Source organism: Faecalibacterium sp. AF28-13AC (assembly GCF_003478405.1).
Lineage (GTDB): Bacteria > Bacillota > Clostridia > Oscillospirales > Ruminococcaceae > Faecalibacterium > Faecalibacterium prausnitzii_E.
Map to the genome: position 1 here is coordinate 1 of NZ_QUFG01000001.1, position 56,215 is coordinate 56,215.

Genomic DNA, 56,215 nt, shown 5'->3' on the forward strand with positions numbered 1-56,215 from the left:
GCAAATACGGAAAGGAATGGATGGATTCTATTCGTTTTTCTCTTTTTGTTTTATTACGTTGGTTAGGTGAAAGTTTTCTTCGATACAGTCTTAAAGGCTGCTATACTGCATAGGAAAAATATCTTTTGCAGATGCCATTAAGAATCTGCATCACAGAATCGTGATTTTGGCGGTTCTTGAATCGTGAAAAACGCAGAACTATTCAACATTTGGAATTTTCACAAAGATGTGATTGGGCGAAGAAAACCGCGTTCGTCTGCGCTCAATCAATCCCGCAGCGTCCAATTCCTTAAGCGCACTGGAAACACTGACCGTGCTGCGCCCTAGCTGCTCAGCCAAAGAGCAAATCGTAAAAATGACAAACACGAATCCACGTTCATCTATCCAGAGATTTTTCTGCGAGAGTGTGGCACGGTCGAGTAGCAACACATAAGTCATTTTTGCAGTCTGACTCAGGTCAAGTTCCAAAAGGAAGCGTGGGTATGGGAGAAACGGCGGCAGCGGAGTTTGCGTGGTAAGATATTCTGAAATGTTGATCACCTCCAGCTGAAGCAGAAATCAGGAACAAAGAGTATGTAACGAGAATTGGAGGGTTCCAATTCTCCAGTCGCAGAAAAGCACGAAACAAGTGCTCAACTGCGTTAATAAGTTAAGGTCTCCCATATTGGTCCTCGACTTCCCTAGGAGTGGGGAATCGTCCGGCGGCGGGCTTGCACCGCACCATTGGCATTTCAGCCACCCCGTCTTCGTTATGACCGGGCTGCGAGTTACAGAAGTACCTTTTGTGAAGTACCGGACGATTGAACTATTCACTTGTCAAGGAACATATGGAAGATTTCTGGACTTTGACGGACGAAAAACATCCTTCTACTTGGTAGCCGATGAAAAAGGCCATTTCGTAGCATTGCAAGCAATTTTGTAAACAAAACGTCATAATAGTCCGAGAATGGTCTTGAAAAAGATGCCCTACACTTGGTAGGCATCGAGAACGCCTGTTTCGTAGCATTGGTGAGAAACTTGTAATTGAATTGTAATTCTTGAGACCAAATCTCCGCTTTTGAAAAAATCCTCTCAATAGGTAGGCAACGAAAACAGCCCAAAGACAACCATCTTTTTGAGAATTAACAAAAAGGTCACAAATGACCGGCTTTCAAAGAGGCGCTTCTACTATTAACAGAAAAAGTGGCCTAAAATGGGGGGTGTTGGAGAAAATTTCTGCCTTAAAAGTACGCCTCTACTCACTAGCCAGCGAGAATAGCCAAAAGCCAGCAAAAAACAAATGAATTATGTACTTCTGCCACTGATTGCAACGGCATATCGGTGACAGAAAGATCGTTTAGAGCGATTCTTCGCGGTTTGGGGTGGTAGAAATCGTTTTGTAGTTGGACTTTTTCTGCTGAAGCTGCTCCAGCTGTTTCAGCACCGATTCCTTCTCCGGGGGCTTGCCGCCCGGTGTGGAAAGCTGCTGCTTATTCAGCACCATGTCGATATACTTGCGGATATTTTTCAGGGCAGAGACATCCGGCTGCAAGGTTTCCAGTTTGGTACGCAGTTCTGCGCTGCCGGATTGCAGCGCAGAAAATTCGGCATCCAATGCCGAAAAATCTACCGCTGTGCTGCCGTTCAGTTTCATCAGAGTGCGGACAGCTTTATTAAAGGTGTCCAGCTCCTCTTTGTGCTGGGCGGCATAAGCGTCCTTGGTCAACTTGAAGTTCTTCTTGATAAAGGTGTCGTGGATGGGCTTCAGCTTGGCATGGGCGGCGGCAGCATCCTTGATCTGGGCGATTGCCCGCATACGGTTTTCGTTCTGCTTCAACTGCCTACGGAGAGGGGCGGCGGTCTGGTTCAGGTTAGAAATTGCGGTATCCAGATCCTCGATGGTGTTCAGAGAATGGGCTTTCAGATAGTCCACCGCCCGTTTGACTTCCTCAAAGTCTCGGACAGTGCATTTCAGTTTTGCCTTGCCAGACCAATCGCTGCGCTGCTCGTTGCGGAGGTTGAAGTAATCCACCAGCAGGTCGGACAGCATTGGCTCCTTGGCTTGTTCCAGTGCATCCAAAAGAATCTGCTTCTTTTCATTCAGGTCTGCGATCCAGCGTTGCAGCCCACGAATCGCACTGCGGATGGACTGCATCAGGCTATTGGCGGCGCGAATATCCCGGTTCAGGTTGCCGAGAAAAGTTTCCACTCCACGCTTTTCCATCTGGTGTGCGGCGGGACCGAGATGCACGGTCGGTATCTGCTGGATGCCCTGTCGCTCAAAGGAGCGCAGGTCAACACGTTCCGGGCGGCCAGCCGCTTCCAAATAGCGGTTGGTAATGGTCTCCCAGCCATGCCGCCAGACCTCGGCATACTTCTGGTCGTTCCAGTCCACCGTGTTTTCCTTGTGGCACTTCCAGTTGCCGGAAGCGAGCCGGATGCGCTCACCGTTCTCGTCAAGGTCGTACACCTTTCTGGCTTTCGGGAGCCACTTGCCGTGTTCATCTATTGCCCGGAGCGTCAGCAGAATGTGAGCGTGTGGGTTTCCATCTCCCTTGTCGTGGATGGCAAAGTCGGCAATCATCCCTTTGGAAACAAACTGCTCCTGACAAAACTCTTTTATCATGGACAAATACTGCTCCTTCGGCACCTCCACCGGGAACGCCAGCACGATGCGCCGGGCAAGCTGGGAGTTCCACTGGTTCTCCACAGCTTCTACGGCGTTCCAGAGGGTCGCCCGGTCTGCATATCCGGGCGGCGCATAGGATGGCAGCATGATCTCAGCGTGGACAAGCTCTTTCTTCTTGTTGTAGAATTTTGTTCTCTGGTCGTACTCGCTGAACAGCCGTTCGCCGCTTTGGTAAGCGGCCCCGGCAACAGCGGACTGCCCTTGGCTGCGCTTGACGATGGTAATTTTGAAATGCGGACACGGAATAGGCATCACCCCCAAACAAAAAGACCGCCCAGCAAGATTGCTCTTGGTGAACGGTCTGGAATTGTATTCGGTTTTGCTCGCCGCCTTAGAACGGAGTGCCATGCGCTTCGATCTCAGGCGGGAGCCGCAAAAGGATAGCTGCAAAGCAGCGCAAGGAAAATGCAGTTTTCCTTGGGATGGAATCGGGCTGGCGCACAAACGCCAGCTTCGATTTCATCGAGCCGTCTGCAAGACCGCAATTTCACCGGAACGGTGTATAATTGCGCCCTTTATTCTAAAGGGTGCGGAACGCTGCGGCTTTCGTGCAGGTCGTGAATCATCTTTGCAAGAGCCAGCGCAACTTCCGGCTGACGGAACGCAATTTTCAGCAGCTCCATCACCTGATCGTTGGTGAGTTCTTCCGGCGCAATCAGAAAACTTTCCAGCATTCCGGCACGGGTACACAGCCGATGCACACGGGCCTTGCGGGTCAGCTCCGGTATCTGGTGTTCCAGAATTTTCTCCCGGTGCTGGTAGTAGCGCAGCTGCTGTTCTGCTTTGGCTTTCTCGCTGCGGAGATAGGCGAGATCGGTTTTCGGTTGGGTCAATGGCATCACGCTCCTTTTCAAAAGTTGGTTGTATTCGACATTTTTATTGGTTCGTGGTACACTACACACAATCAATGTGAATAGAGGTGACTGCGTTGCTTGCGTTATATCTAAGTGTGCTTGATGATCGAAACTTTGAAGAAGATTTTACCGAGGTGTACAATACATACAAACGGCTGGTTTACCATACCGCTTACAAAATCATGGATGATTCGTATCTGGCAGAGGATGTGCTACAAGAGGTATTTTTGTACGTTGCAAAAAATTTTTCTAAAATTCATCGAGAAAACTGTCACGAACTCGCTGCTTATCTCGTTAGTTGTAGTAGAAGCCGTGCATATGATATGCTTCGCAAACAACGAGAAGAATTGCTGGAAGATGTCCCAAACGAACCAGATGCCGCTCCGGTGCCGGATGATGCAGCAGTTAGCACCGATAACATTGAACGTCTAACAGAACTGATTGGCCAAATGAAACCGATGTACCGTGATCCGCTACGCCTTTTGGCAATGGGATATACAAACCGTGAGATTGCAAAATCGCTGGGATTAACGGATGAAGTGGTACGAACACGGCTCTTTCGAGGACGAAAACTATTATGGAAGGAGATGAACAGCCATGAGTGAGCGGACAGACATTTCATTTGATGCGGCTTTGATGATGGCACTTCGTGCAGATGCGCAAAGAGAACTGGATTCGCTTCCAACGCCAAAGCAGTTTGAGGAAATCTACCCAGATACGTCCCAATGGGACGAACGAATGACAGAGGCCTTAAAGAAGAAAAAGCACCACCCAGTGTTGAAACGAGTACTAATTGCGGCATTGACACTCGTAATGCTGACGGTTGGTGCTCTTGCGGTCAGCGCTGATTTCCGCAGGGCAGTCTATACGATGATTCAAAAATTTCTGCCCATTGAGATGCAGCTGACTTATCAGGTGGATGGCGAACCGCTGGAGTGACTCCCGGATGGATACAGCGACCATTATGTGCCGAACGGCTTTGAAATGGACGATGTGCAGAAATTTGAGCGAGCAGAAAACTTTTTACATGTTTACTCGTCAAAAGAAACAGAGGAAAGCTACACAGTCCGTTGCTCAATTATCCAGCCAGGGCAGCAGTCCCTGTTTGATAATGAGCATACAGTGTACGAAACCGTAAAGGTCGGAGAAGCAGATGGTGTACTTGGAACCAGTACGGATGAACATGGAAAGAATGTTTATACTCTAAGTTGGGAACATCGGGGGATTACACATACCGTTATGGGAAACATTCCATACGATGAGATTATGAAAATTGCGGAAGGTATCCGTTAAGAAAGCTGGACACTTGTGAGAGTTCACAAATGTCTGGCTTTCTTTTTGTCTGAACTTACAAAGATGGAAAATTTGAAAAATTTTCTCCTGAAAATTGAAACGAAGCGAATGCGAATTGCGTTGATTATACAAAGGCTCTTGATGGGAGCAAAAAAACGGAGGTGTATGTCTATGTCGAAAAAGCGTTTGTTGTCCATTGTTGTTTCAGCGGTGATTCTCTTGAGCTTTGCCTGCACCGCAATGGCCGCTGAAAAGTCTGAACGGTATGTAGGCGATAGTACGGTCAACGGATCTATTTACCAAACATACTATCAGGTTGATGCCCAGACTCGAACTGGAGTAAAGAAAATCAGCGTTTCAGGCGTTCTCTATGAAAAGGGGACAATTGGAACATGGCAAAAAGTAAGTAGCTGCTCAAACAGCAGCACGACCTCAACCTGCATGGTGAGCAGTAGCTTTAACACTAAGCCCGGAAAATCTTATAGGCTTGAGTATTCTGCGACCTTTAGCTATTCCGATGGACGGAGCGAAACCATTACCGGAAGTACCAGTAGATAAGTGGAGTTTGTTATATATTTCAGCAAGTTAGAAAGGTGTGAGGTAATTATAAAGGCGAGACCAACGCGAGTTATCCGATACCTAGCTATAGTCGCACTGTGCTTGCTTTTGGGCTTTATGCTTGGAAGAAAAAGCAAATATGAAAAACGAGATTATTTGAAACAATTCAAAATTGGAAAAGCAACATACTCTGAATCGTTGATATATGAGGCTTATGGCGGATTGCAAAATGATGGGATAATGTTAGCGGTATACTACGATGTGGATGCAGCCAAAATTATTCATCAACTCGATTCATGGGAGAAAATTAATGATTCTCCAACCATATCTTCTATATTAAAAAATGTGTCGTCATATTTTGGATTAGATTTTGTGATTCCTGAAATTGCAAGTGGAAATTTTTTTCTTTATGATAATAGTCAGCATAAGGAACTACGCTCGGAAGCCGAAATGAATACATTGCTTTTACATTCTGAAGATGTGAATTTTAGTCTCGTTGTCTGGGATGATGAGAAGCACACAATTTATATAGTAGAGTACAGAATTTAAGGAGGTTCGTTATGAAGAGGTTCGTATCATTAATTCTTTCAGTGTGTTTTTTGTTTTCGATAAATACTGTGTCTTATGCTGCTAACATAAGCAGCCGTAAAGCTAGCAATCCTGTTATTCAAAGCATGAATGATAAGTATCATGTTGATTTTTCGGGAATGTCGATAGATGAATTAAATAAGTTTATCGATAAGATGAAAGATGAAGATCAAACACGTGCATCTGGAAATTTGTTAAATAATACACAGCTTGCATGGTTGGCAGCTGCGCAAATTGCACGGGATAAGGGATATGAATGTGCGGCTCTTATGGTTGAATTCTCTGTATATAATATTGACTATTCTGAGAGTGTGACGGATTCTTCGACGCCATTGCTTGACAAGTTAAACACGACAACAGTTTTTAATAATTATAAAAACAAAGTACTTAATAGTGGCTTGAAAGATTTTAGTGGAGGAAGTTGGTCTTTTACAATTCAAAAGTCTGATAATGCAGATTTATTCTATGCATTGCATAGGGTAAGCACCTCTGGAACAGGCTTCATGATTGGTAATTCTATAATGTATTACTTGATTACCGTTCATGACACATTTGATTTTGCATATGACAACAACTATGACGACTTGTTTACTACTACAGTGAACAATTGGGCTTGGTTGTGCCAGCAGACGCATGTGTTGAATCCCATAGAGATAAATCTTAGCACGGCTATTGGATAAAAAATCAGTGGTATTTATTTTTTTGCGAAAGTAAAAGTTGAAATCTAAAATAAGGATGGCTCTAACGTATGAAAAATTTTACGGAGGTGTTTCCAATGCAGAGCAACTGATGTATAAGAAATCTTGTGTATACTCTAAAAGTAAAGAAGGAAAATTAAAATAGCTAGTGAAAAAATATCTCGTAGAATTTTTTTGAAAGCAAGTGGGATTGTGGCTCTTTCTTCAATGGAGCTTAACTCTGGGCTGACTGCTTTTGCAGATAATCAAAGTGATGGAAGCAAATCTCATATCGAGAGATACCATAGATACGATTTTGATACAAAAGAAGAATCTATAGAGGAAATTATAGTTGAAACCAATTCCTTCACGGATGGAGAGACAACTGCAGGCTATTTTCCAAATGGAAAGATTTCGGATATTGATCTATCCGATCTGTATGCGATTATCGGAAGCAATGATATCACTGTTGTTGATAATCCAACGGCAACACCATATTGTAGTACGGTATGCCTACAGATAACGACCAATAATGGAGGGACAAATTATGGTTCTGGATTTATGATTGGGCCTAATGCACTTGCAACAGCAGCACATAATCTATACAGTATAAAGGAAAAAGCCTACGTTAAGTCGGTAAATGTCGCACCTGCTCGATCTGATAATAGTAAACCTTTTGGAAGCGAAAATGTATCGGCAAGTTCGATGATTGTTAGTGATTCTTATCTTGCTGGAACAAGTTCGGAGGATTGGGCGATTATTACGCTCAAGAATAATTTAGGAACGAAAACGGGATGGCTTGGGTTACATTGGCAGTCTAGCAATTATTCATCATCACAGTTGGTGTATGCTTATGGCTATCCGAGCCAAATAAATGGTGCCGATGCGAGATATCGGATGTGTAAATCTTCTGGGTATATTAGAAGTCAGACTTCAAAATATCTCAAGGGCGATTGGGATTTGACAGGTGGCTTTAGTGGTGGTCCTCTTGTAGAATATATTTCTGGAGCTGGGTATGTAGCTATCGGAATCCATAAAGATGGAAGCACAATTGATGGTTCTTCATATCCAACTTCTTATACAGGGGCATTGAGAATAACACAATCGCTTTATACGCTGTTCCTTTCATACAGAGGTTGATAAAATGAAATGCAAACGGAAGATTATGGTTGGCATAGCATTTGTGGCAGTGGTTCTCTGCATTCTATTTCAATCGAATACATTCGGAAGAAAAAAATCGGAACTTATAATTGAAGAAGTTGACCTGAAGAACAATTGTATTTATGCGACTGCAAAAAATCAATTATATGATACGGATGACAATTATATAATTTATGGCGTATCAAACTACTTGAAAGGAAATCTTCAGTTGTCGTATCTTAAAGAAGGCGAAAGCATTCTTGTGATATCAAACGGTAAGGTGTTGCTATCAGATCCGTATCAATTTGATAAAATATACAGTATTCAACTGTTGCAATAGCGTTTCATTTTCTCAATAAATAATATAAGCTATTTACAGCTGCCTCCTCTGTTAAGTGGTGGTGCAGTGCTTATTCTCAATAACGATGCGATTGATGAAAATGATAGACCTTTTTGGAATTTAGAATTTTCTCAATAATCAAGCCCCCAAAATGGCAAACTTGAAATCATCGAGAGATACATAAAATATAGGGTTAAATCGACTTTCGTGTCGAAAAAACAAGTGCTAGAAATAGCAAAATCCATTGAATTTTAGAATGACATTTATAAGAAACCAGTAGATTTGCCTGATATTTGTGATTTCTTTGACCGTTGGGCCATTGATTTTGCACTACATTGATTTTGCACTACTATGAGCAAAGGAAAAACTTAAAATAAGCAAACAACCCGCCATTTGCAGCGACTGCAAGTAGCGGGTTGTTTGGCCTATTTAGAGGTTAGTCTTTCAGTTTGCCATGGTCACAGCCAAGTGAGAGATAATGCTCAATCTCACCACTCAGCACAAGCTGGACGCACTCCAAGGGCTTGTTGTATAGTAGCCAATCAAGTTCAGCTCGCTGTGCCGGGGTATTGCCGTATTCGTCCTCGATGGCAAGGCAGTCAATGGCAATGGCAGAGCCATCAGCGAACTGGGCTTCCGCTCGGTTGGTGTCCATATTATAGTGCCAAGAACGTGCTTTTTGAGAACTATTCTGGTCAAAAATTCGATTTTGTTTCATTTGAATGCCCTCTTTGATGCTTTTATGATTTAGTTTTTTGACGAGATGAGGTCTCTTTTTTCTTTCTCTTGAGTCACCCAACCGCACTATCCTGCATCCGTAGCACAGATCACGCTGTCAATATCCGGGCGGTGCATGAGCTTTTGCAGGATGCCAAACTGCTTTTTGGTGCTGGCAGACACCAGATACTGCCACTTCTGCGGTAGGATGGGCAAGTCTGCAATGCTCCACTTGACGTATTTGGCATCATAAACATTGGGCGGTGCCAATTCCACCAGATGACCAACGCACCAGCTGACGAGATAGCCGTTGCCCTCAAGGTAGCCGTCCTGCCGGTTGGTCGCACCGAGAACTTTTGCGTAGGACATGGCCACCGAGGGCTTTTCTGCCACGACTAATTTTGCGATAAAAATCCCTCCAATCGGTTTCTGATTGCAATATGTACGGCGGCAAACGCCGCCTTAAAATCAGATGGGTTCGGTGTCCTGCTCGTCCGGGGAATCATCTTCGTCCGGCACATCGGTGGGAATCTCAAAATCGCCCTTGTCTTCGGTGTAATCTGTATCGGGGTCAAGGGCTTCTTTTTCGGCTTTTTTCTTCTGCATCTGCTGACGATAGAAATAGAAGCCGCCGCCTGCCGCCAGTGCAATCAGCACCACCACGCCCAAAAAGCCGGATGCGATTTTTGTGACCTTGTTTTCCTTGGGCTGTTCCGCGCCGGATGCCGCCGCTTCTTCCGCAGCTTTCTTGGCTTCTTCCTCAGCTTTCAGCCTATCCTGTTCTGCCTGCGCCGCCGCTTCTTTTTCGGCGGTGTAGGCATCGGCGGCATCCTCTTCCATCAGTGTCAAAAGGTCTGCTTCATCAACAAGGTTCATAAAGTGAACGGTCTGCTGCCCTTTGGCGTTGCGGTCGATGACCAGATAAAAGGTGGCTCCCGACTTCGACACCAGCGTAATGAACTGCTGTCCGCTGCCATCGGAATAGTTGGTGTGGTAGTCGTCCACCAGCGTCAGGTTGCCCTCCGGGGTCAGGGCACCAGAGGTTTCGTCCGTGACGGTGACAATATCCTCCACCATCTCCGGCAGAACCGGCTGCTCCACCGGGGCGGTTTCGCCCTCAAAGGCAAAGGCGGGAGCCGCCATGCCAGCGCACAGCACTGCCGATGCCAGCAGTGCGCCCAGTTTCTTAATCTTCATTTGCATCCTCCTTCTCGAAAGTTGCTCCCACGGCAGACAGCGCAGCCGGGTTCGGGGTAGTGTTAGCAGACTGCCGCAGCAGGGCAGCAAGCTGTTCCGGCGTGACCTTTGCAGTTCGCACCATCTCGTTGACCTCGGCAGAATCTTCCTCCTGAATGCGCCGCTCCAAAATCTCGATGCGGTTGTTCAGCTTGATGCGGCGCTCCTTCTCTTTTGCCAGCATCGCCCGCAGCTTATCCGATTTTTCGCTCATAGTAATTCCTCCAATCATTTTGAAAGCCGTCCGAACCCGGCGAGATGCTTATCCCAGTAGGACGAGTGAATGTTCGCGTACTTGATGGGGTCTCCGGCACTGACCATCATGCCGTTGCCGAGATAGATTCCAGTATGGCTCATGCCGGGGGTGTCATAGGTGCCTTTGAAGAAAACCAGATCACCGGGCTTTGCTTCTGCTTCGGAAATGTGCTGGCTTTTCTGCCATAATCCGTTTGCAGTAGTTCTTCCCACATCGTAGCCGTTCTGGTTGTACACCCAACAAACGTAGCCTGAACAGTCAAAGCCAGTTTCCGGGGTAGAGCCGCCCCACACATAGGGCGTACCCACATACTTTTGGGCTTCCTTGTAGATGGCGGCAAATTCCTCATCCGTTAAGGCTTCCGCTGGAACCTTATAATCAATGCCCGGCGCGCCAGAGCCATCGGAGCCACCGGGCGGCAAGCCTCCATTAAAAAGGTAGGGTCTGCCGCCCAAGGTGTCTTGGAAAATCTCGTACCGTTTCCACTGGTCGGCATTCAATTCTTCCCGGATAACGACTTCCAGTCCTTTGTTTACCAATTTGGTGTGGAAGATGCGGTACTCATAGGGCACCTGCGTGGGAACCGGGATTCCTGCGGGAGTCATGACCCACACGGTCATATACCGGGTCTGCACCTCCACCCATGTGGTCAGCTTGTACTGCTTTTTGAAGGTCTCCTTCAACTTGCCCTGCACCTCTGACCGGGTGTAATCGTCGTACAGAGTCGTGAGAAATGAGGTCAACTGCCACGGATCGTGCTCGATGGGGTCAAGGTGATACTGGTACTCGTTGTAGCCGGGGTGGTCGGTGGGAGTGTGCTTGATCTTTTTGTCCAGTTCCTTTTCCAGCTTTTTGTAGTCCTGTTCTGCGCCCCGGATGTCCCGATCCTCGGCAGAGTACATGGTTTGCCCGGACACCTGTGTGCCGCCGGAAAAGAGGATGCCGCAGGAGGAAAAACCCGACATGACCATGAGGATGAGCAAAAGAAAAACGCCCACGATCACCAGAACGTGTGCGTTGCTCTTGGCGGCATTCGCCAGCCCTTTCAAGGCAGTGCTGACGGCAGTTTTACCTTTTTCTACGGCTTGTTCCACGCCGGACCGGGCAGCAGATGCGCCATTGGATGCCGCTTTGCCGCCTGCGGTCTGCGCCGCCGTGCCCGAACGGGCGGCGGCATAGTAGCTTTTGTGGATTTCTTGCCGCTGTTTCCAGCGTGAAAGCCAGTTGGAGCCGCCCTCGCCGGTGCCGGATGCGTCTGCATCTTGTGCCGCAGTCGGCTCCGATGCGGAAGATTTAGGGGTTTTGGAGCCTTTCTTGCCCTGCATCTTGGCTTTCTTCTTGAGTTTCCGGGCATAGCGGCTTTTTGAAATATCACGGACATTTCCTGCCGCTTTTTCGCCCTCGCTCAACGCCTGCACACCGACGTTTTCATCCTCGTACTGGTCAACTTCGTGATGCACCGCAGACCGGGCGGCATGGGCAGCGTACATCTCCCGTTTCTGCACCTTACTCAACCGGCTCAGTTCGTCCGGGGTTAGTTCCGCCTTGCCAAACCGCAGATGCTGGGCTTTTTCGGCGGTCTTTTCTGCATCGGTTTTTAGCTTCTTCTTTCTGGGCACCGACTGCTCCACCTTGGATTTTTTCGGGGGTGAACGAGTCTTTTTTGCGGACGATTCCTCTTTGATGTTCAGCTTCGGATTGCTCATTTCTGCGCGCCCTCCGAGATTTCACCTAACTTGGTGGTCATAATCCGGTAGAGTTCCAGATCGGTGGGGAAACGGTCTACAAAGGGCAGGATCACGTTGCCGAAAAACAGCAGACCCTCGCCCTCGCCGGAGTGGGTCACATAGGAAAGCTGATGGGGTGAGATGTTGAGCTGTTTTGCGAGAATCTGGCGGTCTCCCGCTGCCTGATTCAGCATGATGATCATGTCGCTGTTCTCAAAAATATTCTCGACTTCACGAGAAGAAAGAAGGTCTTTCACGTTCTGGGTCAACCCAGTCGGGATGCCGCCCCACTTGCGGAAACGCTTCCAAATCTCCACGGAATAAGCGGCGGTCTGCTCCTCTTTCAGAAGCAGGTGAAATTCGTCGGCGTAGTATCGGGTGGACTTTCCGGCAGTGCGATTTGCGGTCACTCTACCCCAAACCTGATCCTGAATCACCAACATACCAAGCTTTTTCATCTGCTTGCCCAGCTCTTTGATGTCATAACAAACGATGCGGTTATTGACGTTCACGTTGGTGCGGTGGTTGAACAGGTTCAGACTGCCCTTGACGTAGATCTCCAGTGCGGTGGCAACATGGTGGGCTTCTTTTTCGTCCTGTTGGAGCAGGGCGTTGTACAAGTCCTCAAGGATGGGCATATTCTCCGGGCACGGGTCGGCAAAATACTTGCGGTAAACCAGATGCACACAGCGGTCAATGACGGTTTTCTCCACCGGCAGCAGACCCTCCTTTCCACCCACCACCAGTTCGCAGAGAGAAAGGATAAAGTCAGCTTTCAGGGAAAGTGGGTTATCCTCCTCGGAGTAGTTGGCGTTGATGTCCATGGGGTTGACAAATTGGGTGCTGTTGGGGCTGATTTTGATGACCTGACCTTTCAGCCGGTTCACCAGCGGCGAGTATTCGCCTTCGGGATCATTGATAATAATATCATCGTCCGTCACCAAAAAAGCGTTGGTGATTTCACGCTTTGCTGAGAAACTTTTGCCGCTTCCCGGAGTGCCGAGAATCAGACCGTTGGGGTTTTTCAGCTTTTTACGGTCCACCATGATGAGGTTGTTGGACAGGGCATTCAAGCCGTAGTACAGCGATTCTTTTCCGCTCTGGTACAATTCCTGCGTGGTAAAGGGGATGAAGATAGCCGTGCTGCTGGTGGTCAGTCCCCGCTGAATTTCGATCTGGCAGTCTGCCAGCGGCAGGCTGCTCATCAAGCCCTGCTCCTGCTGGAAATCCAACCGGCATAGATTGCAGTTGTGCTTCTGGGCAATGGAGCTGGCCTGAAAGACGTTGTTTTCCAGCTCCTGCTCCGTGCGCCCGGTGTTCAGCACCAGAAAAGTGACAAGGAACATCCGCTCGTTCTGGCTCTGCAATTCTTTGAGCAGGGCTTTGGCATCTCTGCCGTAGGTCGCCAAATCCGACGGAATGATGTCAATATCATATCCGGCACGGATGGCTTTCTTCTGCTCCTCGATCTTGCTGCGATCCAGTTCCGTGATGGTGCGCTTGACCGTCTTGATGGCACGATTCTGATCGACACTCTGAATGTGCATGGTAACAATCTGCGAGGAATCCATATCCAGAAAGTCCTTCAAAAGCTGGTCGCTGATGTCGGATGCCGTGATGCTCAGAAAGCTGGCGGCGCAGAAGATACCGCCCATCTGGAAGGTGCGGCTGTTCTTAAACGCAAAGGCGGTAGGGGCAATGGCATCCTTCACGGAAAGGCCGCTTTTCACAAGGTCCTTCCAGTCAAAGTGAAACTTGCTGGCACCGTCCATGTTGAACATATCGTGCATGAGTTTCAGCCGCTGGACACCGTTCAGGGGCTTTGCCTGCACCCCCAGTCGGTGAAAGTTGTTGAGCAAATCGTTTTGGATGTGGTCGAGCCGGGGCTTGACCTGCGCCATGCTTTCACCCTCCACACCAAAGGTGATGAACTTGGTCTTAGTCAGACCATTATTGCCCTTGGCAAGCTGCTGACGCAGCATTTGAGAATACTCGGCGCGAACATCGTCAAAGCCATCTTTCTGGTACGGGATGCGGATGCTCTTCTCAAACTCTGTGCTGTCCGTTGCCATGTTCACAAAGGACAGTTCAAACTTGATGGAACTGTCGAAAAAATTGAGGAATGAACACCATTCCTCAAAAATCGCAGTCTTATCCTCCTGCTGCGCCAACTGATAATTGATATCCTGATAGGCAATCGTCCGAGTATAATAGTTCGGCTTCACCCGGCAAGTGCCATCCTCGAACATCCGCTGCATGGGGATGGACTGCTGGGCGGTCCGGGGCACAGCAGGCTTTGCGTTCTGCCTGCGCTTCTGCGCAGACTGCGGCTTGCTGTGCTTATCGGTCTTTTTCCAAAACGGGATCATGGGTCATGCCTCCCTTCATAAGCAGTGCATAGTAGTTGTTGGTCTTGTAGGGGCGAATCTTCGGGCGGAGAAACCGGGACTGCACATAGTACGACAGCAGCTTTTCCAAGGGCTGACCGTTTTTCTCGTACATCCCAAGGAAGAACGCCGGCAGCATCACCGCCATCATACCGAGGGTGGCGGCAGTGTTGCCGCCGGAATCCCGAAGAACAAAAAACAGCGGCACTCCAATGAGAGCCGCTGTGCCAAAACAAAGCAGTTGCCGTTTGGTCAGGTTAAACGCCACTTTGGATTTGACTTTGGTCAAATCACGGGGCACAGAGATATACGCAGCCAATCAAACACCTCCTTTAGTGCGCTCCGAGGACGGATTTCGTCACGGAGCTGGTCTTGAACAGGCTGAAACAGAGCAGAATGGTATAGCCCACAATGCTCCAAATGGAGTTGATGGCATCCCCGGAAATCGCCACGCTCTGTATCAGCACTGCGTAAATCGCCACGCAGATGAGGATGAGAAAGCCCTGAAAACCCAGCGCAAACAGACATTTCAGGTAGTTCTGCCCCATGTGGCTCTGCTCATGGTTGCCGAAAGTTGCCATGGGAATGGGCGCAAGGCTTACCATGCAGTAAATTTCAATCATTCTTCCGTAGACGATGACAAAGATCACGATGCTCAATATCCGCATGGTGATGCCGATGAAAAAGGATTGCAGGAAAAGCCCGAACAGGGGGCCAACGTCCATCTGCATAAGGCTGGATTGCAGCATGGATAATCCAATGTCGTTGACACGGGTGTTTCCAGCAATGATGCTGCTGGAATCGGACACCACCTTCTGGGTGACATCGAACACCGCCATCACGATGTCAAAAGTATTGCTGATGAGCCATACCGAAACAGCGGTCTTAAAAATCCAGCGCATGATGAGTGCAGGCTCAAACTGTGCCATGTTGTTGTGCTGAGTGATCATCTCGATCAGCTCGTAACAGGCGATGAAAGTCAGGATGATGCCCGCAATGGGCAGCACCACATTCCGAGAAAGGGCTTCGATCATTGCGAAAACGCGCGGTTCAAAGCTGGAGGGCTTGGTGCCCACCTGCTGGGCGATATTGCCGACCTGCGTGTTCACATCATCAAACAGCCCGCTGAGATTGGACATAATGCCTGCCGTCAGGATGCCTTTGATCCAGTCGGCAATGGCTTTGAGAACGGTTTCCATTCAGTCACCGTCCTTAGCTGAAATGGTTGATAAGGGTCTTGAGCAGGTTCAAGAGAAAAATAATGTGGGTCAAAAACTGCATAATAGCACCGCCTTTCATTGATGGGTGGAGATTCGTACCGCAATGCGCTCCTTATGATAAAGGGCTGTTATCCACAGCAAAGATAGAGCGATTGCGTATGTACAGGCGGGAAAACCCGCCTGCGGCTCTTAGCCGAACAGACCAGACAGCAGAGGAATCAGGGTGATGCCCACCAGAGCGACACCGCCGCCAGCCATGAGCTGCTTCATGCCCTGAGACTTGGAGCCGGGGTTGTCGTTACCATAGCCCTCCAGCAGATTGATAGCACCCCACACGCCGAGACCGGCACCGAGGGCAACAACGAGGGTCTGGAGGACTTCGATAGCAGAGTTAAAGAATTCCATAGTCGTTTCTCCTTTATTTTGAAAAAATTGAAGACCGTCCGTACACACCCGAAACCATAGATGTTGTGCCGCGAACTGCGGCGGAGTAGATTTTCTGGTGTACCTCTCCGGTCAAAAATAAAACCGCCTACCGGGTTAGGCAGACGGGAGCGAATCAGCATCAATCACAACAAATTCATCATTGGGATTGATTTTTTCTTTGCGGTTCAGATATTTTTCAATATCAAAGGTGTTTTTGGGGTCGTAGTCCGAGGTCAGCTTGTAGTTGGGATGCTGGGTCAGGTCGTATTTGTCAGAAAGAAAAGGTCTGACACCACGCAGCTGCAAAATGCACTTGCCGCCGTCCAGCACCGCCAGCTCGTCCCGGCTCAATAATTCGTGCCCCATCTTTTGGAAAGTGGTGCCGTAGCTGGGGCTGTTACCACGGGTGTCCGAGGTGTTGAACGCATCAATCGTTTCTTTTCCCAGCATTTCCGACAGGTCTTTCAGGGTGGTGGGTTCGGAGCCGCCCAGAAAAATCTGGCTGTCCATGTTGCCCACAATGGTATCTGCGTTGTCCTTGTAGATGGCTTTCAACTGGCTTCTCGCCTGCAAAACAAGGCAGGCGGAGATCTCACGGCTGCGAATGGTCGCCACCAGCTTTTCCAGATTGGGAATCTGCCCGATGTTGGCGCACTCGTCGATCAGGCACCGCACATGGATGGGCAGCTTGCCGCCGTACACATCATCTGCTTTATCGCAAAGCAGATTGAAAAGCTGGGTGTAGACCATGCTGATGAGGAAGTTGAAGGTGGAATCCGTGTCCGACATAATGAGGAACAGCGCCGTTTTCTTATCGCCCAGCGTGTCCAGCGCCAGCTCATCGTACATGGTGAGGTCACGCAACTCTTGGATGTCGAAGGGGGCGAGTCTGGCACCGCAGGAAATCAGGATGGATTTCGCAGTCTTGCCGGCAGCCAGCTTGTAAAGTTTATACTGCCGCCCGGCAAAGCTGTTGGGCTTCTTTTTTGCCAGTTCTTCAAACAGCAGATCCACCGGGTTCTGGTATTCCTCGTCGTCCTCCAGCACCTGCATGGTGTTCAGCATTTCCAGCAGTGTGGCGAAGTTTTGCTCCTCCACCGGGGCTTCATAATGCAGATAAGCGATCAGGGCAGTAAGCAAAAGACGCTCCGATTTCTCCCAAAATGGGTCCCCGCCGGACCCTTCACCCTTGGTGTTGGTCATCAGGGTCGTGACCAGTTTCAGAATATCCTTTTCGCTGTGGACATAGGCGAAGGGGTTGTAGTGCATCGACTTTTTGAAGTTGATGGTGTTCAGAATCCTGACCTTGTAGCCGTTTTTCAGAAGTGCGTTCCCACACTCGACCACGATACTACCTTTCGGGTCAGTAACCACATAGGAACTGTGACATTGTAAAAGGTTGGGCTTGAGCCAAAACCGAGTCTTGCCGCTGCCGGAGCCGCCCACCACCAGCACATTTTTGTTCCGGGCATTCTTGGGGTCCGGCGGACGGTTGCTCATCATCAACCGTTCTGTTTTGGTCAGGATGATGTTGTCGGCAAACTTGGGAGCCATGAACGGCTCAATATCTTTCGGAGTGCCCCACCGGGCAGAGCCGTATTCCATGCCGTGGCGGTACTTCTTGGCATTTTTGCCACGCAGATAAACCGCCAGCCGTAACCCTGCGCCGCAGCACAAACCTACCAGCAAATCCAGCGGATACAGGCTGGGCAGAGGGTTTGCAAATGCCACCGGGATGGTGCCCATCATGGACATGATCTTATCGCCCAGTTCCTTGCCCTCGGCAAGCCGCCACGCTTCACCGAAGTTGGTTGCCACAAGCCCCAGCAAAATATAAGGCAGATACAGTGCCAGCCATTTTGTGAGCTTTTTCGTGGTCATAGGCCGCGCTCCTGTTCCTTGTGCCGGACTTTGCCGGGGAGTTCTGCCGCAGCCTGCACCAGCTCCTGCAATCGTGCCAGCACCGAGGGGCGTTTATCCTTGTTCAGCAGGGATGCCGAATACTCCTTGAACGCCGATTGAAATGCTTCTGCATCCGGGGCCTTGAAAAAGACCAGATACCGGGGCGGCACCTCGGAGGTGTCCTTGCGGATGGCGTAGTCGATGCCGTACTTTTTGGCGTACCGCTCTAAGCCACGGATGCCGGTCTTGCTGATCTCCACGCTGGACACACCCCGGTTCTGCCGCAGAAGAGTGCGGACACTTTGCTTACCTTGGGATGTCTTGGACTGGTACAGCCGAAACGCCGCCTTTACCGCCCGCAGGACAGTCCGGGCAGACAGCTTTGTGGTGGAGATCATAATGTTGAATGACTTCTGTTCGATTTCTTCCTGCAATGCCATCACCTCCCGTGCAGCAGGGTGATTTTAGCGGTCATGCTCTGCCGGGGGCTTGGTGCGGGGCTTTTCTGCGGGAGGTTCATCAGGCACCGGCAGCACTAACAGACGGTTGCCCAGCTTCAGAAAGGCTTCCGGCTGATGGAAAAGCTGCTCGTACTTCTGCGCCAGTTCCGGGGGCAGGGATGCAAAATCCTCCTCGCCCAAACCCACCACCAGAAAGTCTCCGGCAACGGCATCATACATTTCTCCGTTTTCATCCCGCAGGGCACGGTTCAGGGGCAGTCCCATGAGCTTGCCCTCGTCATTGCAGATGATGGCCACCGGGTCTGCAAAGGGGTAAACAGCATCAATCGAGCCGCCCACAGCCTGCTGCAAGGCTTTCAGGTCGTTGTCAATCTCGACCTGCTGCGGATGCTGTCCCGGCGCAATTTTCAGCACCGACAGGGTATTTTCTTCCATGCAAATCCTCCTTTCCGTTCAGACTGATTTCGCCGCTCCGTGCCGCCTGCATCAGAGCCGCCACGAAGAAGCCGAAAAAGGCACCTGCTTCAAAAAATGCGAAACCGATAAAAAAGTTCAGCATGGCACACCTCAGTCGATGCAGATGCAGGTCAGCTTCTGCCCATCTGCCATCAGGGTGATGCTATGGCTTGCCAGATACTTCTGGAACAGGTAGACCTCATCAATGGTCAGCGAGATGACCTCGCCGTCCATGTTGGTGCGGACCAGAATCACCGGGCCGGTCAGGTAGTGCTTGCCGCCCATCTTCAGCACCTGCGCCGAGTTGTAGCAGAGCAGCAGCGAGGTGTTGGGAAGGTTCAGGCAGGCATCGTCCTCCTCAAAGCATGGCAGGATGTCGGGAGCCTCGTCCAGCGTGATGACGGTCAGCTCCATGTCCGGGGCAATGGCTGCGAGGTAGACCTCGCCGTCCCGATTTGCCGCCAATGCAGCGCAGATACGCACGTCAATGGTAATCTCCTCGGAGCGGATGGTACGGGTAGCGTTGTTTTTCATAGGCGTTTTCTCCTTTTGTTTGCAAAAGAAAAAGACCCCATCGGGTCTTTCGTTACGGTATGAGTCAGCGTTCATTCTGCCGCTGTTGTTTGCGCTGCCACTGTTCCAGCAGCTTGATGATGGTGTCCTCCATCTGTTTCGGGGTGTAGCTGCGCGGGAAATACTTCCGCAGGGTGTCGTTTTTGATGACCACCTTATCCAGCTCGTCCTTTTTCTCTTCTCCCATGACCGCAAAGGCAACGTCATACGAGAAGTGCCCTTCCTGCGCCAGCTTTTTAAGCCGCTGTGCTTGAGAAAGGGACGGCGCATTCTGGGTGTCTTGCATCGCTTCTAAAAAATCCCGCTGTTGGTTCGTGTCGAGATACGACAATTCCACAGCAGGATTGAAGGAAATCTTTTTTTCGTCCACCATGTCCAGCAGTTCCGGGATAAGGCTGGTCAGGCGGATAAAACGCTGGATTTGCTTATAACTTTCGCCTGTTCCTTCAGCAACAACCTCTGTACTGCGTTTCCCGAAATAATCTGGGACAACTTGTCCCACATTTTTTGGTCGTCCAACAGTTCGTTCGATTGCTTCCAGCTTCATTTTGTAGGCGAAAGCCCTTTCACTGGGCAGGATGTTCTCACGCTGGAGATTACTGTCCACCATAAGCAGAACTGCGGCATCATCATCCATTTGACGGACGATGACAGGCAGGGTTTCCAGCCCGGCAAGCTGTGCGGCGTGCTGACGGCGGTGCCCGGAGATGATCTCGTAGCCACCTTCCGGGCGTGGGCGGGCGATCAGCGGAGACAGCACACCGTACTGCTCTACGCTCTCTACGGTGCGCTGCATGGATTCATCGTCCAAGACCTTAAAGGGGTGGTTTTTGAAAGGGAACAGCTCTCCGATGGGAATCTGCTGCACCTGCTCCCGCTGCTGTTCCTGCCGGGATTCCTCGGTGGAGAAAATGTCATCTGCCCCTTTCAGCGACACGTTTAAGCTGTTTTTCGGCATTCGCCATCACCTCCCTTGTCAGAGATTTATAGGCTTCTGCCACTTTGCCTTTGGGGTCGTGCTGGAAAATGCTCTTACCCACGGCACTGATCTCCGCAGCACGGACAGACCGGGGAATGGTCTGGTCGAACACCTTGATCTTGTTGCCGTAGGTACCTCGAATCAAATTGTCGATCTGCTGTCCATAGTTGGTGCGGCTGTCGGTCATGGTCAGTAGGATACCCTCAATTTTCAGCTTCGGGTTGATCTGCCGTCGGACTTTTTGGACGGTCTGCAAGAGCTGTTCCAAGCCTTTCGCGGACAGGTACTGCGCTTGCACGGGAATCAGGGTAGTATCTGCCGCTGCCAGTGCATTCACGGTCAGCATCCCAAGGGAAGGAGTGCAGTCTAGCAGAATGAAATCGTACTCGTGCTTCGCACCTTCCAGCACCTGTTTGAGCATCTTTTCCCGGTTCATGCAGTTGACAAGGGACACTTCCAGCCCTGCCAGTTCGATGTTTGCCGGAATCAGGTCAACGCCCTCCGCATGGTGCAGAATGCCTTCACCGGGCGGAATACTTTGGTCGTTCGTGGCTTTTACCATCAAGGTGGAAAGGGTAGTGGGCAGTTCATCGGGCTGCTGCCAGCCCATACTGATGGTCAAGCTGCCCTGCGGGTCAGCGTCCACCAGCAGGACTTTTTTGCCCTCCATCGCCAGCCCGATGCCCAGATTTTCGCAAGTGGTGGTCTTGCCGGTGCCGCCTTTCTGGTTGACGATGGCAATCGTGGTTGCTTTCTTTGAAATTTTCATCATCTCCGATTCGCTAAGTCGTGGTTGGTTTGGTTTTGATAGGAAAGCTGCATCGTGGTGGGTGCGTTGTACAGAGAAGCGAGCAGATATTGTTTCATGTTTCGGATCGGGCTGCTGTTCTCTGCAAGGCACTTGAGCACAAAGCGAATATGGTCGGCGTTCAGCTTCATAAACCGGCTGCGTACCACCTCGGCGGGCTTATCGTCCCCAGCAATGCGCAGCATCTTGCGATTGGTGGTGCAGGTGTCAACCAGCAGATCCACGATCTGATAGATGGTATCCTCATCATCCGGGCAGAGCCGGAGAAGAAGGTCCATCTCCAAAGAGCATGAAAAATATTCTTCGAGCAGTTCGCGATTCTTCATCTTCTCCGATTCGTCGGAAAGGATAAGATTCGTATTATTCATCTCTGTTTTATTCTCTTTCTTCTTAATACCTCGTGATTTTACCGGGTCTTGACAAGCGATTTTAGAGCCACAAGAATCGTCATTATCACGATTCTTGACACTCTCCTTTGAAGATTCTGACGAAAAGTTTTTCACATACACCAAACATGGCTTTCCTTGCCCTCGACGTTTTCGTTCAATCAAACCAAATTCTTCAAGTTCCCGGAGTAGTCTGGTCGCTTTGTTGTCTGCGCAACGCAAAGTCCTCTTGACATCCTCAATTGTGAAGATGATGAACACTCGACCTTTTTTGTCAAACCATTCATTTTTAACAGAAAGGCTCATACGGTCAAGCAGGATGCCGTACAGAGTTTTTGCATCGGTTGACAGATCTTGAAACCGCTGCTCCTGAAAAAGAGCCTTTGGAATGCGGAAGAACGAAAAGAGTTCTCCGGCCTGTCCGTAAAAGTAGTCAAGGGTCATACAATTCTGTCAAGGATGAAAAAACAACGATGGTTCATTGACATGGTTGACAAATCCTCCTTATAGATAATTCGTGCAAACAAAAAGCGCAACTTCGATTGATGAAAATCGAAATTGCGCGATGTAACTTAGCTGGGGGAGAAAAGTCATTTGTCGGGGTCGTTTGACCACAATTTGACCACAAAAGGAATGAAACGTCTTGACATCCAATGAAACAGAATGATATAATACATTTGAAATTTAACGATACTGAGTCTAGGCAGTATCGGATTGTACATTGTGTTTTCAAGAGAAGCACAATGGGGTTCAAGAGGCCGTGAGTTCGATTCTCGCCACTCGGACCAAACAAAAATGATCCGAACTTGTTTCCGATAGGAGATGGGTTCGGATTATTTGTTTTCTTCGGAAAATTAGCGTTTGCGAAGCAATGAAAGCCCCAGTGGGGCTTTTAAGCGACGGAACGGTCTGCGTTAGCAGATGGAGGGGCCTTGCCCCGACAAGTTCCACGCAGGTATCCGTGGAAGATAAAATCCGAAATCATAGATTGACCGACACAAACCAGATGATGATTTCAGGAGGACGAGATTATGAAGTACGATGCAAAGGCCTGTCACTTTAACATGGACACCGGCTGTGTGGAGCTGCTGCTCCGGGATGGGAGAATGATCTCCATTGACTGCACCGGGGTCGAGGATGCGCTGGATGTAACCATGGCGCAGCAGACAGAGCTGGATTACCTCATCTGCAATGACCCGCTAGGCTATGCAGATTTGATTCTGAACGGCGAGCCGGAAGAATATCTGCGAAATGTGGCAGGAAGTCACGGATTAGAAGATTAAGAGAAACGCCGTTCCGGAAGCAATCGGAACGGCGTTTTAGCGTTGCTTTTTCATTCTTTGCTCTGCCCCGCAGCTCCTGCCGGATGGCACGGAACCGCTCCGGGACATCCGCATCCGTCATAGCACCGGGGGCATCCACCGTTCCGGCGGCTTTGGCTGTCTCGTAGAACCAGCACTTATACTCCACAGTTTCCAGCGTGTGCTGCAGTTGCTGAATCTGCTGGGTGAGCACCTCTCGCTGATGCTGGAACATTTCCAACCGGGTGTCAATGGTGTCGTCTCCCTGCATGGCAAGCTCGATATACTGACGAATATCTTTGATGGACATTCCGGCTTGTTTCATACAGCGGATGACCTGCAGCCACTCGAAGTCGTTTTCCCGGAACATCCGAATGCCGCCGGAGGAACGCTCCACAAAGGGAAGCAACCCTTCTTTGTCGTAGTAGCGCAGGGTGGAGGCAGGTACGCCCAGCTTTTGCGCCATTTCGCCTACGGTATAGACCATCTGAAACCTCCGTTTTTTCAAAAAGTCCTTGACTTAAAGTGCACTTCAAGTTGTATGATAAGATCAAACTCTATCAACATCATAATGCGGACACGCTCCGCTGTCAAGGAGGTTCCTATGAGCAAGAAGATATTGATTTTGTCAGGCAGCCCCCGGAAGGGCGGCAACTCTGATATCCTGTGCGATGAATTTCTGCGTGGGGCGCAGGACGCTGGGCACAAGGTAGAAAAGATCCGGGTTGCCGAGAAAAAAGTAGCTCCCTGCTCCGGCTGCTACTACTGCAACGCTCACGCTGGTGCCTGCGTCCACAAGGATGATATGGCAGACATCCTGCAAAAGATGATCGACGCCGATGTCATTGTGCTGGCAAGTCCGGTATATTTCTACGCTATCAGTGCCCAGTTGAAGGCAGTGATCGACCGTACCGTGGCACGGTGGCTTGAGGTCAAAGACAAGGAATTCTACTACATCATCACCATGGCGGACGAGGAAAGAGCCTCTGCGGACACTACGCTGGCCTGCTTCCGGGGCTATGCAGACTGTGTAGAGGGAGCCATGGAAAAAGGCACTCTTGTAGCAAGTGGCGTTTACGAGCCGGGTGCGGTGCGCAGTACGCCTGCCATGGCACAGGCTTACGAGATGGGGAGGAACGTATAATGGCAGTAAAACAGACAGCAGGGCGGGATGCTCTGGGCGAATTTGCGCCAAAGTTTGCAGAACTTAACGATGATGTGCTGTTCGGGCAGGTGTGGAGCCGGGAGGACAAGCTCTCCCTCCGGGACCGCAGCCTTGTGACGGTGGTGGCACTGATGGCGCAGGGACTGACGGACTCCTCGTTTCGGTATCACCTGACGGCAGCAAAAAACAACGGTATTACCCGGTGTGAGATTGCAGAGATCCTGACCCATGCGGCATTTTATGCGGGCTGGCCCAAGGCGTGGGCGGCTTTCCGCATGGCCAAGGAAGTCTGGGCAGAGGACGCTGCAGAGGATGCCAAGGCAAAGCACCAGAGTGAAATGGTGTTCCCCATCGGCGCGCCAAACGACGGTTTTGCACCATATTTCAGCGGAAAAAGCTATCTAGCACCCCTGTCCACTGCACAGGCTGGCATTTACAACGTCACCTTTGAGCCGGGCTGCCGGAACAACTGGCACATCCACCATGCTGCAAAGGGCGGCGGACAGATTCTTGTATGCGTGGCAGGCCGGGGCTACTATCAGGAATGGGGCAAAGCTCCGCTGGAGTTGCATCCGGGCGATGTGGTGAACATTCCCCCGGAGGTCAAGCACTGGCATGGTGCTGCACCCGATTGCTGGTTCTCTCATCTGGCCGTGGAAGTGCCCGGTGAAGGCACCTCTAACGAGTGGTGCGAGCCGGTGGCGGAGAAAACCTATGGGATACTGCGGTAACATCTACGAAATGCGCTGACCATAGCAAGACCGTGGCAGAGGTTGTGGTGCAGTGGAAGCATTTTGAAGGCTGCGCTGGATTATAAGATGTGAGCGCACAGCCTTGTACAAAACAAAAACAGGGTGCGCCCCTGAATAGGACGCACCCTGCCATCGCAATTCACGATTTGATTCGTTGGCAACAACCGTAAATTGCATATCGCAAACAAGTTGTTGAGAATTGCACTGCTTGTAAAACTTGCGATTAAATCTACATACGACAGCGATATGTACAACAGGGCGTTCCCCGTCGGAAACGCTCTGTTTTTCTTTGCTGGGGATATGATGGGCCTGCTCTGCCTGCCACGCGGCAAATTCTCTTTGCCCTTCCTCGCTGTTCCAGCAGGCAAGGATGGCTGGGTAGAATGCCCGTGCCAGACGGTCGATGGCTTCATCGGGATAAGGGGAAGTGTTTGTGGACTTTTTCTTTTTGTTCAAACGCACGCTCCTTTGATCGTCCCACCGTGGCAAATTCTGGCGAGAAAATAAAAGTTCCAATTTTTATCAGGCGCAAGGGCGCGGATGCTTTCCGCCCTGCACTTGCGGCTGGTGGCTCGTTGATGGCTTACAAGTGCCTATCGTTATGCGATTTTTTCATCGTTCAGCAGTTCTTCAAACTGTGCCATATATGCCTTATGCTGTTTGAGAATCTTCGTGGTCTCCACTTTCACATAGGCATCATCAGGCACCTTAGGGAGATACTTCATCAGGAAATCAACATCCTGCTGGATTCGCCGGACGGCAGCTTCCAGTGCAGAATAGTTGATTCCGTAGATTTGTTTCTGCGGAGCAGGGCGGTCCTCCGGGTGCAGAATTTCGTGCACGATCTGCTTGCGGTTCGGAAAATCAGCTCTGGCGAGGCGGTGCATATCGGCATCACGGACTTTGAATTGCCCGGACAGGATTTGCTCCTGCATACCGGGCACCATCTGTTCCATGATCTGAACGCCGCGCATAAACTTTTCAGAACGGGCAACGTAGGATTCGCTGACATTGTTCCGCTCTGCAATCTGCTTGCGGATGCTTGCTTCCGCAGAGGTGGGAGGAATTGTGTCAATTTGACACAATTCCTCCGGGGCGGTTTTCTTGGCAGCAGCCGTGTGCTGGTTGTTGCCGTTTCCACCGGGCTTCCGATGCTCTACACTGTACTGCTTTCCAATGAGGAACTTCTTTTGCTCTGGGGTTAAATTGCGCCGCCCCAGTTGATTTTTGCAGATCCAAGCGAGGACTTCTTCTCTGCTTTCAAACGGGAGCGGCATGGTGGAAAAATAAATCTCAGGATGCTTCTGGAGAATGGCATAACGATTGTGTCCATCAACAAGAGTGTTGTTCCAAACGATCAAAGGAGAAATCAGCTTGCCTTCCTTGAGGATATTTTCTTCAAGCTGCTTAAATTCATCATCGGTCAGAGGAGGAATCTGGGACTGGAACTCCGGGTCAATTTTCAGATTGATCATACGCACACTCCTTTATCTCTCCTGCTGCGCCGGTTCTTCCTCCCGGAAAAAGGACGCAACATTCTGCTTTGCGGTTTTCAGTTTGAGCAGTTCCTCTTTAGCTTCCTTGTACTGCTCGTAGAACTTCGCCTTTTCGGATGCCAGCTGCGCATACTCGGCTTCCAGCTTTTTCGGGCTGGGCAGCTTTGTAATGTTGTTTGCCTTGAAATAGGCTGCTGCCGCCCGGTACGCTGTCAGCTCTGCACGGTGCTGCTCCTCAAATGCTGCGGGTCGCTTGGCAGTCTTTACTTGCGGTTTGCCAGCAGACAGGCCGTTGCAAACGAGAAATCGCCACACTCAAGCGTATTGAGCAGGTAGGATTCCCGCAGCTTCGGCTTGCCCTGTTCATCAAGAAGTTGCTTTCCGGTGAACTCGTCATGCTGGTAAACGAGGTACGCTTCGATGGCAGTGTAGTCTGAATTCTTAGAGGCGATATGCTTGAGCGTTGCCATACAGTTCAGCCAGAACTTTCTCGGCGTGCAGCCGAAATGCGGTCAAGTCTGCAAGTTCGTCAAGGATTTTCGCCCGGATCTGCTCGGTGTCTGCGCCGCCGGAGTTGAAGTGCCGTGCGAGTTGGTTGAGGTTGCCGCCCACCCTGCTGCACTGAGCAAGCAGAATGGAAACGGCAGTCAGGGTTTCTTCTCCACCGCCGACAACGACAACAGTGCGCTCGATCTTCGCATTGTGTAGCGCACGGCGGATGAGGGTGGACAGGGAGAGATGAAGGAGTTTTGCGGTTTGTTCGAGTTCCAGTTTTTCACGTTCCGTCACTCGGAACTTGATGACGTGCGTTTTGTTGTTCGGCGTGTCGTGGTGCTGGGAATTGCTAGGGGTCGATTGAACATTCGTTTTGGTCATTGTACCTCCTGTCTGTTCGATAACTCCTCGGTGAAGTTATGTAAGCACGACACGCCGTTCCATTCGTGCCGTAAGGCACGAATGATGAGCAGGGTTTGGGGTTGGACCGCGTTTGCGAAGCGCAGCGCAGCAATGAAAGCCCCAGTGGGGCTTTTAAGCGGCAGCGCGGTCTGCGACAGTAGATGGAGGGGCGTTGCCCCGACAAACGCTACCCCAACAAGATCACTTGGAAAACTCGCAAGAGTTTGAGAAGTGAAGTCACGGATGGACAGAAAATTTTCAAGAATAAAAAATTTGTGGGCACGGGACGGTTCTTGCACTCTACCGCTGCGCTCAAAACGCATTTCCGGGAGTTGTTTCCGAATTGTTAAGACACAAAAATAAGTAGAGGTTGTGCTGCTCATGTAAGGGGGTCACCGTTTGCTTCGAACGAAGTTCCTGCCCCTGTTTGCGCAGCGGCGTTGTCCGGCTCGCTCACGGAAAGTGTGAGGTCATGGCGCAGTAGGGATAAGCTGTAAAAAGAAGCATGGACGCCCCCGAAAAGGAGAGCGTCCATGCTTCTTGCTGTATCCGAATGGAGGAGATTGCGAAATCAGTGATTGTCCGGGCAGACGATTTCCAGCATCTGATCGAAAACCTCTTCCATCTGCCGCACCAGTGTGAACTGGGTGCGGGCGCGGTCGAGGTTGTGATCCGGGCGAGCAATATGGAAATAATGGTCGCCCTCCAGATAGTCAGTCAGAAAACGGATACCGCATTCCAGCGTCATGAGCCTTGCACCCCATGCAAGGCTCTTTTTTTCTGCCATGCTCATGGATGCCCCGGCAGTGGAGAGATACCCTTTGGCGAACACTTCGTACAGATGCAGGTCAAAATGGACTTTGCTCTGGTCGGGTTCATCCTCGGCGCAGTCGTTGGCACCGGTGCGGATGGAATCACCGAAATCATAAGCCGAAAGACCCGGCATCACGGTGTCGAGGTCAATGACACAGATGCCTTTGCCAGTGGCTTCATCGAGCAGAACATTGTTGATTTTGGTATCATTATGGGTGACACGCAGCGGAATCTCACCAGCAGTCAGCTGATCCAGCAGAACGTGGCAGTCCTTTTTCCGTGCATGGATAAAAGCAATCTCCGGCGCAATGGTTTTGGCTCGACCCAGTGCATCGGCGGCAAGGGCTTTTTCAAAGTTTGCGTAACGGTTGGGCGTATCGTGAAAACGGGCAATGGTTTCGTGGAGGGTAGAAGCAGGATAATCGGCCAGCTGGTTCTGGAACTTGCCCAGCGTTTCTGCCACAGTGCGGAAGTCTGCCTCACAGCCGACCTGTTGCAGGCAGATGGTATTCTCTACAAAATCGTAGGCTCTCCAGGCATTGCCTTCTGTGTCGATATAGTAGGATGCGCCGGACAGAGTGGGAATGACATTCAGGCATTCCCGGCCAGGGTCGCCGCCCTCTGCCTGAATCTTTGCCCGTAAATGCTGGGTCACGCCACAGATGTTTTCCATCAGTCCTGCGGGATCGGTGAATGTAGCGGTGTTGATACGCTGTAAGATAAAGCGTTTGGTATGATCTGCCCGCCAGACCACAAAGGTGTCATTGATGTGGCCCTCACCATAGTGGTGTGGATCGCAGACCATCGGCCCACCAAAATCAAAGGCGGATGCAGCGGCGCAGAGAATGGGTTCGGTGACAGGTTTCATTTGAAGTTCCTCGTTTCTTTATCTTTCATGCCGTTTTGCCGGGGCAGGGCGTTGTCCCTGCCGTACCTGACGGCGGTATTCGTTGGGAGTCAGCCCTTCCGCTTTGCGGAAGCACTGGGAAAAATAACTGGGGGACGAAAAGCCCATTAGTTCGCTGATCTGAGCCAAGCTGTAACCTGTATTGCCCAGCATATATTTGCTTTCCTCAATGCGGCGGCAATTCAGATAGGTGATGGGAGAGATGCCGTACTCCTTTTGAAAGGTGTGGGCCAGATAATACTTATTGATGTGTGCGATCTCTGCCAGACGGTCAAGCGAGATGTCCTCCCGGAAGTTGCTGTCCAGATATCGCTTGATCTCTACGCACTCCCGGCTGTCAGACCGTGGCGTTTCTTCCACCTGCAAAGAGAGCGTTGTGCAGCGTACCAGCCAGATCAGCAGCACCTCCAGCAAGTCCTGACAGACGGTTTCGCAGCCATCCAGACTGCGGTCGGCTTCAGCAAGCAGCATATGCAGCAGAGTGACCATCCGTTCCCGGTTTTCACGGCAGTTGAAGATAGCATAAGAAGAATCAGCCTTGCCGAATAAGATCTCAATGCCAGCCACACCCAGAACGATATATTCAAGCGGTGAAGCGTTCAGACTCAATTCCGTGTGCTCCACCTGTGGATTGACGATGACCATATCATCCGGCTTGACCGGGGACAGCTGCCCGCTCAGGTAGAACTGTCCTTCTCCGCTCAGGCAGTAGAACAGCTCCGTGCAGGAATGGGTGTGAGCCGTGCTGTTCCAGTCGCCGCCGAATTTGCTTTTGCTGATGTACAGCAAGCGAAAGGACTCACGGGGAGCGGGAGCATGACGGATATCAAAGCGTTCGGTGCTCATAACAGGCTCCTTTACAGCGAAACGCAATAAACATAAAAACAAAAACAAGAAGCTAAAAATATAATCGCAAAAACCGATGCGTTGAATCGTGCGTTTTTTTCATTATAGGGGCAAAGAAGAAAAAATGCAAGCCCTGATTTTGGACAGGATAAATATTTTTGATGCCGTTAAAGAATAAAAATATGTCAAACCGGTTACAAACGGGAAGAATGTACCAAAACAGACGGGACGAATTTAGTGCTTTTGCTGAAGGAAAATTCTAAAAAGCAAGATTTATAAAAAACGAAACAACAAACATCTTGTTGCAAAGGGTGAAAACCTCTATATTGAAGTCAATAAATCACACGACCCCCTCGGACAAAACCTGTTTGTCCCGGTTGTGGTTTTGAACGGAATCTTTATGATGGAGGATACACTATGAAACGCATTTCTCGTCGCAATTTTCTGAAAGCGGCTGGCGTGGGTGCCGCTGCACTGAGCCTGGCTGCCTGTGGTGGTGCTGCCAGCTCCACCGCGTCCAGCACGGCATCTTCTGCCGCTGCTTCTTCCGCAGTGGCTGCGGACGTCACCATCAAGGTTGCTGCCATCGAGACCGGCTACGGTGCTGAGATGTGGAAAAAGGTCACCGAGGCCTTTACCGCCCAGACCGGCATCAAGGTGGACCTGACCACCGACAAAAAGCTGGAGGACGTCATCGGCCCCTCCATGCAGGGCGGCGACTACCCCGACGTGGTTCATCTGGCCACCGGCCGTGAAGCTGCCCTGACCGAGCAGTTCATCAAGGGCAACCTGATCGCCGACATCACCGATGTGCTGAGCATGACGGTTCCCGGCGAGAGCAAGAAAGTCAGCGAGAAGATCGCCGGCGGCTTTACCGACACCTCCCTGACCAACCCCTACGGCGACGGCAAAACCTATCTGGCTCCCATGTTCTACAGCCCCTGCGGCCTGTTCTACAACGCCGGTTTCCTGAAGGAAAAGGGCTGGGATGTGCCCACCACATGGGATGAAATGTGGGAACTGGGTGACAAGGCTGCCGCTGAGGGCACCTACCTGTTCACTTACCCCACCACCGGCTACTTTGATGCGTTCTTCTATGCGCTGATGTATGCAGCAGGCGGCCCCGACTTCTTCAACAAGGCGACCCATTATGAAGAAGGCATCTGGGATACTGCCGAAGCACAGACCTGCTTTGACATCGTGACCAAACTGGCCTCCTACACCAACCCCATCACTCCGGCACAGGCGAACGATCAGGACTTTACCCAGAATCAGCAGCTGGTGCTGGATAACAAGGCTCTGTTCATGCCCAACGGTACCTGGATCGTGGGCGAGATGGCCGAAGCTCCCCGTGCGGATGGCTTCGAGTGGGGCATGACTGCTCTGCCCGCAGTCAAGGCTGGCGGCGATCAGTACAGCTATACATGGTTTGAGCAGGCATGGATCCCGGCAGGTGCGGAGCATCAGGATGCCGCCAAGCAGTTCGTGGCTTACCTGTACAGCGACGAAGCCTGCAAGCTGTTTGCCGAGAGCGGTGCGATCCAGCCTGTGCTGGGCATCGCCGACAGTCTGGAAGGCGACAACAAGATGTTCTACTCCATCTACGACAACGGCGCAAAGGCAGCTATGGGCAACTTTGCTTCCTTCACTGCCATCCCCGGCGTGGAAGTGCGCACCGTGTTCTTCGACCCTGTCAACTCTCTGGTGTCCGGCAGCATGACCGAGCAGCAGTGGATCGACGGCATCAAGTCCGCCAGCGACCAGATGCGCGCCAACATCATCGAGTAAGAACGAAGCTGCATCCGAAAACAGCTTCCAAGGCCCTGCCCAGCGGAGGCGGTTTTGACCGCCTCCGCTTTTTTGGGTTTCTGGATTCCAGTAGAAAGGAACGGTTTGTCTATGAAATCTGACAAAAGCCGCAAACGGTTCGTGTTCCTCTGTGTGGCACCGGCCACCATCCTGTTTTTCATTTTTATGATCTTGCCAACCCTCAATGTGTTCCGCATGAGCCTGTATGAGCGTGGAGCCTACTCGCCAAACGAAACCTTTGTCGGGCTGAAAAACTTTCAGCATCTGCTGAAGGACACCCAGTTCATCCGCTCCATGCAGAACATGATCCTGCTGGTGGTGGTCGTTACCATCATCACCTTTGCGTTTGCGCTGGTGTTTGCAGCCATCCTGACCCGCGAAAAAATCAAGGGGCAGAATTTCTTCCGCATCATTTTCTACATCCCGAACATCCTGTCTGTGGTCGTCATCTCCGGTATTTTCTCTGCCATCTATAAGCCGGAGAATGGTATGCTGAACAGCATCATCGGGCTGTTCCGGGATATGACTGACCCTATCCTCTGGAAAGGCGAAAAGCTGGTCATTCCGTCCATCATCATTGCAATGGTCTGGCAGGCTGTGGGCTACTATATGGTGATGTATATGGCTTCCATGTCCTCGGTGCCTGCCAGCTTGTACGAGAGTGCCAATCTGGACGGAGCGGGCCGTCTGACCCAGTTCTTCCAGATCACGATTCCGCTGGTCTGGACGAACATCCGTACCACCCTGACCTTCTTTATCATTTCCACCATCAATATGGCGTTCCTGTTTGTCAAGGCGATGACCAGCGGCGGGCCGAACGGTGCCTCGGATGTGGCTCTGAACTATATGTACAGCCAGAAAGATGCAGGTCTGTACGGTTACAGCATGGCAATCGGTGTGGTTATCTTCCTGTTCTCGTTCGCCTTGTCCGCCTGTGTCAATCGTGCCACCAGCCGTGAACCGCTGGAGTTTTAAGGAGGAAAACTATGAAGAAAACGGAAGAAAAATCCTCCCGTTCGGCGGAGGGCCTGTACAAATTTTTTATCTATTTTGTGCTGATCCTGCTGGCTGTGACGATCATTGTGCCGGTGGCATGGGTGTTTATGGCATCCATCAAGCAGAACTCGGAGTTCTACGGCAATCCGTGGGCACTGCCTGCCGGATTCTACTGGCAGAACTTCGTCAATGCGTGGAATGGAGCCAAGATGGGCGAATATATGCTCAACTCCGTTCTGGTCACAGCACTGGCTCTGGTGCTGCTGCTGGTGATTGCGCTGCCGGCAGCTTACTGCCTGTCCCGTTTCCGGTTCAAGGGGTGCAAGCTGCTGAACACGCTGTTTATGGCAGGTCTGTTCATCAATGTCAACTATATCGTAGTTCCCATCTTCCTGATGCTGCGTGATGGTGATGTGTGGCTGAAAAACCATATCGGCAGCGGCTTTTTGCTGAACAACCTGTTCGTTCTGGCGGTCGTGTATGCAGCTACGGCGCTGCCCTTTACCATCTATCTGCTGTCGGGCTATTTTGCCACTTTGCCCCACGACTTTGAAGAAGCAGCCTACATCGACGGTGCCAGCTATTTCTCTACAATGACCCGTATCATTTTCCCAATGGCGAAGCCGTCTATCATCACCATTATTCTGTTCAACTTCCTGTCTTTCTGGAATGAGTACATCATCTCCATGACCCTGATGAGTTCCACCAACGCACCCCGTACTCTGCCGGTGGGTCTGCTGAATCTGATGCAGGCTCAGCAGAGTGCTGCGCAGTACGGCACCATGTACGCAGGTCTTGTGCTGGTGATGCTGCCCACTCTGATTTTGTACATCTGTGTGCAGAAGCAGCTGACGCAGGGCATGACGGTGGGCGGCTTGAAAGGATAAGGTGACAAAACATGAAAACATTCTGGAAAACGCATCCTGCCCTGCGCATCGTGCTGATGATCGTGCTGTTTGTGCTGTCCATTGCATTGGTTGTGGCAGGCTGGAAAATGACTGGACAGCTGGCAGGGCTTGGCATCATGCTTGTGGGCGTGGCACTGCTGCTGGCGGTACTGGCCATTTACAACGCAACCTATCAGGATTGAGGATAAGAGAGGAAAACTATGGAAGATAAGTGCAAGACCGGGCGCGTTACCATTCCGACCGACCTGGATGTGGTGCCCGAAACGCTGGAGATTCTGAAAAAGTGGGGCGCGGATGCCATCCGTGACTGCGATGGTACGGATTTCCCGCAGGAACTGAAAAACGCCGATGCAAAGATCTATTCTACCTATTATACCACGCGCAAGGATAACGCATGGGCCAAAGCAAACCCGGACGAGGTGCAGCAGTGCTACATTATGACGGGCTTCTACACCGCCCCCGGCGACACCGTGACCATCCCTCTGATGAAAGGCATCAGCCCGGAGCTGATGAAAGTGAACGATCACGATGACATCACCCGCTGGTGGGAGGTCATGGATCGAACCACCGGTCAGCCTGTGCCGCCAGAACAGTGGAGCTATGCGGATGGCAGCGTGACCGTGCAGGCGGTGCCGTTCCATGAGTATACCGTGAGTTTCCTTGCCTACCTCATCTGGGACCCGGTGCATATGTACAATGCCACCACCAACGGCTGGACGAATTTCGAGCATCAGATCACCTTTGATGTGCGCCAGCCGAAAACCCACAAATATTCCATGGAGCGTCTGCGGAAATTCATTGCAGAGCATCCGTATGTGAACGTCATCCGCTATACCACGTTCTTCCATCAGTTCACCCTGATCTTCGATGAACTCAAGCGGGAAAAATTCGTGGACTGGTATGGCTATTCTGCTTCCGTCAGCCCCTATATCCTCAATCAGTTTGAGCAGGAAGTGGGCTACAAGTTCCGCCCGGAGTATATCATCGACCAGGGCTACTACAACAACCAGTATCGTGTGCCCAGCAAGGAATACCGTGATTTCCAGGCGTTCCAGCGGCGCGAAGTAGCAAAGCTGGCCAAAGAAATGGTGGACATCACGCACGAGTGCGGCTGCGAGGCGATGATGTTTCTGGGCGATCACTGGATCGGCACCGAGCCTTTCATGCCGGAGTTCAAGACCATCGGGCTGGATGCCGTGGTGGGCAGCGTGGGCAATGGCTCCACGCTGCGCCTGATCTCTGACATTGAGGGCGTGAAGTACACCGAAGGCCGTTTCCTGCCGTACTTCTTCCCCGACACCTTCCACGAGGGCGGCGACCCGGTGCGGGAAGCCAAGGAGAACTGGGTTACAGCCCGCCGCGCTATCCTGCGCAAGCCCATCGACCGCATCGGCTATGGCGGCTATCTGAAACTGGCCTTGCAGTTCCCGGAGTTCGTGGACTACGTGGAGAGCGTCTGCAACGAGTTCCGCGAACTGTACGAGAATATCAAGGGCACTACGCCTTACTGTGTCAAACGGGTGGCCGTGCTGAACTGCTGGGGTAAAATGCGGGCTTGGGGCTGTCACATGGTGCATCACGCCCTCTATTACAAGCAGAATTACAGCTATTCGGGCGTGATCGAAATGCTGTCCGGCGCACCGTTTGATGTGAAATTTATCAGCTTTGAGGATATCAAGAACGATCCGAAGCTGCTGGATTCGTTGGATGTCATTATCAATGTCGGCGATGCAGACACCGCCCACACTGGCGGCATCTGGTGGGAAGACCCGGAGATCTCCTCTGCTATCCGCAAGTTCGTCTGGAACGGCGGCGGCTTCATCGGCGTGGGTGAGCCTTCCGGTCACCCGTATCAGGGCCATATCCTCCAGATGGCCAGTGTTCTGGGCGTGGAGGAAGAAAACGGCTTTACCCTGAACTACGACAAGTACAACTGGGAAGAGCATCCGAATCATTTCATCTTGCAGGATGCTGACCAGCCCATCGACTTCGGTGAGGGAAAGAAGAACATTTATGCCCTGGAAGGCACCGAAGTGCTGGTGCAGCGGAATAAGGAAGTGCAGATGGCGGCACACGACTTCGGCAAGGGTCGTGCCGTGTACATCAGCGGTGTGCCTTACAGTTTTGCCAACAGCCGCACCCTTTACCGAGCCATCTTGTGGAGTGCCCACAGCGAGGAGGAACTGCACACTTGGTTCAGTTCCAACTACAATGTGGAAGTCCATGCTTATGTCAAAAATGGCAAGTATTGCGTTGTGAACAACACGTACGATCCGCAGGATACCACAGTTTATACGACGGATGGCAACAGCTTTGACCTGCATCTGGATGCCAATGAGATCAGATGGTATGAAATTTAAGTTCTCCTTCTTATCAATCCGTGCAGTGAACGACCACTGCACAGCATAAGAGAAAACGGTGACGTTCCACAATGCGGAAAGTCACCGTTTTTCTTAAATTTCCCAGGAGGCAACAATGCTTCTTTCTGGTTTTTGGGGGTCAATGGTTACTTCGATAGGCGTTCCTTTGGATAGGAGAGGATTGAACCAGAACCAATGGGATTGTCCATAGTAAACATCTTTTCCGACTTTACCGTGTGACAGATGCCTGGGTGAAAGGTCATTTGTCAGGGTCGTTTGACCACAATGCCCGCCAGTCACGAACAAGGCCCCGCCCTGCACCGCACGGGAATGTGTGCGATGCAGGGCGGGGCTTGCTGCTTGTTAAGCTTCCGGTTCCGCCTTGGCGGCGTCGAGGAAGGCTTTGATCTTGTCGATCTGGATCTGTGCCACGGCGCGGCCGGTCTCGTAGACGCGGCGGAGCTGATCGGGGTCACGCTCCATGGCGCCGATCTCCAGCGGGATGGGCGGGCGGATGACGTAATCGGCACCGGCCTGTTCCAGCATGGAGATGTAGCTCAGCGTCTCGTTGTAGCGCTCGTGGCGGTCGGCCACGGCCTCCACAAAGGCCGGATAGCGCAGATAGCGCGCCCGGATGGCGGGCAGCAGGGGGTTCTTCTTCTTGACGAAGCTCTTGGGCTGGGTCAGGATGATGAGATTGCGCTTGTAGCCGATGGACTCAAAAAAGCGGATGGGGATGGAGTCGGCGACGCCGCCGTCCAGCAGGCCGTAGTGGCCGATCTGGACGATCCTGGCGGCCAGCGGCATGGAAGCCGATGCCTCCATCCAGCGGACGTCCTCGGCGTCACCCGTGCGGCATTTGTGGTAAATGGGTTCGCCGGTCTTCACGTCCGTGCAGACGACGAAAAAATCCATGGGCGAGGCCGCAAAGGCCGTTTCGTCAAACGGGTCCAGCTTTTCGGGGACATCGTGATAGCAGAACTGTTCACTGTACAGATTGCCGGTGCGCAGCAGATTCTTAAAGCTGGCATAGCGCCGGTCGTTGCAGTACTGGGTGTTGTAGCGGATGGCGCGGCCGATCTGATGCGACTTGTAATTGCAGCCGAACACGGCACCGGCCGACACGCCGATGGCACCGTCTACCGTGATGTCATGTTCCATCAGCACATCCAGAACGCCTGCGGTGAACATACCCCGCATCGCGCCGCCTTCCAAGACCAATCCTGTTTTCATATGGTGTTGCTCCTTCTTGTCCTTCGTATCCCACAGTGCGGGAGGCTCTCCACGACCTCCGCAGCTCCTCGGCCTCGTATTCCGAGGATTACCTTCAGTATACTCGAATTTTTGGAGAAAACAAGAGAGAAATTGCCCAAAAGACCTTGAAATCTGGTAGGGGAATCCGGTATACTAGGTGAAATCGAAATGCTGTATCAAAAGCTTGGAGGAAGAGACTGAAATGAAACTGCTGGAAGATCGGATTCGCAAGGACGGCATCGTGCGCGAGGGCAACGTGCTGAAGGTGGACAGCTTCATCAACCACCAGATGGACATCCCGCTGTTCCGTGAGATGGCAAAAGAGTGGAAGCGCCTGTTTGCAGGCAAACCCATCAACAAAGTGCTGACCATTGAAGCCAGCGGCATCGGCATTGCAGCAGTGGTCGCCAGCGAGTTCAATGTGCCGGTGGTCTTTGCCAAAAAGTCCATGAGCATCAATCTGGACTACAACAATTACGAGACCAGGATCCAGTCCTTCACCCACAAAAAAATCTATAACGTCATCGTCTCCAAAAAGTTCCTCACCCCGGAAGACCATGTCCTCATCATCGACGATTTCCTGGCCAACGGCTGCGCCCTGATGGGCCTGCTGGAACTGGCCAATGAGGCCGGGGCCACCGTCGAGGGCATCGGCATCGCCGTCGAGAAGGGCTTCCAGCAGGGCGGCGAGCTGATCCGCAGCAAGGGCATCCAGCTGGAGAGCCTCGCCATCGTCGAGTCCATGGATGCGGCCACCGGTGAGATCCGGTTCCGCGAGCAGCCGCAGCAGAATTAACAACGAACCTTCAGACCGCTTCGGCGGTCTTTTTTTGTTAGGGTGTATCTGAAAAGTCGAAAATATAGTCTATTTCTACAAACGCAGCCGGATTTTGCGTTAAAAAGCCTTGAAATCCACAAAGGATTCCTGCGGCTCTTTGCCTTAAATCCTGCTTGTGTTTGCGAAATATCCGTCATTTTCTTTGTTTTCAGACACACCTTAGGCGCCATCGAAGCTGTCGCCGTCGGCGGGGAGGTCGGCGGCGGTGGGCTCGGAGGCAGCTGCATCCGGCACAGCGGCGCGGGGGATGCCCTTATAAACGAGAGTCTGTTCCAGCACCTCGGCGCAGACGGGGGCCGAGAGGCTGCCGCCGGCTGTGGTCCAGCTGTGGGGCTCATCAAGGCAGACGAGGCAGAGGAACTGCGGGTCGTCGATGGGTGCTACGGCCACAAAGCTGGCGATGCGGGCTTTTTCGTCGGCGCTGTCCAGTTTCTGGCTGGTGCCGCTCTTGCCGCCCACCCGGTAGCCTGCGATCTGTGCGTTCCGTCCGCCGCCGTAGAGAACGACGGCCTCCATCATCTCCCGCATGACGGCGCTGGTCTCGGCCTTGAGCACCTGCCGGGTGCAGGCGGAGCCGATGTGTTCAATGAGGCTCCCATCCGGCGCGAGGATGTCGGAAACCACGTAGGGCCGCATCAGCTTCCCGCCGTTGACTACGGCGCAGACGGCCGCTGCCATTTCGAGGTAGGAGATCTTACTGCTCTGCCCGAAGGCACAGGAGGCCAGCTCCACCGGGCCCATCCGGTCGGCGGTGTAGTACAGGCTTTTCTTCGGCTCCGCGGGCAGGTCGATGCCGGTGGGCTCCCGGAGGCCGAAGGCGGCGAAGTAGCTGCAGAAAGCCTCCCGGCCCAGCCGGGCACCGATCTGGATGAAGCTCTGGTTGCAGGAGTTTTCGAGCGCCTGGGTCACGGTCTGGGCCCCGTGGCGCTTGTGGTTGGCGCAGTGGAACCGTGTCCCGGCCACCGAGATGGATTCGCCGCAGTAGAAACTGGAATGCCGGGTGATGGCCCCGGCATCCAGCGCGGCGGCGCAGGTGATGAGCTTGAAGACGCTGCCCGGCTCGTAGAGGTCGCTGACGGCCTTGTTCCGCCACTGGGTCTGCTGGGCCAGCTGCAGGGCGGCACGGCGCGCCTCGCCGGAAAGGCTCTCCACTTGGTTCCGGGCGGCTTCGTCCGCGATGACACGGGGCTCGTTGGGGTCGTAGGAGGGGGTGGTGGACATGGCCAGAACGGCCCCGGTGTTCACGTCCATCACGATGCCAACGGCCCGCGCGGCCACATGGTGTTCCTGCACCGCGTACCCCAGCGCGTTTTCCAGATAGTGCTGGATCTGGGTGTCGATGGTCAGCCGCAGGCCGTCGCCCTCGGTGGGAAAACGCTCGGTCTCGTAGCTCTGTTCCAGCGTGTAGCCCCAGGCGTTGACCGCAGTCAGCACCACGCCGTTCTCGCCGGTGAGCAGGCCGTCGTACTGCAGCTCCAGCCCGGAGACCCCGGCGTTGTCCACATTGGTGAACCCCAGCACCGACGCGAGGAACTGCCCCTGCGGATACCACCGTTTGGAGTCCTGATTGATGCGGATGCCAGTGATGCCGTTGTCCTCACAGAACGCCCGCACCCGGTCGGCGGTGGTGCGGTCCACCCGGTAGCGGAGCAGGCAGTCGTTGGAGCGGCGGTCGCGGAACGATTCCAGCAAGCTGTCCGCGTCGAGGTCCAGGATGTCCGCAAGGCCCTCGGCGGCGAGGGAGAGCTTGTCGTCTGGCATCTCGCGGGGCGAGGCGCGGAGCGTCCAGCAGCTGCTGTTCGCTGCCAGCAGAACGCCGTCGGCGCTGTAAATTTTGCCCCGGTCCGCGGGCACGACGGTGTCCCGCAATTGCTGGCCGAGGGCGCGGTCGGTGTACCAGCGGCTGGTGCGCAGCTGCAAATAAAACAGCCGCGCCGCCAGCCCCAGGCAGACGGCGCAGAATACCACGGCCACCATCCGCGCCCGGCGGCGGAAGGCCTGCTCCGGGAGGGTGCGGAGAGGCATGACATCATCTCCCTTCGCCGCTATTTTATGTACCGGCGGCTCCAAAAAGACTAACGCCCCGGCCTCCGGCGTACAATAAGAGGACAGGGGGTGAACGGATGAAAGAAACTGCTGCGGCCCGGCCCGGCGGGCGGCACCGGGCCGGACTGCGGGCTCTGCCTGCGCCGGACCTGCCCTTTCTGGTGCTGGTGCTCACGCTGGTGGGCTTTGGGCTGGTGATGCTGGGCAGCGCATCGGGGGCCGTGGCGCTCTACCGGCGGGGCGATGCCTTCGCCTACCTCCGCCCGCAGCTGCTCTATGCGGCGCTGGGCATCGCCGGGATGGGCCTTGCCAGCCGGGTGGATTACCACATCTTCCACAAACTGGCGTGGCCGCTTCTGGGCGTTTCGCTGCTCTTGTTGACGGCGGTGCTGTTCATGCCGGAGTACAACGGCTGCAAGCGGTGGCTGGTGCTGCCGGGGCTGGGCACCCTGCAGCCCAGCGAGATCGCAAAATTTGCGGTAGTGCTGGTGTTTGCCCACATCATCTCGCTCAACCATGACCGGATGCAGAGCTTTGCCGTGGGGGTGCTGCCCTTTGCGCTGGTGCTGGGCGTGGTGGCGGCGCTGATGCTGCTGGAGCCGCATCTTTCCGGTACACTGCTCATTCTGGGCATCGGTGCCGTGCTGATGTTCGTGGGCGGCACCGGGCTGCGGTGGTTCGTGCTGGCGGGCGTGGGCGGTGCCGGGGCCATCGCGGCGGCGGTGGTCATCATGCCGGACCTGGTGCCATACGCAGCAGACCGCCTCCGCTCCTGGCAGGATCCCTTTGCAGACCCGCTGGGCGACGGGCACCAGACCATCCAGAGTCTGTATGCCATCGGGTCGGGCGGGGCAGCCGGGCTGGGGCTGGGCAACAGCCGCCAGAAGCACCTTTTCGTGCCCGAACCGCAGAACGACTTCATCTTTTCCATCGTCTGCGAGGAGCTGGGCTTCATCGGGGCCTGTGCAGTGGTGGGGCTGTTCGTGCTGTTGCTGTGGCGGGGCATCACCATCGCAGCCAGAGCGCCCGACCGGTTCGGGGCGCTGCTGGTGGTGGGCTTCGTGGTGCAGGTGGCGCTGCAGGCCGTGCTGAACGTGGCCGTCGTCACCAACACCATCCCGAACACCGGCATCAGCCTGCCCTTCTTTTCTTCCGGCGGCACCAGCCTGATGATGCTTCTGGGCGAAATGGGCATTGTTCTGTCCGTTTCGAGGGGCGAGACATAAAAAGAGTGCAGGACCCGCCTGTTTCCGGAAACCACGCTGCGCTTCCGGTCTGCCAAAGGCTCCCCCTTTGGGGGGCGCTGGTACGCGAAGCAGGACGGAGAAGGACAAACAAAACGACAAATTCCAATGCACATGCAGCCCTCATTTCGCATACCGTGGGGTATCTTTTGCGAAATGGGGGCTGCATTTATGGAAAACCGGATCGTGGTGATGGGCGGCCGCCCGCTGAACGGTGCAGTGCGCATCCCGGCGGCGAAAAACAGCGTGCTGCCGCTGCTTGCGGCGTCGATGCTCTGCGGCGATGTGCGCCTGCGGGCCGTGCCGCGCCTTTCGGATGTGGCGGCGAGCCTGGCGCTTTTGCGGGGCGCAGGCTGTGCGGCCCGGTGGGAAGGGGAGGATGTCCTTGTCTCTGGTGCCCCACAGAACAGCAGCCTTCCGGGGCAAACTGCCGAACAAATGCGGGCGTCCATCCTCTTCTGTGCGCCGCTGCTGGCAAAGCTGGGCCGTGCCGAGACGAGCCTGCCCGGCGGGTGCAACATCGGGGCGCGGCCCATCGACCTGCATCTGGCCGGGCTGCGCCAGATGGGGGCGGTGGAGTGGGAGGCAGGCCCCGGCCGGCTGGTGCTGACGGCTCCGTCCGGCCTGCACGGGGCAGAGATCATCCTGCGCTTCCCCAGCGTGGGGGCCACGGAGACGCTCGTGCTGGCAGCGGCCTGCGCCAGAGGCACCACCGTGCTGCGGGGTGCGGCGCGGGAGCCGGAGATCGCAGACTTGGCCGCATTTCTGAACCGCTGCGGCGCACACATCCAGGGGGCGGGAAGTTCCACCCTTTGCATCGAGGGGCGGAGGAACCTTTCCGGCTGCGTGTTTTCGCCTCTGCCGGACCGCATTTTTGCCTCCACGCTGGCTTGCGCGGTGGCAGCAGCGGGCGGGCGCGCCGAACTGAGCGGCTGCCCGGCTTCGCTCTATGCGCCGGTGCTGGAAATTCTGGAACAAATGGGGTGCCGGGTGGAGAAGGGCGGCGACAGCGTCCGGCTCTCCCGCTTCGGGCGGCTGTATGGGGCCGGGCGGGTGTTCACGGGCGTTTACCCGGCCCTTGCCACGGATGCGGCCCCGCTGCTGGCGGCGGCTATGCTCTGCGCCGAGGGGGAGAGCAGCATCGAAGACGTTATCTTTGAGCGGCGGTTCGGCTGCGCGGCCGGTTTTGAACGTCTTGGCGCGAAGGTTCAGGTCAATGGACGAACGCTGTGTATCCGGCCGGGCGGGGTGCTGCGGGGCACGGAGCTGGCTGCGCCGGACCTGCGGGGCGGGGCTGCACTGGTGGTGGCGGCGCTGGCCGCGTCCGGGACCAGCGTGATCGGGCACCCGGAACATATCGACCGGGGGTATGCCGCTTTTACGGAGATTTTGTCATCTTTGGGGGCACAAATTCGCCGTGAAGAGCGCTCCCGAAACCCATCTGCGAAAAAAACCTCTTCAAAAAAGCAAAATCATCTTGCAATCGGAACAAAAAGATGGTACGATACAGTTATATAAATGTAGGTTTGATATAATTCTGTGCGAAATGCTCAGGTCTACGATAACATCCGCAATGGAGGACAAAAGTTATGGCACTCATGCTCGACGAAGAAATGGACGAAAACGTTACGACGATCAAGGTCATCGGCGTAGGCGGCGGCGGCGGCAACGCAGTCAACCGCATGGTGAGCGACGGCCTGCAGGGCGTCGAATTCATCGCAATGAACACCGACCAGCAGGCGCTGACCAAGAACCATGCTGCCACCAAGGTGCAGCTGGGCTCCAAGCTCACCAAGGGCCGCGGTGCAGGTGCAGACCCGGAGATCGGCCAGCGTGCGGCCGAGGAGAGCAAGGACGAGATCGCAAATGCCCTCAAGGGCTCGCAGATGGTCTTCATCACCGCCGGTATGGGCGGCGGCACCGGCACCGGTGCGGCTCCCGTTGTGGCGGAGGTCGCCCATGACCTGGGCATCCTGACCGTCGGCATCGTCACCAAGCCCTTCTCGTTTGAGGGCAAGCGGAAGATGGGCCTGGCCGAGCAGGGCATCGCAAACCTGCTGATGCACGTGGACAGCCTGATCGTCATCCCCAATGAGCGCCTGAAGATGATCAGCCAGGAGAAGATCACCCTGATGAATGCCTTCCAGGCCGCCGACAACGTGCTGCGCCAGGGCGTGGAATCCATCTCCGCCCTGATCAACGTGCCGGCTTTCATCAACCTGGACTTCGCCGATGTGCGCTCCATCATGAAGGATGCAGGCTACGCACACATGGGCGTGGGCAGCGCAAAGGGTGCCGGCAAGGCAGAGAACGCCGCCAAGGCTGCCATTTCCTCTCCGCTGCTGGAGACCAGCATCGCCGGTGCACACGGCGTCATCATCAACATCACTTCCAGCCCGGACATCGGCCTGGAGGATGTCGAGACCGCTGCCGGTCTCATCACCCAGAGCGCACACCCCGATGCGAACATCATCTGGGGTACTGCGTTCGACGAGAACCTGTCCGATGAGATGCGCGTGACCGTCGTTGCCACCGGCTTCGACAACAAGATCCCCGAAGGCCTGCGCAGTACCCTGAACGGTGCCGCCGCTTCCGTCAGCTCTGCTCCGTCGGCTGTGTTCAGCTCGGATGTGGCGGTAGCCAAGAACAGCGCAGCTGCCGCTTCGGCTCCCGCTGCCGGTGCTGCAAAGCCCGTGGAAGAGGAGAGCAGCGACAACCGTTATTATGACGAGCTGCTGGCGATCCTGAACAAGCGCAAGTAAAAACAGCAAATGGCGTGAGCTCTTTGCACGGAGGTGTGAGGAGGGCAGGAGGATGCTACCGCAGGACGTATGGCTGCACACCGAATGGCTGAGCTGCCGCAGAAACAGCGTGTTGCGCTGTGTGGAGCGGTACAGTGCCGCTGCGGCCAGCGAATACCGCCGCGCTCTGCGCAAGGTGCAGGAAGTGGAGGAAACTATGGCGCAGGTTGGAACAGAGACCGGGCCCCATGGCACGGCCTCTCAGCCCGCTGCACGGCTGCAGTCGGGTGAAGTGGAAGCCTTGAACCGCCGCCTGTCGGCAGCAAATGCCGAGATCCGGCGTTATCAGACCCGCCTTTTTGCCTGTGAGCGCGAAGTGGTCGCGCTGCGGCAGGAGAATGCGGAACTGGAAGCACTCTGCGATCAGGCGCGCAAAAATGAGCTGCTGCCGCCCAAGACGCCTCAGCCCCCGGTGCTGGACCAGCCCGGCCTGCCGGTGATTGTGTTCCCCGGCCAGGCAGCGCAGGAACCGGCGCTCCCGGAAGCGGCTCCGCAGAGTACCCCCGCCCCGCAGGCGGCAGAGCCTGCACCAGCTCCCAAAGCTGCCGAAGCACCCGAACCGGAAGAAGTGCGGGAATCTCCCTTTGCACAGAAGGACTGGAAACCCACTACCCGGCTGGACTACCTTTCGGTGGACATCGTGCATCAGCTGGAAGCACTGATGGGATAATACAAAACACAAAGACGACCGGAAACGCATTGCGCTTCCGGTCGTCTTTTGTCATGTCTGTTATCTTACGCTGCTGGTCCGGTGTTCCATGAGATAGGTGGCCTCCAGGTCTGCGATGTGCAATTTGACGGCCAGCGGATATTTGTCGTAGGCTTCCGAGATGGCGAAGCAGCCGCCCTTGGCCGCATCGTCGAAGCCGCCCATGTGCCAGCGGATGGCCACGGCCTCCTCGACCTTCAGCTTCATGAACCGCTCAATGAGGAAGACACTCTTCTCGCCGTGGCCGTAGGGGAACAGGTCCTCGACGCTGTAGAAGGGGACTTTCTCCCACTGGCCGGTGGCGTCGTTTTTCACGTTGCGGGTGCCGACCTTGTAGTAGTTGGCCTTGCACAGGTCGTGCAGGAGTGCGCAAATGGCAAAGGTCTCCTCGCTGTCGCCCTCGGTGAAAAAGGTGTCGTGCAGTGCATGGTAGACGTTGAGGCTGTGCATACACAGCCCGCCCTCGCAGGCCCCGTGGAAGCGGGTAGAAGCCGGTGCGGTGAAGAAATCCGTCTTCTTGTCCAGCCATTCCAGCAGCTTCTCGCTGCCGGAGCGGGTGACGTGCTGGTGCCAGAGGGACAAAAACTCTTCGCGGTCGCCCATCTTACAGCTCCAGATCGTCCAGGATGCCCTTGAGGATGGCCAGCTCGTCGTGGCTCAGGGAGATGCCCTTGCCCATGCGGGTGCCGTCCGGGGACCAGTCGCGGATGTCGTACTTGGGGTCGCCGTCGTTCCAGCTGATGAGGTTGAGCTGACGCTCCCAGCCGCGTGGCCGCTGAGAAAGCACCGCGATGCGCTGAACGACTTCGTATTTGATTTCTGCCATAGTTCCTTTACCTGCCTTTGCTTTGTTTGCTACCATAATAAAAGAACATGGCGCAGATTTCAACCACTAATTGAAAATTCTTTGAAAAATTTACAGTCGCTTAACCGTAGGGGGCGTCTTCCCGCCAGTCGACAAGGTCCTGAACGCCCTCGGAGTCGTCCGGGGCGGGCTGGCGGCTGTGGAGCCGCTGCTCGGTGGAGAACAGCCCCGGCGCGTATTCGGCCATCACGCCGGGCACCTGCCCTTTGAGGAACGCCGCCGCATTCTTCTGGCGGCAGGCCACGGGGGTGCCGTCGGTCATGGGCACTCCGGACGGCTCGTTGGGCGGGATCTCCGGCGGCGGGAGCTGTACGTCCGGGCCGTCGGGCGGGCTGGGCGGCTGGACCGGGTCCGGCTCCTTGCCCAGCGGAGGGGAACACCGGCTGCATGCGGCCTCCGGGGCTGCCGAAGCGCCGGGCCTGTCTTCCAGCTCGTGCCGGATGAAGGGCGTCAGAGAATCCATAAAAAAACACCTCCAACGGTAGGGTGCCCGTTGGAGGTGCAGATATGCGCGGAACCTCCGCGCGGCTCTCTTCTTCCATGTGCGCGAAATCCAGCAGGCGAGAGTCCTCGGCCTATTCCAGAACGCGCTCATTGAACCGCAGCCGCCACGCCGCAGATAGGCTGGGGGCATGATTTGTCGCCTGCCTGTTGGCTTTTCCCCTTACGCCCAGTTCATCCGGCCGTAGCGGGCGGTCAGCTGGCAGATCTCCTTTTGGAGCTTTTTGGTCAGCTGGGTCTTTTTCAGACGCCAGCGCCAGTTCTGGCCTACGGTGGAGGGCTTATTGATGCGGGCGGAGTTGTCCAGCCCCAGCCAGTCCTGCATGGGGACGATGCAGGTCGCTGCCGCACTGCGTAAGATCAGCGCGATCATGCTCTTGTAGAGCTGCTCTTCCGGGGTGGCGTAGTCGTACAGATAATCCCGCACCATGGCGCGTTCGGCGTCGGTGACGGTCTGGTACCACGAGACCAGCGTCTCGTTGTCGTGGGTGCCGGTATAGGCCACGCTGTTCACCGGGTAGTTGTGGGGCAGGTAGTCGCTGGCACTGCCGGTATCGCGGGAGTCAAAGGCAAATTCCAGCACTTTCATGCCGGGGAAGCCGCTGTCCCGCACCAGCTGGCGCACGGTGTCGCTCATGTAGCCAAGATCCTCTGCAATGATCTCCCGCTTGCCCAGCGCCTGCTCCACGGCACGGAACAACTCGATGCCGGGGCCTTTCTCCCAGTGGCCCTCCACCGCAGTCTCGCTGCCGTAGGGGATGGAGAAATACTCATCGAACCCACGGAAGTGGTCGATGCGCACCACGTCGTACAGCTCGAAGCAGTACCACAGGCGGGTGATCCACCACTGATACCCGGTCGCGCGGTGGGCTTCCCAGCGGTAGAGCGGGTTGCCCCAAAGCTGGCCGGTGGGGGAGAAGCCATCCGGGGGAACGCCCGCCACGGCCGTGGGCAGGTTCTCTTTGTCCAGCTGGAAAAGACCGGGGTTTGCCCATGCGTCGGCCGAATCCAGCGCCACATAGATGGGGATATCGCCGATGATCCGGATGCCTTTGCTGTTGGCATAGGCTTTCAGCCTGCGCCACTGCTCGTCGAACTTGAACTGGAGATACTTGTGATACTCCACCTCAAAGTACAGCTCCCGGCGGTAGTAGTCCATGGCGGGCTGCCAGCGCAGGCGGATATCCTCCGCCCACTCGATCCACGGCTTGCCCTCAAAGCGGTCTTTCACCGCCATGAACAGGGCGAAATCGTCCAGCCACCACTTGTTTTTCTCGCAGAACGCCGCAAACACTTCGTTGTGGCCGATGTCGCTGCGGGAGTAGGCCAGCCGCAGCAGACGGCCGCGCTCGGTGTACAGGCGGCTGTAGTTGATGTCGTCTGCCTTGCGGCCAAAGTTTGTCTTTTTGCATTCGGCGGCGGTCAGAACGCCTTCTTCCACCAGTGCGTCCAGACTGATGAAATATGGGTTGCCCGCAAAGGCGGAAAAGCTCTGGTAGGGGCTGTCGCCGTAGCTGGTCACCCCCAGCGGCAGGATCTGCCAGTAGGTCTGTCCGGCCTCCTTGAGCCAATCCACAAAGTCGTATGCTTCCTGCGAGAAGCAGCCGATGCCGTAAGGGGACGGCAGACTGCTGATGGGCAGCAAAATGCCTGCACTTCTCTGCATCTTCGTGTACCTTCCTTTTATAATTCGATCAGAACGCCGGCATGGTCGGAGACCAGCGGCTCCCGCAGGCCGTTGAACACGACCCGGCTGCTTTTTACGGGAACCGCTTTGGAGCACCAGATCTGGTCGATGCGCTTTTTGGCCTCGGCGTCCGGGGCATCCCGCCAGCCATCAATGGCCTGCACGACGGTGTAGCCCTCGTCCCGCTCCTGTGCCAGACGATAGGTGTCCTGCCAGCCGCTGCGGAGGACGAGGTCGTAGCCCTCGCCCCGCACATCGGCTTCGCTGTTGAAGTCGCCCAGCAGAAAAGCGGTCTTTTTTGTGCCCGCCGCCCGCGACAGCGTTTCCCACTGGGGGGCAAAAGGCTCCACTTCGTCCTTCCACCAGCCCAGATGCACGGTGTAATACCAGACATCTCCTGCACAGATGCCCAGGGTGCGGCGGGTCTTCCAGCAGCTGTAATCGTCGGACTTGCTCAGCAGCAGGTTCTCGGCGGCAGTGATGGGCGTACGGCTGAACACCGCCGCGCCCTCATCGTAAATGTCGTAGCCGGTCTTTGCCGGGAGCCAGCTCCAATCGTAATGGATGCCACGCTGTGCCAGCATTTTTGCCACCGCAGCGGCGTGATTGTCCGCTTTCAGCGGCACATTGTTGCCGGGGCAGGGGTAGTACCCGACCGGGACATCCCCCAGCAGCGGAGCTGAGGCCGTCTGGTTCACCTCCTGCAAGGCGAACACCTCCGGCTGCTCCTTCGCGATGAAGTCTACAAAAATCTCCCGCTTTGCCTCATGCTCCGGTATGATAAGGCTGTGGGTATTCAATGTCAACAGTTTCATAGCATTTTACAGAATATCATTGATGTCGGATTTCAGAACGTCTGCCTTGGGGCCGTACACAGCCTGAATGCCGTCGCCCTTGACCAGCAGGCTCAGGGCGCCCTCGGCTTTCCATGCGGCGAGGTCAGCGACCTTGGCAGGGTCCTTCACGGTAACACGCAGACGGGTCATGCAGGCGTCCACCAGCACGATGTTCTCCCGGCCGCCCAGCAGGGCGATGATGCGCTCGGCCTGACCGTTATCGGTCTTCTTGTCCGCTTTTTTCTCGGTCTTGGCGTCGGCGGCGGAATCGTCCGCGTTGTCATCGGTATAGTTGCCCAGACGGCCCGGCGTTGCCAGATTGAGCTTGCCGATCATAACGTATGCCACCAGGTAGCCGATGACAAAGAACGCGGCCACGCAGATCACAAAGTTGATGATGTCGCCGCCCAGACCGGCCTGCAGGGACATGGGGATGCGGGTGATGAACTCCAGATTGCCGAAGGAGTGCAGGCGCAGATGGATGATGCCCGCCATCGCGAAGGCACAGCCCTGCAGCAGTGCGTACACGATGTACAGCGGCATCGCGCAGAACATGAACATGAATTCCAGCGGCTCGGTGACGCCGGTCAGGAAGACGGCCAGTGCGGTGGAAATGAACATGGACTTGTAGTTTGCGCGCTTGTCGGCGTCCACCCGGCGGTACATGGCCAGCGCGATGCCCAGCAGCAGACCGGTCGCACCGATCATCTGGCCCACCTTGAAGCGGGCGGGAGTGACGGTGGCCAGCAGGTTGTTGTAAGCGGCCATGTCACCGGCCTTCTTGAAGTTGATGAGGTCGTTGGCCCAGGCCAGCCACAGCGGGTCCTGGCCAAATACCTGGCTGCCAGCGTTGACGCCGGTGGCGATGGTGTAGGTGCCGCCGAACGAGGTGTAGTTCATGGGGATGGTCAGCATGTGGTGCAGGCCGAAGGGCAGCAGCAGACGCTCCAGCGTACCATAGATGAACGGTGCCAGGACAGGGGAAGTCTCGGAAGAGTTGGCAATCCAGATGCCGAAGTTGTTGATGCCGGTCTGGACCACAGGCCAGAACAGCGACAGCACGATGGAAATGACCACCGAGTAGGCGATGACCACCATGGGCACGAAGCGCTTGCCGTTGAAGAAGGCCAGCGCATCCGGCAGCTTGCGGAAGTTGTAGTATTTATTGTAAGCCACGCCGCCCACAAAACCGGCGATAATGCCCACGAAGACGCCCATGTTCAGCGCCGGAGCACCCAGCACAGAGGTGAAGTAGCCGTTGACGGCGATCTCCTGCCCGAACAGGGTGTGGGTCACGGCATTGGGGTCTTCCAGCATGGCGCTGGTGACGCCGAAGATGTTGCCGGTGATGACGTTGATGAGGGCAAATGCCAGCACCGCCGCAAAGGCACCGCCTGCGCGCTCCTTTGCCCAGCTGCCGCCGATGGCGACGGCGAACAGAATGTGCAGGTTGTTGATGACAGCCCAGCCGATGTTCTCCATGGTGGTGCCGATGGTCATGACGGCCGCAAGGTCACCGCCGCCCATCTGCACCAGCTTGCCCAGACTGATCATCAGACCGGCAGCGGGCATGACGGCGATGACGGTCATCAGCACCTTGCCCAGCTTTTGCAAAAAGTCGAAGTTGATGAGCCCCTTTTTCCCCGGAGCTGCTTTTGTTGTTGCCATGATGTTCCTCCTTATTCCTTTGATTGCATGATTTCGTGCAATTGTTGCACATTGATTGCACTGCTTTACGCAACAAGAATAATCCAACGACGCGGTTTTTACAAGAGCTTTTTGGGACGAAACTATATTTTCCGCATTTTGCACAATGAGCTGCCGCTTTCTTTGTGAAAATTGTCGAGAGCACGTTGGATGGGCTTTGCGCAGTTTGCGCGATTCGTTGCGCAAACATTGACATTGTGTGCGTGCGGCTTTACAATAGAGGCAGATCATACAGGAGGAACAGACTATGGCAGTTACCATCAAAGATGTCGCAGCGGCAGCGGGGGTCTCACCTTCCACCGTGTCCCGCACCTGCAAGGACAGCCCCTCCATCAGCCGAGAGACCAAGGAGCGGGTGCGCCGCATCATGGCACAGCTGGGCTATGAACCGAACGTTGAGGCCGAACCGGTGGAGGCGTTTTCCAAGACCATCGGCATCATTCTGCCCTCCTCGCAGCGGGACGTCTACGAGAACGCCTTTCATCTGGAGATCATCCGCGGCATCGGGCAGTTCTGCAACCAGCGGCGGTATGTGAACACGGTCATCACCGGGCAGGACGATGCCGAGGTCCTGGACGCCATCCAGAGCATGGTCGCCAACGCACAGGCAGATGGATTCATCCTGCTCTATTCCAAAAAGGACTGCCCGGTGGCGGCGTACCTGCGCAGCGAAGGGCTGCTCCATGTCATTGTGGGCAAGGCGGCGCAGTCGGCCAACCAGACCATCTACATCGACAACGACAACGCCCTTGCGGGAGAGGAAGCCGCCGATTACCTCTATGAACTGGGCCACCGCCGCATTGCCTATTTCGGGGTCAGCAACGCCCTGCTGTTCTCGGCAGAGCGCAAGCGGGGCTACCAGATGTCCCTGCTCAAACACGGCATCACCCCCCGCGAAGAGGACTGCGTGGAGGTCAACACGCTGAATGACGCCTACGAGGGACCGCTGAAGGCCCTGCTCACCGCGCCGGACCACCCCACCGCCATGCTGGTCAGCGATGACATCCTGGCCGTGGTGCTGGAGCAGTTCTGCGGCAAACTGGGGCTGCGTGTCCCGAAAGACCTGTCCATCGTGTCCTTCAACAACTCGCTGTTCTCCCGCATCACCAGCCCGCAGCTGACCACCGTGGACGTCAACCCCTACCAGCTGGGCATGGAAGCCGCCAGCCAGACCATCAACCACATCGAGAACCCGAACCTTCTGGCAACCAAAATCATCGTGCCGCACAAGCTCATCCCGCGCGAGAGCTGCTGCCCGCCGCCGGAGGTCTGATGCGCAAAAAACCGAGGCCGTTCCCTCTCTTTTCCAGAGAAGCGGAACGGCCTCGGTTTGCTTATTTTTTTCGGTATTCCCGCGGGGTCATGCCGAAGTGCGCCTTGAACGCCCGGTTGAAATAGGAGAGGTTTTCGAAGCCGCACCGGGAAGCGATGGTCAGGACGGTCTCGTCTGTGGTCTGCAATGCCTCGGCAGCAGCGTTCAGCCGGTATTCGTTCAGAAAGGCGATAAAGCTCTGCCCGGTCATCTGCCGGAACCAGCGCATGAAATGGCTGGCGCTGAAGGAGCAGACCCCGGCGGCATCGGCGACCCGGAGCGCCTCGGCATAATGGGCCGAGAGCCATTGCAGAACGGCTTTCAGCCGCTGGGTGTCGGCTGTTTCTGCGGGGAGCTGCTGCTTCCCCTGCGCAATGAGCAGGGAGAGGAAGCGCAGCAGCGCCCCCTTGACCAGCAGCTCGTAGCCGGGGAGCTTGGCGCGGTTGGCTTCCTCTATCTCCCGCAGGCAGGCAGCAGCCGGAAGATAGCACAGGTCGTTCGGGGTCAGACGTGCCGGCAGCGACAAGCGCCCGCTTTGGAGCGGCAGCAGATACTTCTCGGCGCAGAGGTCCTCTGCGCCGCCCAGAAGCTCCAGCTCAAAGATGATGTTTTCGTATTCCATGCACTGCCCCTCGCTCTGCCGCAGGGCGTGGAGGGTGCCGGGCGTAAAAATAAAGATATCCCCCTGGTAGGCCGGGCAGGTCACAGCACCCACCTGCACCAGCCCCGCGCCCCGCTTGACGAAGACCAGCTCCATGCTCTCCTGCCAGTGGAGCGCCACCTGCGGGAAGTCTCCCGGAATGGTGCAGGGATACAGATTGAAAGGGAACCGCACGGCACCGTGCTGCTTCGTCTCCTGCAAAGAAGCCTGATTTTGCATCGTCTCACCTCCTGATGATAGGATTGTACCACAGTCTGCACCTTTTGGGCAAGATTTTGATTGTTTTATGTGGTATATCTTGAATCATAGATGTCAAATCTGTTTTCTGTATCAAAGGAGGATGCGTTTATGAGCTTTACCGAAACGTTACAGAGCCTCACCGGAAAGCTGCTGGCGGACTGCACCGATCAGGAGCTGTACCTGGCACTGCTGGAGCTTGTGCGGCAGAAGAGCGCCGACCGTGTGCAGCCGGTCACCGGGCGCAAGCTGTACTATATCAGCGCCGAATTTCTCATCGGCAAGCTGCTGTCCAACAACCTCATCAATCTGGGTCTGTACGAGGAAGCCCGCGATGCACTGGCGGCAGCCGGAAAGCGCCTGTCGGACATTGAAGAGGTCGAGCCGGAACCCTCTCTGGGCAACGGCGGTCTGGGCCGTCTGGCCGCCTGCTTCCTGGATTCGCTCGCAACGCTGAATCTGCCCGGCGATGGCGTGGGCCTGCGGTATCACTTTGGTCTGTTCCATCAGTCCTTTGAGGACGGCGTCCAGAACGAAAAGCCCGATCCGTGGCTTACCGCCCACAGCTGGGCCGAAAAGACCGACATCACCTACCCGGTGAAGCTGGCGGGCAAAGCGTACACCGCCCGGCTGTACAAGCTGGCCGTCACCGGCTACGAGGGCCGCACCAACACCCTGAACCTGTTCGATTTGGACACCATCGACGAGAGCATCGTCCATGACGGCATCGCGTTCGACAAGACCGCCATCGACAAGAACCTGACCCTCTTCCTCTACCCGGACGATTCCGATGAGGCTGGCCGCCGTCTGCGGGTGTACCAGCAGTATCTGATGGTCTCTGCCGGTGCCCAGCTCATTCTGGCTGAGTGCGCGGCCCGCGGCTGCAATTATCACGATCTGGCCGACTACGCCGCCATCCAGATCAACGACACCCACCCCAGCATGGTCATCCCGGAACTCATCCGGCTGCTGGGGGAGCGGGGCATCGAATTTGAGGAAGCCGTGGAGATCGTGACCAGGACCTGCGCCTACACCAACCACACCATTCTGGCCGAGGCGCTGGAAAAGTGGCCCCGCGCCTATCTGGATGCCGTGGTGCCGCAGTTGATGCCCATCATCGAAAAGCTGGACGCTCTGGCCCGCACCCGCACCAAGGACGAGAGCCTTGCCATCATCGACAAGGACGACCGGGTGCACATGGCCCACATGGACATCCACTTCACCCACTCCACCAACGGCGTGGCAGCGCTGCACACTGAGATCCTGAAAAATTCCGAGCTGCACGGCTTCTATGAGCTGTACCCGGAAAAGTTCAACAACAAGACCAACGGCATCACCTTCCGCCGCTGGCTGCTGGAGTGCGACCCGCGCCTGACCGCTACGCTGGAACAGCACATCGGCTCCGGTTTCCGCAAGGACGCCGCCGAGCTGGAAAAGCTGCTGGCCTTTGCCGACGACGAGACCGTGCTGAACGAACTGACCGCCGTGAAAAAGACCAACAAGGCGGCGCTGGCGGAGTGGCTGCTGCGCACCCAGAAGGTAACGGTGAACCCCGATGCCATGTTCGATATCCAGTCCAAGCGTCTGCACGAGTATAAGCGCCAGCAGCTGAATCTGCTGTACCTCATCCATCAGTACCACGAGATCAAGGCAGGGCATCTGCCTGCCGTCCCGCTGGTGAGCATCTTTGGTGCCAAGGCAGCACCGGCCTATACCATCGCAAAGAACATCATCCACGCCCTGCTGACCCTGTCCAAGGTCATCGCCGCAGACCCGGAGGTGTCCCAGTGGCTGCAGGTGGTCTTTGTGGAGAACTACAACGTCACCGCTGCCGAAAAACTCATCCCGGCCTGCGACCTGTCCGAGCAGATCAGCCTTGCCTCCAAGGAGGCTTCCGGCACCGGCAACATGAAGTTCATGCTGAACGGTGCGCTGACCCTGGGCACCATGGACGGTGCCAACGTGGAGATCAGCCAGCAGGTCGGGGAAGAGAACATCTATATCTTCGGCCAGACCTCCGATCAGGTCATCCACCGCTATGCCGTCGGCGACTACGACCCGGCCCAGTGGGTGGAGGGCGATGCCAACATCCGCCGCGCCATCGAGTTCCTCACCGGGCCGGAGATGCTGGCTGCGGGTCATGCCGAAAATCTGACCCGCCTGCACGACGAATTGATCCACAAGGACTGGTTCCAGACCCTGCCGGACTTCAACGCATACGTCGTGCGCAAGGGGCAGGCCCTCAGCGACTACGCCTGCGACCCCATGGGCTGGCGGCGCAAGTGCCTGGTGAACATCGCCAAAGCGGGCCTGTTCTCCTCCGACCGCACCATTGCCGAGTACGACCGCGACATCTGGCATCTGGGCAAGTGATGGAACCGGCCTGCTCTGCGGTTTCGCAGGATCCTGCTTTTTGAAGAAAACGAAAGATGGGGCTGTTGCACAAGGATAGAAGCCAGTGCAGCAGCCCTTTTTCTTGCTTTCATCATCCTGCAAACAGATGATTAAGCACTACTGGGTATTCATATCAAAAAAGTCTTTATTTGAGTTCAGAATTCATTGAAGATCAAAGGATCATTCGGATTGCAATTCCTGTATGAATATGCTATGATTACGTTGAAAACCGTTTGTGTTTCAACTGATCAAACAGGGAGCGTATGAACAGCCATGAAGCGTTTGCAGGATATTGCAGATCAAGTTGGTGTAAGCCGGACAACAGTGTCCAATGTGCTGCACGGCAACACAAAAAAAGTTTCCAAGGAAATGATCCGGAAAATTTCGGAAATTCTGAACCAGGAGGGCTATGTCCCGAATACATCTTCCCGTGAGCTGACCCGCAAAGGGTCCTGCATCATTGGACTGGTGCTGGGCTACAACTGTGTCCACGGCATCCCTTCTCTGCGCGATACCTTTGTGGCAGAACTTCTGTCTGGTGTAGAAGAGACAGCCCATCGAAACGGATATTATGTCATGCTGATCAATGGCCAGGACAAAAATACGGACCAGGTGGCAGAGATTGCCTCCCGATGGAATGTGGATGGTCTTGTCGTCCTGGGACTGGACGAAAAGAAATACAAGGAGCTGCGCAGGCAACTCAACAAATATATGGTCCTGATTGACACCTATCCCGAAGCGGAGTACCACTACGTCAACGTGGGGACTGATGATTTCGGCGGCGGCGCCATGATTGCAAAGTATCTGCTGGACAACGGGTACACCCAGGCCATCTTTGCCGCCGAGTGTGATATCGGCGCAGACCATTACCGCTGGAAAGGATTTCAGCATCAGATGCGCTCTGCCGGGATTGACTGCGGAGAAGAGCGCCATATTCTTCTCCCTGAGGATCTTTCTCTGCGCCGTGTCATGTACGGCCACTATTTGGATCGCTTTGTCCAGGCCGGGGCTGTGGCCCTGGCCTCTGACTATGATGCGGCGGAAGTGATGAATTATCTGCAGGACCACGGCATACAGGTGCCGGAGCAGGTCTCCGTCACCGGGTTTGACGACTGCATCTATGCAGAACTCATGCATCCCCCTCTGACGACAGTGCGTCAGAACGTCCCGGCCAAAGCAGAGGCCGCCGTGGAACTGCTAGTGCGTCTGATTCGGCAGGAA

Annotated in this window: 58 protein-coding genes and 2 pseudogenes (1 of these 60 cut by a window edge); 23 read left to right on the top strand and 37 right to left on the bottom strand. The window is 54.5% G+C overall.

All coding sequences use genetic code 11. The features are described 5' to 3' along the window. Positions 1–1,336: 1,336 nt before the first annotated feature. Together mobQ and DWY95_RS00015 are read right to left on the bottom strand one after the other, a co-directional pair. Positions 1,337–2,920, bottom strand: a complete 1,584-nt coding sequence (gene mobQ, locus DWY95_RS00010) for a MobQ family relaxase (RefSeq protein WP_154256859.1) — start codon at positions 2,918–2,920, stop codon at positions 1,337–1,339. Positions 2,921–3,183: 263 nt separating this feature from the next. Next, positions 3,184–3,507, bottom strand: coding sequence for a DUF3847 domain-containing protein (locus tag DWY95_RS00015; RefSeq protein ID WP_005924694.1), 324 nt, complete (start codon positions 3,505–3,507; stop codon positions 3,184–3,186). Positions 3,508–3,587: 80 nt separating this feature from the next. Here DWY95_RS00015 and DWY95_RS00020 point away from each other — a divergent pair, with 80 nt between their 5' ends. The 7 genes and pseudogenes from DWY95_RS00020 (at position 3,588) to DWY95_RS00045 (ending at position 7,778) form a co-directional block, all read left to right on the top strand. Then, positions 3,588–4,127, top strand: a complete 540-nt coding sequence (locus DWY95_RS00020) for a sigma-70 family RNA polymerase sigma factor (protein WP_223383315.1) — start codon at positions 3,588–3,590, stop codon at positions 4,125–4,127. After that, positions 4,120–4,461, top strand: coding sequence for a hypothetical protein (locus tag DWY95_RS17270; protein WP_242983665.1), 342 nt, complete (start codon positions 4,120–4,122; stop codon positions 4,459–4,461). Before DWY95_RS00020 ends, DWY95_RS17270 begins: the two co-directional genes overlap by 8 nt. Before the next feature lie 24 nt (positions 4,462–4,485). Then, a pseudogene (locus DWY95_RS17275) lies at positions 4,486–4,815 on the top strand (DUF4367 domain-containing protein); the annotation flags it as partial. A gap of 171 nt (positions 4,816–4,986) precedes the next feature. Then, complete coding sequence (locus tag DWY95_RS00030) at positions 4,987–5,373, top strand: hypothetical protein (RefSeq protein ID WP_223383317.1); 387 nt, start codon at positions 4,987–4,989, stop codon at positions 5,371–5,373. Positions 5,374–5,529: 156 nt separating this feature from the next. Continuing rightward, positions 5,530–5,922 (top strand): hypothetical protein, encoded by a 393-nt coding sequence (locus DWY95_RS00035; protein ID WP_223383318.1) that lies wholly within the window; start codon positions 5,530–5,532, stop codon positions 5,920–5,922. 11 nt (positions 5,923–5,933) lie between these two features. Then, positions 5,934–6,641 carry a hypothetical protein gene (locus DWY95_RS00040; protein ID WP_015536562.1) on the top strand — a complete coding sequence of 236 codons (708 nt, stop codon included), beginning with the start codon at positions 5,934–5,936 and terminating at the stop codon, positions 6,639–6,641. Between the two features lie 210 nt (positions 6,642–6,851). After that, a complete protein-coding gene (locus DWY95_RS00045) occupies positions 6,852–7,778 on the top strand; it encodes a trypsin-like serine protease (RefSeq protein WP_005924705.1) in 927 nt (308 codons plus the stop codon). A gap of 776 nt (positions 7,779–8,554) precedes the next feature. Here DWY95_RS00045 and DWY95_RS00055 read toward each other — a convergent pair. The 17 genes and pseudogenes from DWY95_RS00055 to DWY95_RS00135 form a co-directional block, all read right to left on the bottom strand. Continuing rightward, positions 8,555–8,836 carry a DUF6061 family protein gene (locus DWY95_RS00055; RefSeq protein WP_015536560.1) on the bottom strand — a complete coding sequence of 94 codons (282 nt, stop codon included), beginning with the start codon at positions 8,834–8,836 and terminating at the stop codon, positions 8,555–8,557. An 89-nt stretch (positions 8,837–8,925) separates the two neighbouring features. Beyond that, positions 8,926–9,243, bottom strand: a pseudogene (locus DWY95_RS00060) (toprim domain-containing protein); the annotation flags it as partial. A gap of 60 nt (positions 9,244–9,303) precedes the next feature. Next, entirely contained in the window at positions 9,304–10,038 is a 735-nt protein-coding gene (locus DWY95_RS00065) for a DUF4366 domain-containing protein (protein WP_117530286.1), read from the bottom strand. Further along, positions 10,022–10,285: a DUF4315 family protein gene (locus DWY95_RS00070; RefSeq protein ID WP_117530285.1), complete on the bottom strand. Its 264-nt coding sequence runs from the start codon at positions 10,283–10,285 to the stop codon at positions 10,022–10,024. Before DWY95_RS00070 ends, DWY95_RS00065 begins: the two co-directional genes overlap by 17 nt. A gap of 14 nt (positions 10,286–10,299) precedes the next feature. Continuing rightward, positions 10,300–12,033, bottom strand: a complete 1,734-nt coding sequence (locus tag DWY95_RS00075; protein ID WP_118551374.1) for a CD1108 family mobile element protein — start codon at positions 12,031–12,033, stop codon at positions 10,300–10,302. Further along, positions 12,030–14,423: a VirB4-like conjugal transfer ATPase, CD1110 family gene (locus DWY95_RS00080; protein ID WP_118551376.1), complete on the bottom strand. Its 2,394-nt coding sequence runs from the start codon at positions 14,421–14,423 to the stop codon at positions 12,030–12,032. The genes DWY95_RS00075 and DWY95_RS00080 overlap by 4 nt, the downstream gene beginning before the upstream one ends. After that, a complete protein-coding gene (locus tag DWY95_RS00085; RefSeq protein WP_118551378.1) occupies positions 14,395–14,760 on the bottom strand; it encodes a PrgI family protein in 366 nt (121 codons plus the stop codon). The genes DWY95_RS00080 and DWY95_RS00085 overlap by 29 nt, the downstream gene beginning before the upstream one ends. A gap of 13 nt (positions 14,761–14,773) precedes the next feature. Beyond that, positions 14,774–15,640 (bottom strand): VirB6/TrbL-like conjugal transfer protein, CD1112 family, encoded by an 867-nt coding sequence (locus DWY95_RS00090; protein WP_118551380.1) that lies wholly within the window; start codon positions 15,638–15,640, stop codon positions 14,774–14,776. Positions 15,641–15,850: 210 nt separating this feature from the next. Continuing rightward, entirely contained in the window at positions 15,851–16,066 is a 216-nt protein-coding gene (locus DWY95_RS00095) for a Maff2 family mobile element protein (protein ID WP_055186938.1), read from the bottom strand. Between the two features lie 135 nt (positions 16,067–16,201). Beyond that, positions 16,202–17,968 (bottom strand): VirD4-like conjugal transfer protein, CD1115 family, encoded by a 1,767-nt coding sequence (locus DWY95_RS00100; RefSeq protein ID WP_118551382.1) that lies wholly within the window; start codon positions 17,966–17,968, stop codon positions 16,202–16,204. Next, positions 17,965–18,429, bottom strand: a complete 465-nt coding sequence (locus tag DWY95_RS00105; RefSeq protein ID WP_118551384.1) for a PcfB family protein — start codon at positions 18,427–18,429, stop codon at positions 17,965–17,967. Before DWY95_RS00105 ends, DWY95_RS00100 begins: the two co-directional genes overlap by 4 nt. Before the next feature lie 24 nt (positions 18,430–18,453). Further along, a complete protein-coding gene (locus DWY95_RS00110; RefSeq protein WP_118551386.1) occupies positions 18,454–18,885 on the bottom strand; it encodes a DUF3846 domain-containing protein in 432 nt (143 codons plus the stop codon). Next, entirely contained in the window at positions 18,818–19,009 is a 192-nt protein-coding gene (locus DWY95_RS00115) for a hypothetical protein (RefSeq protein WP_118551388.1), read from the bottom strand. Before DWY95_RS00115 ends, DWY95_RS00110 begins: the two co-directional genes overlap by 68 nt. A gap of 8 nt (positions 19,010–19,017) precedes the next feature. After that, on the bottom strand, positions 19,018–19,440 hold the full coding sequence (locus DWY95_RS00120; protein ID WP_118551390.1) for a hypothetical protein: 423 nt from the start codon (positions 19,438–19,440) through the stop codon (positions 19,018–19,020). A gap of 64 nt (positions 19,441–19,504) precedes the next feature. Then, positions 19,505–20,437 carry a ParB/RepB/Spo0J family partition protein gene (locus DWY95_RS00125; protein WP_118551392.1) on the bottom strand — a complete coding sequence of 311 codons (933 nt, stop codon included), beginning with the start codon at positions 20,435–20,437 and terminating at the stop codon, positions 19,505–19,507. Continuing rightward, positions 20,394–21,227 carry a ParA family protein gene (locus DWY95_RS00130; RefSeq protein WP_187116952.1) on the bottom strand — a complete coding sequence of 278 codons (834 nt, stop codon included), beginning with the start codon at positions 21,225–21,227 and terminating at the stop codon, positions 20,394–20,396. The genes DWY95_RS00125 and DWY95_RS00130 overlap by 44 nt, the downstream gene beginning before the upstream one ends. After that, complete coding sequence (locus DWY95_RS00135) at positions 21,227–22,096, bottom strand: DUF6017 domain-containing protein (RefSeq protein ID WP_118551396.1); 870 nt, start codon at positions 22,094–22,096, stop codon at positions 21,227–21,229. The genes DWY95_RS00130 and DWY95_RS00135 overlap by 1 nt, the downstream gene beginning before the upstream one ends. Positions 22,097–22,683: 587 nt before the next feature. On the opposite strand from DWY95_RS00135, the gene DWY95_RS00145 reads away from it, so the two are divergent. Further along, positions 22,684–22,935, top strand: coding sequence for a DUF6061 family protein (locus tag DWY95_RS00145; RefSeq protein WP_118551398.1), 252 nt, complete (start codon positions 22,684–22,686; stop codon positions 22,933–22,935). Here the strand turns inward: DWY95_RS00145 and DWY95_RS00150 are convergent. Next, entirely contained in the window at positions 22,835–23,440 is a 606-nt protein-coding gene (locus tag DWY95_RS00150; protein WP_337995341.1) for a MerR family transcriptional regulator, read from the bottom strand. The two genes, DWY95_RS00145 and DWY95_RS00150, sit on opposite strands and share 101 nt — an antisense overlap. Before the next feature lie 117 nt (positions 23,441–23,557). Here DWY95_RS00150 and DWY95_RS00155 point away from each other — a divergent pair, with 117 nt between their 5' ends. Together DWY95_RS00155 and DWY95_RS00160 are read left to right on the top strand one after the other, a co-directional pair. Then, positions 23,558–24,097 carry a flavodoxin family protein gene (locus tag DWY95_RS00155; protein ID WP_118551400.1) on the top strand — a complete coding sequence of 180 codons (540 nt, stop codon included), beginning with the start codon at positions 23,558–23,560 and terminating at the stop codon, positions 24,095–24,097. Next, a complete protein-coding gene (locus tag DWY95_RS00160) occupies positions 24,097–24,849 on the top strand; it encodes a carboxymuconolactone decarboxylase family protein (RefSeq protein ID WP_118551402.1) in 753 nt (250 codons plus the stop codon). The genes DWY95_RS00155 and DWY95_RS00160 overlap by 1 nt, the downstream gene beginning before the upstream one ends. A 3-nt stretch (positions 24,850–24,852) precedes the next feature. Here DWY95_RS00160 and DWY95_RS17280 read toward each other — a convergent pair whose 3' ends face one another. The 8 genes from DWY95_RS17280 to DWY95_RS00195 all read right to left on the bottom strand — a co-directional run bounded on the left by DWY95_RS17280 (position 24,853) and on the right by DWY95_RS00195 (position 29,829). After that, complete coding sequence (locus tag DWY95_RS17280) at positions 24,853–25,332, bottom strand: hypothetical protein (RefSeq protein ID WP_243082487.1); 480 nt, start codon at positions 25,330–25,332, stop codon at positions 24,853–24,855. A 137-nt stretch (positions 25,333–25,469) separates the two neighbouring features. After that, entirely contained in the window at positions 25,470–26,345 is an 876-nt protein-coding gene (locus DWY95_RS00170; protein WP_118551404.1) for a hypothetical protein, read from the bottom strand. A gap of 12 nt (positions 26,346–26,357) precedes the next feature. Further along, a complete protein-coding gene (locus DWY95_RS00175) occupies positions 26,358–26,681 on the bottom strand; it encodes a hypothetical protein (protein ID WP_243082489.1) in 324 nt (107 codons plus the stop codon). Continuing rightward, positions 26,630–26,836 carry a hypothetical protein gene (locus DWY95_RS00180; RefSeq protein ID WP_187116946.1) on the bottom strand — a complete coding sequence of 69 codons (207 nt, stop codon included), beginning with the start codon at positions 26,834–26,836 and terminating at the stop codon, positions 26,630–26,632. The genes DWY95_RS00175 and DWY95_RS00180 overlap by 52 nt, the downstream gene beginning before the upstream one ends. Next, positions 26,808–27,242, bottom strand: coding sequence for a plasmid mobilization relaxosome protein MobC (locus DWY95_RS00185; protein ID WP_118551406.1), 435 nt, complete (start codon positions 27,240–27,242; stop codon positions 26,808–26,810). The genes DWY95_RS00180 and DWY95_RS00185 overlap by 29 nt, the downstream gene beginning before the upstream one ends. Beyond that, the gene (locus tag DWY95_RS16945; protein ID WP_158577504.1) at positions 27,239–27,646 is read right to left on the bottom strand and encodes a hypothetical protein; all 408 of its coding nucleotides are present in this window, start codon (positions 27,644–27,646) and stop codon (positions 27,239–27,241) included. Before DWY95_RS16945 ends, DWY95_RS00185 begins: the two co-directional genes overlap by 4 nt. 188 nt (positions 27,647–27,834) lie before the next feature. Beyond that, positions 27,835–28,944: an aminoglycoside phosphotransferase family protein gene (locus tag DWY95_RS00190; protein ID WP_118551408.1), complete on the bottom strand. Its 1,110-nt coding sequence runs from the start codon at positions 28,942–28,944 to the stop codon at positions 27,835–27,837. An 18-nt stretch (positions 28,945–28,962) separates the two neighbouring features. Continuing rightward, the gene (locus tag DWY95_RS00195; protein WP_118551410.1) at positions 28,963–29,829 is read right to left on the bottom strand and encodes an AraC family transcriptional regulator; all 867 of its coding nucleotides are present in this window, start codon (positions 29,827–29,829) and stop codon (positions 28,963–28,965) included. 417 nt (positions 29,830–30,246) lie between these two features. Between DWY95_RS00195 and DWY95_RS00200 the strand changes: the two genes are divergently transcribed. From DWY95_RS00200 to gnpA, 5 genes are all read left to right on the top strand, one after another. Next, entirely contained in the window at positions 30,247–31,617 is a 1,371-nt protein-coding gene (locus DWY95_RS00200; RefSeq protein WP_118551412.1) for a carbohydrate ABC transporter substrate-binding protein, read from the top strand. A 111-nt stretch (positions 31,618–31,728) separates the two neighbouring features. Beyond that, complete coding sequence (locus tag DWY95_RS00205; protein WP_118551415.1) at positions 31,729–32,613, top strand: sugar ABC transporter permease; 885 nt, start codon at positions 31,729–31,731, stop codon at positions 32,611–32,613. An 11-nt stretch (positions 32,614–32,624) separates the two neighbouring features. Beyond that, positions 32,625–33,521 (top strand): carbohydrate ABC transporter permease, encoded by an 897-nt coding sequence (locus tag DWY95_RS00210; RefSeq protein WP_118551417.1) that lies wholly within the window; start codon positions 32,625–32,627, stop codon positions 33,519–33,521. Between the two features lie 11 nt (positions 33,522–33,532). After that, positions 33,533–33,724, top strand: a complete 192-nt coding sequence (locus DWY95_RS00215) for a hypothetical protein (protein WP_097778319.1) — start codon at positions 33,533–33,535, stop codon at positions 33,722–33,724. 18 nt (positions 33,725–33,742) lie between these two features. Then, a complete protein-coding gene (gnpA, locus tag DWY95_RS00220; RefSeq protein ID WP_118551419.1) occupies positions 33,743–35,902 on the top strand; it encodes a 1,3-beta-galactosyl-N-acetylhexosamine phosphorylase in 2,160 nt (719 codons plus the stop codon). 363 nt (positions 35,903–36,265) lie between these two features. Here the strand turns inward: gnpA and DWY95_RS00230 are convergent, their stop codons facing one another. Continuing rightward, on the bottom strand, positions 36,266–37,135 hold the full coding sequence (locus DWY95_RS00230; protein ID WP_118551421.1) for a patatin family protein: 870 nt from the start codon (positions 37,133–37,135) through the stop codon (positions 36,266–36,268). A 223-nt stretch (positions 37,136–37,358) separates the two neighbouring features. Here DWY95_RS00230 and DWY95_RS00235 point away from each other — a divergent pair, with 223 nt between their 5' ends. Continuing rightward, positions 37,359–37,952 carry a xanthine phosphoribosyltransferase gene (locus DWY95_RS00235; protein ID WP_097793532.1) on the top strand — a complete coding sequence of 198 codons (594 nt, stop codon included), beginning with the start codon at positions 37,359–37,361 and terminating at the stop codon, positions 37,950–37,952. 201 nt (positions 37,953–38,153) lie between these two features. Here the strand turns inward: DWY95_RS00235 and DWY95_RS00240 are convergent, their stop codons facing one another. Further along, complete coding sequence (locus DWY95_RS00240; RefSeq protein WP_118551423.1) at positions 38,154–40,019, bottom strand: penicillin-binding transpeptidase domain-containing protein; 1,866 nt, start codon at positions 40,017–40,019, stop codon at positions 38,154–38,156. A 98-nt stretch (positions 40,020–40,117) separates the two neighbouring features. Here DWY95_RS00240 and DWY95_RS00245 point away from each other — a divergent pair, with 98 nt between their 5' ends. The 4 genes from DWY95_RS00245 to DWY95_RS00260 all read left to right on the top strand — a co-directional run bounded on the left by DWY95_RS00245 (position 40,118) and on the right by DWY95_RS00260 (position 44,755). Further along, positions 40,118–41,266, top strand: coding sequence for a putative peptidoglycan glycosyltransferase FtsW (locus DWY95_RS00245; RefSeq protein WP_118551425.1), 1,149 nt, complete (start codon positions 40,118–40,120; stop codon positions 41,264–41,266). A 189-nt stretch (positions 41,267–41,455) separates the two neighbouring features. Then, positions 41,456–42,802, top strand: coding sequence for a UDP-N-acetylglucosamine 1-carboxyvinyltransferase (locus DWY95_RS00250; protein WP_243082491.1), 1,347 nt, complete (start codon positions 41,456–41,458; stop codon positions 42,800–42,802). 71 nt (positions 42,803–42,873) lie between these two features. Continuing rightward, on the top strand, positions 42,874–44,046 hold the full coding sequence (ftsZ, locus tag DWY95_RS00255; protein WP_118551427.1) for a cell division protein FtsZ: 1,173 nt from the start codon (positions 42,874–42,876) through the stop codon (positions 44,044–44,046). A gap of 52 nt (positions 44,047–44,098) precedes the next feature. Next, positions 44,099–44,755, top strand: coding sequence for a hypothetical protein (locus DWY95_RS00260; RefSeq protein WP_118551429.1), 657 nt, complete (start codon positions 44,099–44,101; stop codon positions 44,753–44,755). A gap of 60 nt (positions 44,756–44,815) precedes the next feature. Here DWY95_RS00260 and DWY95_RS00265 read toward each other — a convergent pair whose 3' ends face one another. The 6 genes from DWY95_RS00265 to DWY95_RS00290 form a co-directional block, all read right to left on the bottom strand. Further along, the gene (locus DWY95_RS00265; RefSeq protein ID WP_118551431.1) at positions 44,816–45,397 is read right to left on the bottom strand and encodes a hydrolase; all 582 of its coding nucleotides are present in this window, start codon (positions 45,395–45,397) and stop codon (positions 44,816–44,818) included. A 1-nt stretch (position 45,398) separates the two neighbouring features. Continuing rightward, positions 45,399–45,620: a PC4/YdbC family ssDNA-binding protein gene (locus DWY95_RS00270; RefSeq protein WP_055189971.1), complete on the bottom strand. Its 222-nt coding sequence runs from the start codon at positions 45,618–45,620 to the stop codon at positions 45,399–45,401. A gap of 100 nt (positions 45,621–45,720) precedes the next feature. Further along, positions 45,721–46,122, bottom strand: coding sequence for a hypothetical protein (locus DWY95_RS00275; RefSeq protein ID WP_118551433.1), 402 nt, complete (start codon positions 46,120–46,122; stop codon positions 45,721–45,723). 201 nt (positions 46,123–46,323) lie between these two features. Next, the gene (malQ, locus tag DWY95_RS00280; RefSeq protein ID WP_118551435.1) at positions 46,324–47,826 is read right to left on the bottom strand and encodes a 4-alpha-glucanotransferase; all 1,503 of its coding nucleotides are present in this window, start codon (positions 47,824–47,826) and stop codon (positions 46,324–46,326) included. Between the two features lie 17 nt (positions 47,827–47,843). Next, positions 47,844–48,662: an endonuclease/exonuclease/phosphatase family protein gene (locus DWY95_RS00285; RefSeq protein WP_118551437.1), complete on the bottom strand. Its 819-nt coding sequence runs from the start codon at positions 48,660–48,662 to the stop codon at positions 47,844–47,846. 6 nt (positions 48,663–48,668) lie between these two features. After that, positions 48,669–50,351, bottom strand: a complete 1,683-nt coding sequence (locus tag DWY95_RS00290; RefSeq protein ID WP_118551439.1) for a PTS transporter subunit IIBC — start codon at positions 50,349–50,351, stop codon at positions 48,669–48,671. 286 nt (positions 50,352–50,637) lie between these two features. Here DWY95_RS00290 and DWY95_RS00295 point away from each other — a divergent pair, with 286 nt between their 5' ends. Further along, positions 50,638–51,663, top strand: coding sequence for a LacI family DNA-binding transcriptional regulator (locus DWY95_RS00295; protein WP_118551441.1), 1,026 nt, complete (start codon positions 50,638–50,640; stop codon positions 51,661–51,663). A gap of 61 nt (positions 51,664–51,724) precedes the next feature. On the opposite strand, the gene DWY95_RS00300 is transcribed toward DWY95_RS00295, so the two are convergent. Next, positions 51,725–52,582, bottom strand: a complete 858-nt coding sequence (locus DWY95_RS00300) for an AraC family transcriptional regulator (protein ID WP_118551443.1) — start codon at positions 52,580–52,582, stop codon at positions 51,725–51,727. A 129-nt stretch (positions 52,583–52,711) separates the two neighbouring features. On the opposite strand from DWY95_RS00300, the gene DWY95_RS00305 reads away from it, so the two are divergent. Further along, on the top strand, positions 52,712–54,973 hold the full coding sequence (locus DWY95_RS00305; protein WP_118551445.1) for a glycogen/starch/alpha-glucan phosphorylase: 2,262 nt from the start codon (positions 52,712–52,714) through the stop codon (positions 54,971–54,973). Between the two features lie 294 nt (positions 54,974–55,267). Further along, positions 55,268–56,215 carry the 5' portion of a LacI family DNA-binding transcriptional regulator gene (locus DWY95_RS00310; protein ID WP_118551447.1) on the top strand. 117 nt of this gene lie beyond the right edge of the window, so only the first 948 of its 1,065 coding nucleotides appear in the window; its start codon is at positions 55,268–55,270; its stop codon lies off the right edge, out of view.

Coding starts and splice junctions, on each gene's coding strand:
- mobQ (WP_154256859.1), bottom strand. CDS start 2,920: ATGCCTATTCCGTGTCCGCATTTCAAAATTACCATCGTCAAGCGCAGC.
- DWY95_RS00015 (WP_005924694.1), bottom strand. CDS start 3,507: ATGCCATTGACCCAACCGAAAACCGATCTCGCCTATCTCCGCAGCGAG.
- DWY95_RS17270 (WP_242983665.1), top strand. CDS start 4,120: ATGAGTGAGCGGACAGACATTTCATTTGATGCGGCTTTGATGATGGCA.
- DWY95_RS00030 (WP_223383317.1), top strand. CDS start 4,987: ATGTCGAAAAAGCGTTTGTTGTCCATTGTTGTTTCAGCGGTGATTCTC.
- DWY95_RS00040 (WP_015536562.1), top strand. CDS start 5,934: ATGAAGAGGTTCGTATCATTAATTCTTTCAGTGTGTTTTTTGTTTTCG.
- DWY95_RS00055 (WP_015536560.1), bottom strand. CDS start 8,836: ATGAAACAAAATCGAATTTTTGACCAGAATAGTTCTCAAAAAGCACGT.
- DWY95_RS00065 (WP_117530286.1), bottom strand. CDS start 10,038: ATGCAAATGAAGATTAAGAAACTGGGCGCACTGCTGGCATCGGCAGTG.
- DWY95_RS00070 (WP_117530285.1), bottom strand. CDS start 10,285: ATGAGCGAAAAATCGGATAAGCTGCGGGCGATGCTGGCAAAAGAGAAG.
- DWY95_RS00075 (WP_118551374.1), bottom strand. CDS start 12,033: ATGAGCAATCCGAAGCTGAACATCAAAGAGGAATCGTCCGCAAAAAAG.
- DWY95_RS00080 (WP_118551376.1), bottom strand. CDS start 14,423: ATGATCCCGTTTTGGAAAAAGACCGATAAGCACAGCAAGCCGCAGTCT.
- DWY95_RS00090 (WP_118551380.1), bottom strand. CDS start 15,640: ATGGAAACCGTTCTCAAAGCCATTGCCGACTGGATCAAAGGCATCCTG.
- DWY95_RS00095 (WP_055186938.1), bottom strand. CDS start 16,066: ATGGAATTCTTTAACTCTGCTATCGAAGTCCTCCAGACCCTCGTTGTT.
- DWY95_RS00100 (WP_118551382.1), bottom strand. CDS start 17,968: ATGACCACGAAAAAGCTCACAAAATGGCTGGCACTGTATCTGCCTTAT.
- DWY95_RS00105 (WP_118551384.1), bottom strand. CDS start 18,429: ATGGCATTGCAGGAAGAAATCGAACAGAAGTCATTCAACATTATGATC.
- DWY95_RS00110 (WP_118551386.1), bottom strand. CDS start 18,885: ATGGAAGAAAATACCCTGTCGGTGCTGAAAATTGCGCCGGGACAGCAT.
- DWY95_RS00115 (WP_118551388.1), bottom strand. CDS start 19,009: ATGCTGAACTTTTTTATCGGTTTCGCATTTTTTGAAGCAGGTGCCTTT.
- DWY95_RS00120 (WP_118551390.1), bottom strand. CDS start 19,440: ATGAAAAACAACGCTACCCGTACCATCCGCTCCGAGGAGATTACCATT.
- DWY95_RS00125 (WP_118551392.1), bottom strand. CDS start 20,437: ATGCCGAAAAACAGCTTAAACGTGTCGCTGAAAGGGGCAGATGACATT.
- DWY95_RS00130 (WP_187116952.1), bottom strand. CDS start 21,227: ATGAAAATTTCAAAGAAAGCAACCACGATTGCCATCGTCAACCAGAAA.
- DWY95_RS00135 (WP_118551396.1), bottom strand. CDS start 22,096: ATGACCCTTGACTACTTTTACGGACAGGCCGGAGAACTCTTTTCGTTC.
- DWY95_RS00145 (WP_118551398.1), top strand. CDS start 22,684: ATGAAGTACGATGCAAAGGCCTGTCACTTTAACATGGACACCGGCTGT.
- DWY95_RS00150 (WP_337995341.1), bottom strand. CDS start 23,440: ATGGTCTATACCGTAGGCGAAATGGCGCAAAAGCTGGGCGTACCTGCC.
- DWY95_RS00155 (WP_118551400.1), top strand. CDS start 23,558: ATGAGCAAGAAGATATTGATTTTGTCAGGCAGCCCCCGGAAGGGCGGC.
- DWY95_RS00160 (WP_118551402.1), top strand. CDS start 24,097: ATGGCAGTAAAACAGACAGCAGGGCGGGATGCTCTGGGCGAATTTGCG.
- DWY95_RS00170 (WP_118551404.1), bottom strand. CDS start 26,345: ATGATCAATCTGAAAATTGACCCGGAGTTCCAGTCCCAGATTCCTCCT.
- DWY95_RS00180 (WP_187116946.1), bottom strand. CDS start 26,836: ATGGCAACGCTCAAGCATATCGCCTCTAAGAATTCAGACTACACTGCC.
- DWY95_RS00185 (WP_118551406.1), bottom strand. CDS start 27,242: ATGACCAAAACGAATGTTCAATCGACCCCTAGCAATTCCCAGCACCAC.
- DWY95_RS16945 (WP_158577504.1), bottom strand. CDS start 27,646: ATGAGCAGCACAACCTCTACTTATTTTTGTGTCTTAACAATTCGGAAA.
- DWY95_RS00190 (WP_118551408.1), bottom strand. CDS start 28,944: ATGAAACCTGTCACCGAACCCATTCTCTGCGCCGCTGCATCCGCCTTT.
- DWY95_RS00195 (WP_118551410.1), bottom strand. CDS start 29,829: ATGAGCACCGAACGCTTTGATATCCGTCATGCTCCCGCTCCCCGTGAG.
- DWY95_RS00200 (WP_118551412.1), top strand. CDS start 30,247: ATGAAACGCATTTCTCGTCGCAATTTTCTGAAAGCGGCTGGCGTGGGT.
- DWY95_RS00205 (WP_118551415.1), top strand. CDS start 31,729: ATGAAATCTGACAAAAGCCGCAAACGGTTCGTGTTCCTCTGTGTGGCA.
- DWY95_RS00210 (WP_118551417.1), top strand. CDS start 32,625: ATGAAGAAAACGGAAGAAAAATCCTCCCGTTCGGCGGAGGGCCTGTAC.
- DWY95_RS00215 (WP_097778319.1), top strand. CDS start 33,533: ATGAAAACATTCTGGAAAACGCATCCTGCCCTGCGCATCGTGCTGATG.
- gnpA (WP_118551419.1), top strand. CDS start 33,743: ATGGAAGATAAGTGCAAGACCGGGCGCGTTACCATTCCGACCGACCTG.
- DWY95_RS00230 (WP_118551421.1), bottom strand. CDS start 37,135: ATGAAAACAGGATTGGTCTTGGAAGGCGGCGCGATGCGGGGTATGTTC.
- DWY95_RS00235 (WP_097793532.1), top strand. CDS start 37,359: ATGAAACTGCTGGAAGATCGGATTCGCAAGGACGGCATCGTGCGCGAG.
- DWY95_RS00240 (WP_118551423.1), bottom strand. CDS start 40,019: ATGCCTCTCCGCACCCTCCCGGAGCAGGCCTTCCGCCGCCGGGCGCGG.
- DWY95_RS00245 (WP_118551425.1), top strand. CDS start 40,118: ATGAAAGAAACTGCTGCGGCCCGGCCCGGCGGGCGGCACCGGGCCGGA.
- DWY95_RS00250 (WP_243082491.1), top strand. CDS start 41,456: ATGGAAAACCGGATCGTGGTGATGGGCGGCCGCCCGCTGAACGGTGCA.
- ftsZ (WP_118551427.1), top strand. CDS start 42,874: ATGGCACTCATGCTCGACGAAGAAATGGACGAAAACGTTACGACGATC.
- DWY95_RS00260 (WP_118551429.1), top strand. CDS start 44,099: ATGCTACCGCAGGACGTATGGCTGCACACCGAATGGCTGAGCTGCCGC.
- DWY95_RS00265 (WP_118551431.1), bottom strand. CDS start 45,397: ATGGGCGACCGCGAAGAGTTTTTGTCCCTCTGGCACCAGCACGTCACC.
- DWY95_RS00270 (WP_055189971.1), bottom strand. CDS start 45,620: ATGGCAGAAATCAAATACGAAGTCGTTCAGCGCATCGCGGTGCTTTCT.
- DWY95_RS00275 (WP_118551433.1), bottom strand. CDS start 46,122: ATGGATTCTCTGACGCCCTTCATCCGGCACGAGCTGGAAGACAGGCCC.
- malQ (WP_118551435.1), bottom strand. CDS start 47,826: ATGCAGAGAAGTGCAGGCATTTTGCTGCCCATCAGCAGTCTGCCGTCC.
- DWY95_RS00285 (WP_118551437.1), bottom strand. CDS start 48,662: ATGAAACTGTTGACATTGAATACCCACAGCCTTATCATACCGGAGCAT.
- DWY95_RS00290 (WP_118551439.1), bottom strand. CDS start 50,351: ATGGCAACAACAAAAGCAGCTCCGGGGAAAAAGGGGCTCATCAACTTC.
- DWY95_RS00295 (WP_118551441.1), top strand. CDS start 50,638: ATGGCAGTTACCATCAAAGATGTCGCAGCGGCAGCGGGGGTCTCACCT.
- DWY95_RS00300 (WP_118551443.1), bottom strand. CDS start 52,582: ATGCAAAATCAGGCTTCTTTGCAGGAGACGAAGCAGCACGGTGCCGTG.
- DWY95_RS00305 (WP_118551445.1), top strand. CDS start 52,712: ATGAGCTTTACCGAAACGTTACAGAGCCTCACCGGAAAGCTGCTGGCG.